52 protein-coding genes and 1 pseudogene (2 of these 53 only partly in view) are annotated in these 57,671 nt (G+C 48.8%); 28 read left to right on the plus strand and 25 right to left on the minus strand.

The window, feature by feature from the left end; genetic code table 11:
- From IEV89_RS12895 to IEV89_RS12910, 4 genes are all read left to right on the plus strand, one after another.
- On the plus strand, window positions 1-1,052 hold the 3' portion of the coding sequence (locus IEV89_RS12895) for an ABC transporter ATP-binding protein (protein ID WP_188473922.1). 37 nt of this gene lie to the left of the window's left edge; 1,052 of the gene's 1,089 nt are visible here — the last part of the coding sequence; its start codon lies beyond the left edge, outside the window; its stop codon occupies window positions 1,050-1,052.
- A 224-nt stretch (window positions 1,053-1,276) separates the two neighbouring features.
- Window positions 1,277-2,626 carry a type II toxin-antitoxin system HipA family toxin gene (locus IEV89_RS12900; RefSeq protein WP_188473923.1) on the plus strand — a complete coding sequence of 450 codons (1,350 nt, stop codon included), beginning with the start codon at window positions 1,277-1,279 and terminating at the stop codon, window positions 2,624-2,626.
- The gene (locus IEV89_RS12905) at window positions 2,623-3,102 is read left to right on the plus strand and encodes a helix-turn-helix domain-containing protein (RefSeq protein WP_229746465.1); all 480 of its coding nucleotides are present in this window, start codon (window positions 2,623-2,625) and stop codon (window positions 3,100-3,102) included. The genes IEV89_RS12900 and IEV89_RS12905 overlap by 4 nt, the downstream gene beginning before the upstream one ends.
- Window positions 3,103-3,440: 338 nt before the next feature.
- Entirely contained in the window at window positions 3,441-5,171 is a 1,731-nt protein-coding gene (locus IEV89_RS12910; protein ID WP_188473925.1) for an ABC-F family ATP-binding cassette domain-containing protein, read from the plus strand.
- A 144-nt stretch (window positions 5,172-5,315) separates the two neighbouring features.
- Here the strand turns inward: IEV89_RS12910 and IEV89_RS12915 are convergent, their stop codons facing one another.
- Window positions 5,316-6,020 carry an SDR family oxidoreductase gene (locus IEV89_RS12915; protein WP_229746466.1) on the minus strand — a complete coding sequence of 235 codons (705 nt, stop codon included), beginning with the start codon at window positions 6,018-6,020 and terminating at the stop codon, window positions 5,316-5,318.
- Window positions 6,021-6,135: 115 nt separating this feature from the next.
- On the opposite strand from IEV89_RS12915, the gene IEV89_RS12920 reads away from it, so the two are divergent.
- From IEV89_RS12920 to IEV89_RS12930, 3 genes are all read left to right on the plus strand, one after another.
- Window positions 6,136-6,591 (plus strand): MarR family winged helix-turn-helix transcriptional regulator, encoded by a 456-nt coding sequence (locus tag IEV89_RS12920; protein WP_188473926.1) that lies wholly within the window; start codon window positions 6,136-6,138, stop codon window positions 6,589-6,591.
- A gap of 275 nt (window positions 6,592-6,866) precedes the next feature.
- Window positions 6,867-7,250: a YebF family protein gene (locus IEV89_RS12925; RefSeq protein ID WP_229746467.1), complete on the plus strand. Its 384-nt coding sequence runs from the start codon at window positions 6,867-6,869 to the stop codon at window positions 7,248-7,250.
- A 227-nt stretch (window positions 7,251-7,477) separates the two neighbouring features.
- Window positions 7,478-9,553 (plus strand): TonB-dependent siderophore receptor, encoded by a 2,076-nt coding sequence (locus IEV89_RS12930; RefSeq protein WP_373283385.1) that lies wholly within the window; start codon window positions 7,478-7,480, stop codon window positions 9,551-9,553.
- 59 nt (window positions 9,554-9,612) lie between these two features.
- On the opposite strand, the gene IEV89_RS12935 is transcribed toward IEV89_RS12930, so the two are convergent.
- Both IEV89_RS12935 and IEV89_RS12940 read right to left on the minus strand, forming a co-directional pair.
- Window positions 9,613-10,722, minus strand: a complete 1,110-nt coding sequence (locus IEV89_RS12935; protein WP_188473927.1) for an ABC transporter substrate-binding protein — start codon at window positions 10,720-10,722, stop codon at window positions 9,613-9,615.
- A 46-nt stretch (window positions 10,723-10,768) separates the two neighbouring features.
- On the minus strand, window positions 10,769-11,323 hold the full coding sequence (locus tag IEV89_RS12940) for a GNAT family N-acetyltransferase (protein ID WP_229746468.1): 555 nt from the start codon (window positions 11,321-11,323) through the stop codon (window positions 10,769-10,771).
- Window positions 11,324-11,567: 244 nt separating this feature from the next.
- Here IEV89_RS12940 and IEV89_RS12945 point away from each other — a divergent pair, with 244 nt between their 5' ends.
- The gene (locus tag IEV89_RS12945; protein WP_188473928.1) at window positions 11,568-11,834 is read left to right on the plus strand and encodes a YjbD family protein; all 267 of its coding nucleotides are present in this window, start codon (window positions 11,568-11,570) and stop codon (window positions 11,832-11,834) included.
- Window positions 11,835-11,895: 61 nt separating this feature from the next.
- Here the strand turns inward: IEV89_RS12945 and bioD are convergent, their stop codons facing one another.
- The 3 genes from bioD to IEV89_RS12960 all read right to left on the minus strand — a co-directional run bounded on the left by bioD (window position 11,896) and on the right by IEV89_RS12960 (window position 15,064).
- Window positions 11,896-12,576, minus strand: a complete 681-nt coding sequence (bioD, locus tag IEV89_RS12950) for a dethiobiotin synthase (protein ID WP_188473929.1) — start codon at window positions 12,574-12,576, stop codon at window positions 11,896-11,898.
- A gap of 208 nt (window positions 12,577-12,784) precedes the next feature.
- The gene (mlc, locus tag IEV89_RS12955; protein WP_188473930.1) at window positions 12,785-14,005 is read right to left on the minus strand and encodes a sugar metabolism global transcriptional regulator Mlc; all 1,221 of its coding nucleotides are present in this window, start codon (window positions 14,003-14,005) and stop codon (window positions 12,785-12,787) included.
- Between the two features lie 159 nt (window positions 14,006-14,164).
- Window positions 14,165-15,064: a LysR family transcriptional regulator gene (locus IEV89_RS12960; RefSeq protein WP_188473931.1), complete on the minus strand. Its 900-nt coding sequence runs from the start codon at window positions 15,062-15,064 to the stop codon at window positions 14,165-14,167.
- 213 nt (window positions 15,065-15,277) lie between these two features.
- Between IEV89_RS12960 and IEV89_RS12965 the strand changes: the two genes are divergently transcribed.
- Both IEV89_RS12965 and tus read left to right on the plus strand, forming a co-directional pair.
- Window positions 15,278-16,513, plus strand: a complete 1,236-nt coding sequence (locus tag IEV89_RS12965) for an MFS transporter (RefSeq protein WP_229746477.1) — start codon at window positions 15,278-15,280, stop codon at window positions 16,511-16,513.
- A 156-nt stretch (window positions 16,514-16,669) separates the two neighbouring features.
- Complete coding sequence (gene tus / locus IEV89_RS12970; protein WP_188473932.1) at window positions 16,670-17,620, plus strand: DNA replication terminus site-binding protein; 951 nt, start codon at window positions 16,670-16,672, stop codon at window positions 17,618-17,620.
- 178 nt (window positions 17,621-17,798) lie between these two features.
- On the opposite strand, the gene fumC is transcribed toward tus, so the two are convergent.
- Window positions 17,799-19,199 carry a class II fumarate hydratase gene (gene fumC / locus IEV89_RS12975; protein ID WP_188473933.1) on the minus strand — a complete coding sequence of 467 codons (1,401 nt, stop codon included), beginning with the start codon at window positions 19,197-19,199 and terminating at the stop codon, window positions 17,799-17,801.
- Window positions 19,200-19,466: 267 nt separating this feature from the next.
- Here fumC and manA point away from each other — a divergent pair, with 267 nt between their 5' ends.
- From manA to add, 3 genes are all read left to right on the plus strand, one after another.
- Window positions 19,467-20,642, plus strand: a complete 1,176-nt coding sequence (gene manA / locus IEV89_RS12980; RefSeq protein WP_188473934.1) for a mannose-6-phosphate isomerase — start codon at window positions 19,467-19,469, stop codon at window positions 20,640-20,642.
- A gap of 138 nt (window positions 20,643-20,780) precedes the next feature.
- Entirely contained in the window at window positions 20,781-22,328 is a 1,548-nt protein-coding gene (locus tag IEV89_RS12985; protein ID WP_188473935.1) for a YdgA family protein, read from the plus strand.
- A 179-nt stretch (window positions 22,329-22,507) separates the two neighbouring features.
- Complete coding sequence (gene add / locus IEV89_RS12990; protein WP_188473936.1) at window positions 22,508-23,506, plus strand: adenosine deaminase; 999 nt, start codon at window positions 22,508-22,510, stop codon at window positions 23,504-23,506.
- Window positions 23,507-23,586: 80 nt separating this feature from the next.
- Here add and IEV89_RS12995 read toward each other — a convergent pair whose 3' ends face one another.
- The 3 genes from IEV89_RS12995 to IEV89_RS13005 all read right to left on the minus strand — a co-directional run bounded on the left by IEV89_RS12995 (window position 23,587) and on the right by IEV89_RS13005 (window position 26,642).
- Window positions 23,587-23,895 (minus strand): DUF1496 domain-containing protein, encoded by a 309-nt coding sequence (locus tag IEV89_RS12995; protein WP_188474006.1) that lies wholly within the window; start codon window positions 23,893-23,895, stop codon window positions 23,587-23,589.
- The gene (locus tag IEV89_RS13000; protein ID WP_188473937.1) at window positions 23,888-25,855 is read right to left on the minus strand and encodes a DNA topoisomerase III; all 1,968 of its coding nucleotides are present in this window, start codon (window positions 25,853-25,855) and stop codon (window positions 23,888-23,890) included. The genes IEV89_RS12995 and IEV89_RS13000 overlap by 8 nt, the downstream gene beginning before the upstream one ends.
- A 235-nt stretch (window positions 25,856-26,090) precedes the next feature.
- Window positions 26,091-26,642 carry an NAD(P)H nitroreductase gene (locus tag IEV89_RS13005; RefSeq protein WP_188473938.1) on the minus strand — a complete coding sequence of 184 codons (552 nt, stop codon included), beginning with the start codon at window positions 26,640-26,642 and terminating at the stop codon, window positions 26,091-26,093.
- Between the two features lie 207 nt (window positions 26,643-26,849).
- On the opposite strand from IEV89_RS13005, the gene sppA reads away from it, so the two are divergent.
- The 3 genes from sppA to pncA all read left to right on the plus strand — a co-directional run bounded on the left by sppA (window position 26,850) and on the right by pncA (window position 30,469).
- A complete protein-coding gene (gene sppA / locus IEV89_RS13010) occupies window positions 26,850-28,703 on the plus strand; it encodes a signal peptide peptidase SppA (protein WP_188473939.1) in 1,854 nt (617 codons plus the stop codon).
- Window positions 28,704-28,831: 128 nt separating this feature from the next.
- Window positions 28,832-29,842 carry an asparaginase gene (gene ansA / locus IEV89_RS13015; RefSeq protein ID WP_188473940.1) on the plus strand — a complete coding sequence of 337 codons (1,011 nt, stop codon included), beginning with the start codon at window positions 28,832-28,834 and terminating at the stop codon, window positions 29,840-29,842.
- Between the two features lie 9 nt (window positions 29,843-29,851).
- Window positions 29,852-30,469 carry a bifunctional nicotinamidase/pyrazinamidase gene (gene pncA, locus IEV89_RS13020; protein WP_188473941.1) on the plus strand — a complete coding sequence of 206 codons (618 nt, stop codon included), beginning with the start codon at window positions 29,852-29,854 and terminating at the stop codon, window positions 30,467-30,469.
- An 85-nt stretch (window positions 30,470-30,554) separates the two neighbouring features.
- Here the strand turns inward: pncA and IEV89_RS13025 are convergent, their stop codons facing one another.
- Both IEV89_RS13025 and msrB read right to left on the minus strand, forming a co-directional pair.
- Window positions 30,555-30,827, minus strand: a complete 273-nt coding sequence (locus IEV89_RS13025) for a YeaC family protein (protein WP_188473942.1) — start codon at window positions 30,825-30,827, stop codon at window positions 30,555-30,557.
- Between the two features lie 91 nt (window positions 30,828-30,918).
- Window positions 30,919-31,332, minus strand: coding sequence for a peptide-methionine (R)-S-oxide reductase MsrB (msrB, locus tag IEV89_RS13030; protein ID WP_188473943.1), 414 nt, complete (start codon window positions 31,330-31,332; stop codon window positions 30,919-30,921).
- Between the two features lie 347 nt (window positions 31,333-31,679).
- Between msrB and gapA the strand changes: the two genes are divergently transcribed.
- Both gapA and IEV89_RS13040 read left to right on the plus strand, forming a co-directional pair.
- Window positions 31,680-32,678, plus strand: coding sequence for a glyceraldehyde-3-phosphate dehydrogenase (gene gapA / locus IEV89_RS13035; RefSeq protein WP_188473944.1), 999 nt, complete (start codon window positions 31,680-31,682; stop codon window positions 32,676-32,678).
- A 139-nt stretch (window positions 32,679-32,817) separates the two neighbouring features.
- On the plus strand, window positions 32,818-33,684 hold the full coding sequence (locus tag IEV89_RS13040) for a D-hexose-6-phosphate mutarotase (protein ID WP_188473945.1): 867 nt from the start codon (window positions 32,818-32,820) through the stop codon (window positions 33,682-33,684).
- Window positions 33,685-33,785: 101 nt separating this feature from the next.
- Here IEV89_RS13040 and IEV89_RS13045 read toward each other — a convergent pair whose 3' ends face one another.
- Complete coding sequence (locus tag IEV89_RS13045) at window positions 33,786-34,535, minus strand: MipA/OmpV family protein (protein ID WP_188473946.1); 750 nt, start codon at window positions 34,533-34,535, stop codon at window positions 33,786-33,788.
- Between the two features lie 482 nt (window positions 34,536-35,017).
- Between IEV89_RS13045 and yeaG the strand changes: the two genes are divergently transcribed.
- The 3 genes from yeaG to IEV89_RS13060 all read left to right on the plus strand — a co-directional run bounded on the left by yeaG (window position 35,018) and on the right by IEV89_RS13060 (window position 38,787).
- Window positions 35,018-36,952: a protein kinase YeaG gene (gene yeaG / locus IEV89_RS13050; protein WP_188473947.1), complete on the plus strand. Its 1,935-nt coding sequence runs from the start codon at window positions 35,018-35,020 to the stop codon at window positions 36,950-36,952.
- A 34-nt stretch (window positions 36,953-36,986) separates the two neighbouring features.
- Window positions 36,987-38,258 carry a YeaH/YhbH family protein gene (locus tag IEV89_RS13055; protein ID WP_188474007.1) on the plus strand — a complete coding sequence of 424 codons (1,272 nt, stop codon included), beginning with the start codon at window positions 36,987-36,989 and terminating at the stop codon, window positions 38,256-38,258.
- A gap of 223 nt (window positions 38,259-38,481) precedes the next feature.
- Window positions 38,482-38,787 (plus strand): hypothetical protein, encoded by a 306-nt coding sequence (locus IEV89_RS13060; protein ID WP_188473948.1) that lies wholly within the window; start codon window positions 38,482-38,484, stop codon window positions 38,785-38,787.
- 101 nt (window positions 38,788-38,888) lie between these two features.
- On the opposite strand, the gene IEV89_RS13065 is transcribed toward IEV89_RS13060, so the two are convergent.
- A complete protein-coding gene (locus IEV89_RS13065) occupies window positions 38,889-39,881 on the minus strand; it encodes a glycoside hydrolase family 12 protein (protein ID WP_188473949.1) in 993 nt (330 codons plus the stop codon).
- A gap of 60 nt (window positions 39,882-39,941) precedes the next feature.
- The gene (locus tag IEV89_RS13070) at window positions 39,942-40,463 is read right to left on the minus strand and encodes a GNAT family N-acetyltransferase (RefSeq protein WP_188473950.1); all 522 of its coding nucleotides are present in this window, start codon (window positions 40,461-40,463) and stop codon (window positions 39,942-39,944) included.
- An 87-nt stretch (window positions 40,464-40,550) separates the two neighbouring features.
- Between IEV89_RS13070 and IEV89_RS13075 the strand changes: the two genes are divergently transcribed.
- Complete coding sequence (locus IEV89_RS13075; protein ID WP_188473951.1) at window positions 40,551-41,102, plus strand: helix-turn-helix domain-containing protein; 552 nt, start codon at window positions 40,551-40,553, stop codon at window positions 41,100-41,102.
- Window positions 41,103-41,398: 296 nt separating this feature from the next.
- Here IEV89_RS13075 and IEV89_RS13080 read toward each other — a convergent pair whose 3' ends face one another.
- Complete coding sequence (locus IEV89_RS13080) at window positions 41,399-42,163, minus strand: DUF481 domain-containing protein (protein ID WP_188473952.1); 765 nt, start codon at window positions 42,161-42,163, stop codon at window positions 41,399-41,401.
- Between the two features lie 492 nt (window positions 42,164-42,655).
- Here IEV89_RS13080 and nadE point away from each other — a divergent pair, with 492 nt between their 5' ends.
- The gene (gene nadE, locus IEV89_RS13085) at window positions 42,656-43,486 is read left to right on the plus strand and encodes an NAD(+) synthase (RefSeq protein ID WP_188473953.1); all 831 of its coding nucleotides are present in this window, start codon (window positions 42,656-42,658) and stop codon (window positions 43,484-43,486) included.
- Window positions 43,487-43,636: 150 nt separating this feature from the next.
- Entirely contained in the window at window positions 43,637-44,830 is a 1,194-nt protein-coding gene (locus tag IEV89_RS13090; protein WP_188473954.1) for a multidrug effflux MFS transporter, read from the plus strand.
- Between the two features lie 7 nt (window positions 44,831-44,837).
- Here the strand turns inward: IEV89_RS13090 and IEV89_RS13095 are convergent, their stop codons facing one another.
- The gene (locus tag IEV89_RS13095) at window positions 44,838-46,139 is read right to left on the minus strand and encodes a D-amino acid dehydrogenase (protein ID WP_188473955.1); all 1,302 of its coding nucleotides are present in this window, start codon (window positions 46,137-46,139) and stop codon (window positions 44,838-44,840) included.
- A 573-nt stretch (window positions 46,140-46,712) separates the two neighbouring features.
- Between IEV89_RS13095 and IEV89_RS13100 the strand changes: the two genes are divergently transcribed.
- Complete coding sequence (locus tag IEV89_RS13100; protein WP_188473956.1) at window positions 46,713-48,248, plus strand: SpoVR family protein; 1,536 nt, start codon at window positions 46,713-46,715, stop codon at window positions 48,246-48,248.
- A gap of 76 nt (window positions 48,249-48,324) precedes the next feature.
- On the opposite strand, the gene fadR is transcribed toward IEV89_RS13100, so the two are convergent.
- Window positions 48,325-49,044, minus strand: a complete 720-nt coding sequence (gene fadR, locus IEV89_RS13105) for a fatty acid metabolism transcriptional regulator FadR (RefSeq protein WP_188473957.1) — start codon at window positions 49,042-49,044, stop codon at window positions 48,325-48,327.
- Window positions 49,045-49,285: 241 nt separating this feature from the next.
- Here fadR and nhaB point away from each other — a divergent pair, with 241 nt between their 5' ends.
- The gene (nhaB, locus tag IEV89_RS13110) at window positions 49,286-50,860 is read left to right on the plus strand and encodes a sodium/proton antiporter NhaB (protein ID WP_188473958.1); all 1,575 of its coding nucleotides are present in this window, start codon (window positions 49,286-49,288) and stop codon (window positions 50,858-50,860) included.
- Between the two features lie 188 nt (window positions 50,861-51,048).
- A complete protein-coding gene (gene dsbB, locus IEV89_RS13115) occupies window positions 51,049-51,579 on the plus strand; it encodes a disulfide bond formation protein DsbB (protein ID WP_188473959.1) in 531 nt (176 codons plus the stop codon).
- Window positions 51,580-51,652: 73 nt separating this feature from the next.
- Here the strand turns inward: dsbB and IEV89_RS13120 are convergent, their stop codons facing one another.
- Window positions 51,653-52,111 carry a hypothetical protein gene (locus tag IEV89_RS13120; protein ID WP_188473960.1) on the minus strand — a complete coding sequence of 153 codons (459 nt, stop codon included), beginning with the start codon at window positions 52,109-52,111 and terminating at the stop codon, window positions 51,653-51,655.
- A gap of 1,000 nt (window positions 52,112-53,111) precedes the next feature.
- On the opposite strand from IEV89_RS13120, the gene IEV89_RS13125 reads away from it, so the two are divergent.
- Entirely contained in the window at window positions 53,112-53,405 is a 294-nt protein-coding gene (locus IEV89_RS13125; RefSeq protein WP_188473961.1) for a YciI family protein, read from the plus strand.
- A 12-nt stretch (window positions 53,406-53,417) separates the two neighbouring features.
- Here IEV89_RS13125 and IEV89_RS22040 read toward each other — a convergent pair.
- The 6 genes and pseudogenes from IEV89_RS22040 to IEV89_RS13155 form a co-directional block, all read right to left on the minus strand.
- Window positions 53,418-53,594: pseudogene (locus IEV89_RS22040) on the minus strand (transposase); the annotation flags it as partial.
- Window positions 53,595-53,722: 128 nt separating this feature from the next.
- Window positions 53,723-55,018, minus strand: a complete 1,296-nt coding sequence (locus IEV89_RS21915; RefSeq protein WP_373283384.1) for a tail fiber domain-containing protein — start codon at window positions 55,016-55,018, stop codon at window positions 53,723-53,725.
- 58 nt (window positions 55,019-55,076) lie between these two features.
- Complete coding sequence (gene cor, locus IEV89_RS13140) at window positions 55,077-55,313, minus strand: phage exclusion lipoprotein Cor (RefSeq protein WP_188473962.1); 237 nt, start codon at window positions 55,311-55,313, stop codon at window positions 55,077-55,079.
- Between the two features lie 125 nt (window positions 55,314-55,438).
- Window positions 55,439-56,107, minus strand: a complete 669-nt coding sequence (locus IEV89_RS13145) for a hypothetical protein (protein ID WP_188473963.1) — start codon at window positions 56,105-56,107, stop codon at window positions 55,439-55,441.
- A complete protein-coding gene (locus IEV89_RS13150) occupies window positions 56,107-56,421 on the minus strand; it encodes a hypothetical protein (protein ID WP_188473964.1) in 315 nt (104 codons plus the stop codon). Before IEV89_RS13150 ends, IEV89_RS13145 begins: the two co-directional genes overlap by 1 nt.
- A protein-coding gene (locus tag IEV89_RS13155; RefSeq protein WP_188473965.1) for a TipJ family phage tail tip protein crosses the window boundary here: on the minus strand, window positions 56,421-57,671 show its 3' end. The gene runs 1,893 nt beyond the window's last position; the window shows 1,251 of its 3,144 coding nt (coding positions 1,894-3,144); the start codon falls outside the window, past its right edge — the gene reads right to left on this strand; its stop codon occupies window positions 56,421-56,423. Before IEV89_RS13155 ends, IEV89_RS13150 begins: the two co-directional genes overlap by 1 nt.

A 57,671-nucleotide genomic window follows, 5' to 3' on the forward strand; every position in this document is an offset into this window, starting at 1 on the left:
ATGGCAAACAACAGGTACTGAAACCGCTGGATCTCACCATCAAGGATGGCAGTTTCACGGTTCTGGTTGGGCCGTCCGGCTGCGGGAAATCCACCCTACTGCGTTTACTCGCCGGGCTGGAGTCGCTGTCTGACGGCGATATTCTGCTCGATAAAGCGCAAATCAATAATTTGGACCCGGCGGACCGTGATATCGCGATGGTGTTCCAGTCCTACGCACTCTACCCCCACCTGACGGTAGCCGAAAATATGGCTTTCCATATGCAGGTCAAAAAAGTGCCAAAAGCCGAGCAGCAGACAAAAGTGCTGCAGGCGGCCAAAGTGCTGGGGATTGATCATTTGCTCAACCGCTTGCCGAAAGATCTTTCCGGCGGTCAGCGGCAACGCGTGGCGATGGGCCGTGCGTTAGTACGCAACCCAAAAGTGTTTCTCTTCGATGAGCCGTTGTCCAACCTCGATGCGCAGTTACGTATGGAGCTGCGTGCCGAAATTAAATCAGTGCATCAGCAGTTTCGCACCACCACCATCTATGTGACGCACGATCAGGTCGAAGCCATGACGCTGGCCGACAATATTGTCGTGATGAAAGATGGCTATATCGTGCAGCAGGGTTCGCCGCTGTCAATTTATGACAAACCGGTCAATACCTTTGTTGCTCGGTTTATTGGTTCTCCGCCGATGAATCTGCTGGAAGGCCGCTTTAATGAAGTGAATGGCACACCAGGCGTGAGCTGCGGGGATCTGTGGTTTCCGCTGCCGCAGAAATCGTGGGCGCAGGCCCGCCAGGCCGAAAGCCAGCCGGTGACACTGGGTTTGCGTCCGCATGATGTTAAAATCGTCGACAGCAGTCATCAACCCGCTGCCCAGTTGCGGCTACTGGAAGTGACCGGTGAAAGCAGCTTGTTGCACGTTACCTGGAGCGACTTCCCAATGCACGTTCAGTGCGCGGGCCGCGCCAGCGTGACGGCTGATCAACCGGTCTGGCTGGAAGCCAACAGTGCGAATATCCATCTGTTTGATGCACAAAGCGGTGTTCGGTTAGAGAGCCAATAATAACGACAAATATTGTGAGTAAACCTGCCGCCAAACCTGGCGGTTTATTCACAATATTGCTTTATAAGCCAAGCCTCCAACGCAATCCCTTCAATGAGAATCATCCTCCTAAGAATGGCAACAACGTTTAACACCAAACAACAATGAGTGATATAAGTGACAATCATTGAAAAAAAATAGCTTTACGCGTAATATTTTACGCATAAACCATTTAGGAGGCTTATATGGAAGAGTTAACGTTGCAGGCTTTCCTGAGTAATCAATGGACGGATATTGCTCGTATTACATTTCCCGAAAGTGAACAAAACGATTACCGCATCACAGAAGTAGACTATCAATCTGAGTATGCAATAGACAATCTTGATCTTGATGATAACCATGCAGTTTCACTCAATCATCCGGTGTCTCTTTTCTTTGAGAATGGTGGGCATCACGGCTGGATGAGGTTTCTTGATGACATCATTCCTAGTGGAGCCAGCAGACGCTATTGGGAAAAATATCTCGATCTTGAAGGGCTTACCCCGGATCAGAAGAATTTCGTGATACTGAAATATGGCACCATATCTCCTGTCGGTAACCTAAGAATTAAAGAATCACTGCCAGAATTCAATCCATTGGCTGAAACGCTTTTCTTCTCAGTCGATGATGTTAAAAACAGAGCCGGCGATTTTCTGGATTATGCTCAGCTACGGGGAGCAGCAGCCGGTGGGGCAACAGGTGCGGGAGGAGAGGCACCCAAGCTATTGCTGCGCTATGGGGGAGAACAACGTATATGGATCGATACCTACCAACATAACCTTGCTAACCGAGACATTCATTATCTCGTCAAGTATCCACGCGGAACACGTAGTGAGGTCGACTGCAATATCTTGAGGGCTGAGTTTCATTACTATCAGGAACTGGCAGAGATGGGCTTTGAAACCATCCCGACCCAAGATATGCGTCTGGAGGAAGGTTTGTATTACCCTTCCCTGTGGTTGCCACGCTTTGATGTCTCTTTCGAAAATAACACCCACGTTAAGCGGTTTGGCCTCGAGTCTGTCTACTCCATCCTGAGAAAAGCGCCGGGTGTTACGCTATATCATGAAGAAACCATCAGGAGCCTGGTCGAAAAAATTACGCAAAGCAACATGGTAAAAATACAAGGTTTTCAATTTGATACGGCGGCTTTTGTCATCGAATGGGTACGCCGTGATTTGCTTAATATTATTTTTGGCAATAGTGATAATCATGGGCGAAATACATCCTTCCTAAAGGATGTAAACAGCATAAAACTGGCACCTATTTACGATTTTGCCCCCATGAAAGCGGATCCGGAAGGCATAACGAGAACGATAAAATGGGCTCAGCCCATAGAGATTGGCGGTGAATATGATTTCATTAAAATTTCCCAGGCACTTGCCGATCTTGTCCCGGCAGAAGTGTTGTTGCAGGCGCTCAGAGAGACAGCTCAACAATTACTGGGCCTGAAAGAAAGATTGGTAAAAAGAGGGGTTCCAGAACAAATCATTACGATGCCTGCGATAGGTTTTCACTTTATTCAGGAAAAACTCAACAGGTGGGGTTTGCTATGAAAAATCAAGAAAATATGACTAATCCCGTCAGCGAAACCATCAAGGAAATTCGAGAAAAACAAAATGCCATGCAAAATCCTGCTAGCTTACAAGCCATAGTTCCAGACAAATCAGGCTCTCCGGCTTTAGCGGACAAACCATCGCGTAAAAGAGTTTCAAAAACAGCCAAACCAGCCAGCATGCAAGAAAGGCAGTTGGCAATGAATACCATTATCAGAAAGTTGTTACTTGGCGATATCACTCAGGGTCAGGCCTTAAAAACATTAAGGTCAGATGTTCTTGGATTACAACAAGATGCTTTTGCAAGCATGGTGACAGTGTCACGTAAAACGTTGTCTGAAGTAGAAAATGACCGTGGTAATTACACGTCTGAGATAATCAATAAGCTCTTCAAACCCTTCGGGCTTAAAGTGGGGTTAGTCCCGACCTCTCGACATCGGCTCGCCAGCATATTTAAAGAAGGCAAGCCAGAATAAATGTGCTTGAAAATGGGTACGATGGAATTGATCCAGTAAGATTTGGAAGAGGCGTCACTTTTTCATCCCTATTGGCACAATCCCAGAATTGCCAATATAATCTGTTCACTCATTCACCTACGTTCTATTAAGGAGGATTGCCATGTTGACCCGTGAATTGTTTTTAGTTTCACTCGTCCTTAGCGATCGTCACTGCTCAAGCGTTACCGGTATCGTGCTGCGATAACCTGCTTGAGCGAAGCTATCTGACAATCTGAGTACTTCCCTCCGGCTTACCGGTTATCGTCGGCTTTATTGACGAGAGGCATTTCTATGCCTGTAAACCTTGAGTAAGCACTATGACTTTACTATCTGCACAATCTCTTTGTTTTGATAATCCCTTCGGCCCACTGCTGGCTGAAATCTCCTTTGGCCTGAAAAAAGGCGACCGCATCGGGCTCATCGGCCATAACGGCTGCGGTAAAAGTACCCTACTGAAAATCCTCAGTGGCGAGCTCGATGCCACTTCTGGCACCCTCACTTTGTCAAACCAGTGTCTGATGGCTCGGGTTGAACAGCATCTGCCTGGTGAGCTGAATGATTGCACACTGCTTGACGCGGTGCTCAACGCTCTGCCGGACAGTTTGCATCAACCCGAGCGCTGGCAAGCCGAAGTGCTGTTGGTCAGCCTGGGTTTTGATGAAGTGGCCTGGACGTTGACCGCGGGGACTCTCAGCGGCGGGCAGCACACACGCCTGCTGTTGGCTCGTGCGCTGATCCGTCAGCCGGATTTACTGCTGCTGGATGAACCCAGTAACCATTTGGATCTGCCAACGTTGCTGTGGCTTGAGCAGTTTCTTCAACACTGGAGCGGCAGCTTTGTGCTGGTGTCCCACGACCGCAGCCTGCTGGATAACGTCACCAACTGCACCTGGATTTTGCGCGACAAGACGCTGCAATTTATCCGCTTACCCTGCACGCTGGCGAGGCAGGCCCTGGCGGAAAGCGATATCGCTGATGCCCACCGCCGTCAGACCGAGCAAAAGGAGATTGATCGGGTGGCAAAAAGCGCCAAACGGTTGGCAATCTGGGGCAGCGTCTACGACAACGAAAAGCTGTCACGCAAGGCCAAGCAGATGGAGAAACAGGTCAACCGGATGAAGGATGACCAGACTGAGGTTACCGTCGGGAATCTGTGGACGTTGCGCCTGAATGGCGAATCATTACCGGCCGACCGCGTACTGGCGATGTCCGCCTTGCAGATACGGCCTGCGCCAGATGCGCCAGTGCTGTTTGAACTGGGTGAGTTGCAGGTAAAAAGCGGTGATCGTGTGGCATTGGTCGGCCGTAACGGCTGCGGAAAATCGTCACTCCTGCAGAGCTTATGGCGGGCGTTCTGCCAGTCAAAAAGTCCTGAACCGGGCGTGGTATTCCATCCGAAAGTGCGTGTGGGTTACTACGATCAGAGCCTGCAGCAGTTACGAGATGAGGACAGATTAAGCGAGGCGCTCGCGACATTTGCACCGCTGACGGAAGAGCAGCGGAAAATGGCACTGATTGGTGCCGGCTTCCCTTATGTCCGCCATCAGCAAAAAGTGAGCACGTTGAGCGGCGGTGAGCGGTCACGGTTACTGTTTATTGGCCTGACGCTGGCCAACTATTCGCTACTGCTGCTTGATGAGCCGACCAACCACCTGGATATGGAAGGTAAAGAGGCGTTGAGGGACACGCTGAAGACGTTCAGCGGTGCGGTGCTGCTGGTGTCGCATGACCGTTCTCTGATTGAGCAAAGCTGTAATCGTTTCTGGTTAATCGATAAATGTCGGTTGCAGGAGTGGCACTCGCTGGCACCGGTGTATCTGACTCTGGCTGATGTTCCGGCTCCCGCTAAGGTGACAACATCAAGGCAATATGGAGGAGCAATGATATTGCCGGAAACAGAAGAGGAACGCCTGCTGGCGACGCTGTTGGAGCTGGAAAGTAAGCTGGAAGAGGATCTGGCACGTAAAGTCAGGCACCAGAAGCCAGAATTGCAACACCAGTGGCAGCAACAAATTGCTCAGCTCAGCGTGCTGCTAGGTTTGCGCTAAACGTATTTTTGGCTATTCCCAATACGTTAGTTATCAAGCCAGGCTACGGCTGTTAGGCCAAATCCCGGTGACGTGCTAATAAAGTGAAACGGCGGCCTTTCTGACTTCATCGTAGATTGATTTTCAGAAAGGCCGCCTCAGCCATTACTGGCTTACCGCATCACGAATCGGTGTATCACCACCGCGCAATTCCCACTGTTGTCCGATAGCATTTGGTGTCTGCAATACTGCCACCACAACCAGGGCGACATCTTCGCGTGTCACGTCCCCCCGACCGGCATTCGGTGACAGCGTCACTAATCCTGTTGCCGGTACATCAGTCAGCGGGCCAGGACGAAGAATAGTCCAGTCCAGCTCACTCTTACGTAATTCAATGTCGGCATCCCGTTTCGCTTCAATATAGGCTTTCCAGACGGGATCTGTGTCGGGCTTAATCGGGTTATCAACACCGATGGCAGAAATTTGCACGTAGCGGCGAACACCGGCTTGTTGCGCTGCCTGAGCCAGTAAGACTGAACCGGCATAATCAACACTGCGTTTGCGTTCAGCACTGGAACCTCCACCGGCTCCGGCGGCAAAGACCACAGCGTCAGCACCTTGCAGGCCGGTTGCCAACTGCTCAGCGGTACTGTTTTCGATATCCAGCAGCAGTGGCTCAGCACCGAGTTTTCTCATAGTGGGCACTTGTGCTTCTTTACGCACGATACCGATAGCGTCCATTCCCTGAGCAATCAGGTGTTTGATGATAAGTTGGCCGATCTGTCCATGTGCACCGACTATTGCGACCTTGGTCATAAATCCTCCAATATTATTGACGTCTTTTAGCATATCGAGCGTTAACTCTAGCACAGGGTTTTCCCGGTTGTTTTCTCACTCAAGGATCGTCCTTGATGGGAACCAAGCAAAACGTGCTACCCTAAGCGCCATAATTATTGCTGTTTGAAACTATTAACGAGAGGATCCTGTGACTACCTCCAGCCGCCCTGAAGCCCACTCCCCGACCCTGCGTTTTTTACCTGAAACCATTCATATCGGTCGCCAGCTGCGCACGTATTGTGATGCACGTTTTAAAACCATCGGTCTGACGTTGGCCCGCGGCCAGGTGTTGCTGCACCTTGAGGAAGCCAAAGGCCGTTTACCCCAGGGCGAACTGACCGCATTGCTGGAAGTGGAGCATCCTACCGCCATTCGTCTGTTTGATAGTTTGCAGGCGCTGGGCTATCTGGAACGCTGCCCAGGCGAGCCAGATCGGCGTTCGAAAGATATTGTGCTCACCGATGCCGGTATGGCGCTGGCTAATGAGGTGCGTGCAATCACTGATGAGATCCTGAGCCGCGTGATGAAGGGGATTCCCGAAGAAGACGTGGCTGTAGCGCGTCAGGTTATGGCGAATATCGCTTCAACGTTAGCGGCCTTATAGCTCAGCCGCGTTCTGTGAATGTCATGGTGGGGGTGAGGAGATGACGTTTTATAAATCACCCGCCCCGTTTTTCAGTAGGTTGGCAGCAAAAGCAGGCCCATCGCGCCCAGCCCGAGTACGGCGACTGTGGGTTGTTGACTCATAAAAATCTCCTGAGGGTAATGTGCAAATGGATCATCGAACGTCTTCTATCGTAACATGCACCTTTATGGCGTCATGATTTACATCATTAACAACTCAGTCTAAATATCGATACAGGCTGATCAGGAGAGAACGTGGTCGGAAATAAGAGCAAAGTGATACTGATTGGCATGATTTCAGCCATTTTTATTGCCATGGTGGTGATGTTAGGTTCGGTTTACGTCTATCCAATGTGGATGCAGCGCACTACACCACAGGCATGTGCCAGTATCACGCCGCAGAATGCCATCGACAGTGTAACGGCTGACTTCATGCAAAAACGCATTCCTAACTGGGGCAATGATAAAGATCATATCGGTACCTCCGTGCCGGTGCTGACGTTCATCAGTGAAAATGTCAACGAAGATCAGGGAACTTACCGCGTACCTTTCTCCGCCAAAGGCCCGGATGGTAAACTGCATTACGTGGGGAATTTTAACTGTACGAATCATTACATTAAGTATTCGACCGTCGACTAACTTCAGGCAGTCCTGGGCGGTGTGGGCCGATGCCCACAACTTTTAGTTTGAATTTAAATTCAACAATTTGCCCAGGATTTTCTAAAAATCCGAAATTTCACTTCACATCACACAGATCTTAACTAGAATGCAAACCGTTATCATTTGCATTTTCAGGGAAAGTTCACGTGTCTATTAAAAAAAATAACAATATCGCCACAAGCGGGTTGAAAAAATCCGTACTGGCGCTGGCAATACTGCACTGCTCACCGCTGCTGGCGGCCAGTGAACTCCCCGCACAGGGCGACACATTGACCGTCACCGCGGACGGCAACTCTGCTTATAGCACGGACTACAGCGCCAGCCAGTCCTCTACCGCCAGTAAAAGTAATACGCCGCTTAATGAAACGCCACAGTCGGTCAGCGTAGTGACATCATCGATGATCAACGACTATCAGGTCACGTCACTTGATGATGCCATGAAATTTGTCAGCGGAGTGACCCAAGGCAATACGCTGGGTGGCATTGAAGATGGCTTCGTAAAACGTGGTTTTGGCTCCAACAGTGATGGGTCCATCCTGCTTGATGGGGTACGCAGTAATCAGGGATTGGGATTTAACGCCACAACCGACCATGTTGAAGTACTGAAAGGATCTGCGTCGCTGCTTTACGGTATCCAGAACCCAGGTGGTGTGATCAATATCATCAGTAAAAAACCGCAATATGATTGGAATACGCAGGTAAGCGGTAGCACAGGTGGCTTTGGCGGCGGCAGCGGTGCGATTGACGTGACGGGCCCACTGGGCAATGGTTTTGCTTTTCGCATGATCGCCGAAAGGCAGTCTAAGGATTACTGGCGCAACTTCGGTAAAGATCAGCACACCCTCATCGCCCCTTCCCTCAGCTGGTTTGGTGATAAAGCCAGTTTCAATATCAGTTATCAGGAGTACAAATACGATATTCCTTATGATCGAGGCATCGCTTTTATTAACGGCAAACCGATTGATATTCCCTATGACCGCCGCATTGACGATCACGCGAATCACGCCTGGGGGAAAAATAAACGCCTGAATACTACCTGGGAATACGAACTGAGTCCTGAGTGGAAAACACGTCTGACCTACGCCTGGATGCAGCGCCGCTATGACAGTAACGAAGTCCGCGCGACGGCGATTGATACCACAACCGGGGCGGTGTCACGCCGTGCGGATGCCAACCGCGGCTTCAACCACCAGACGGATTACACCGCCTGGGACTGGATAGGTAATCCGAAAATCTTCAACATGACGCATGACCTGTTGCTGGGAGTGGATTACGAAAAGAACCAAACTTACAAGCAGTACTCTTATCGTGGAAAGGTAAACAGCCAGTTCAACATGTATGACCCGGTGTATGGTACATCGCCGGTGACTGATAGCAGCACCTATAGCGATAAACAGAGTAATGTACGTAACACGCTGTATAACAAATCTGTGTATTTCAAAGATAGCATTCATCTTACTGATCAATGGATTGGGGTGATCGGTGCCCGTTACCAGCATTACAACCAGAAAGCCTCATACGGGTTTGTGGATCCGACTCAGAGTCTGGATGACACCGACAATAAGTTCCTGCCACAGCTGGGGCTAGTCTATAAGCTGACGGAAGATTTGTCGTTTTATGGTAATTTCAGCCGCTCGTTTACTCCGTCAACCGACACCGATGATGATGGCAATGTATCGAAGCCAGAGCTGGGCACCACTTATGAAGTGGGCACGAAGTGGCAGGTCACGCCGCGCATTAATGCCACACTGGCACTGTATCGCATTGATGAAAAAGACATGTCAGTGTTTATCAATGGTGTCACGCGCAGTATTCCAAAAGCACGTTCGACCGGGGCTGAACTGGAAGTGAATGGTGAGGTAGCTACCGACTGGAACATCAGCGCCAATTACAGCTATGACAAAACCGAAATCACCGAAGATAATGTAAACCCAGATAACATCGGTAACCGCTTGGTGAATGCGCCGACACAGATGGGTAGCCTGTATCTAAGCCACACGTTGCGCTGGGTACCCGTTCCCGGTGATGTCCGTATCGGCGGCGGTGCTCGTTACGTCGGTAGCCGTGCGGGGGATCCGGAAAACAGTTTCACCATGCCATCCTATACCGTTGCCGATGCCTTTATTGCCTGGGATAGCCCGCTGTTAGGTAAACATACTCAACTGAAGTTGAACATTAATAACCTATTTGATAAGGAATATTACTCATCGAGCGCGGGTAATCTTCGCGTCATCGAAGGTGAGCCTCGCAATGTGGTGCTTTCCGCCGTGGTCGATTTTTAAAACCAGAATGTCATCATGGGGCAAGGATGGTTTAGGGCGCAGCGTGCTGCGCCCTTTTCTTATTTAAGTGGAGTCCAAAAGGTACCGCTGAACGGAATAGGCAAGAATTGCGCATAGAGATCTTTTACCGTTTGCTGGGGATCGACATCGGCAAACAATTGCGGGTAAAGCGCTTTAGCAAACACTTCGACATCAACAACATGGTATGGACTGAGATAGAAGTTATGCCACACCGCATAGGCGCGCCCTTCCCTAACCGCCGTTAAATTTGAGAGCAGCGACTGTTTGTCCATCACCTGACGGAAACTCACCTGCGCCTGCTTCGCGGAGACCAAAGGCCCCAGGATGATTTGTGCCCCAGCTTTACCGTCCGGACTGCCCATGCCCGTGCTGATATAGACATCAGGGTTAGCGGCAATAACCGCTTCAGGATTCATCTCACCGTAGACACTCTTAAATGCGCCTCCCGCGATGTTATCTCCGCCAGCGAAACTGAGTAAGTCGGCCAGATTGCCGTGGGAAACCGTGGTGCAGCAGCTTTCACGACGACCAGGTTGCAGTTGCAGCATCACGCGGGTTTTCTTGCCGTGGTACTGCGCGATACGTTGCTTAACTCGGTCCATATGTTGTTGGTAGAAAGCGATAAACCGTGCCGCTTTTTGCGGGTTGTTCAGCACGTCTCCTAACAGTTTGACACTTGGCACCGTGTTGTTGATCTGATCGACGCGCAAATCGACATAAATCACCGGGATCCCTGCGCGGGTGAGGCTGTCCAGCATCTGGTCGTGATCCGACGGTTGTTTAGCGTAGCGCGGAAGAATGACTAAATCCGGTTTCAGTGCGATGACTTTCTCCGGGTTCATCTGGGTGAAATTGTTTTTACCAAACTGGGGGATGTCAGCAATTGAGGGAAACGCCTTGATATACAGCTGCCAGCTTTGCGGGTCGAGGTTTTGCATATCACCCGGCCAACCCACCACGTTCCTGGCAGGATCACCGTCTCGTATCAGACTCAACGTATAGAGCATACGGCTTTCGCCGAGCACAATACGTTGAGGATTATCCGGAACGACAACGGTACGGTCAGACAGGTCAACAACCGTTTTGGCCTGCGCCAACCCCGTGAACATCAGGCTGGCAAGTAACAACATCCGGCAAGAAATACGCATAACGTCTCAAAATCCAATAAACGGATCGAAATGATAGTGATTATCGTTAATTACTGCAATTGCCAGGTAGTGTAACATCGCCGTCTCCCAACTCCAGTTGCATCAGTACGGTGTCGATCCAGAGGCCATGTTTGAAGCCGACGCTTTTCAACGTACCGATGATCTTAAAACCCAGTGACTCATGCAGTCCAATTGACCCATAATTAGCGCTGTTACCCACGTTGGCAATCATCTGACGCCAGCCGCCATGCGTCGCCCGTTTTATCACTTCCTGCATCAACCGTTTGCCAATTCCCTGACCCTGCTGATCTTCGCTGATATATACCGAACTTTCGCAGGTAAAACGGTAGGCATAGCGAGGTCGGTAAGCCGCAAGATAGCTGTAACCCAACACCTGGTCATCGCATTTAGCGACCAGATACGGCAGGCCTTTATCAAGGATATTTTCACGTCTTGAGAGCATTTCAGCCAACGTTGGCGGTTCGGTTTCAAAAGAGGCAATTCCGTGGATCACATGATGGGCGTAAATCTGCTGAATTTGCGCCATATCAGCAATGCTTGCATCGTAAAGCATGATGGTTTCAGGCGATAAAACAGACATATTCTTTCTCTCTTCAATGGATGGGGTTGAGTTATTAACGAAAGAATATTCCTGAGCCAGGAAATTGAATAATAAGTAAAACTTATTGCTGGCGGTTTTTATCGAATGGCGGTTGAGATGTGCTCAATAATAAATCGCTTTGCCGGGTTTTAGTACCCAGTTTGTGGATTAACGCGTTATCTCTGAGTTTTTTGTGCGAAAACGGCTACAATGGAGGACACTTTCCTCACACGGATGCCCGTAAATGAAAAGATTGACTCAGCAAGATATGACGGAAAGCGAACAGCGCGAGCTTAAAACGCTGATCGACCAGAGCCGCAAAGCTCAGGGGCGCGACCTGACTAACTCAGAAACCAACAGGATCAAAGACAACTACATCGACAAACTCATGGAAGAGAAAGAGAAAGTTGCCGCCAAAGCCCGTGCAGAAAAACGTCGTGCGAAAGCTGTTCCAAGTACGTCCGCGACCTATGACTGGACCGCCAGAACGCATCCACGTGGCCGTCGTTAAGAGATTCAAAATAGGCTCGGCATTAAGCTGAGCCTCTCCACTTTATATTCAACGCTTTTGCTTATTGCTCATTTTTGACATGTAAAAGTGACAAATCAATATATTTCGCCATATCACGGGATTCCGCACGCGGTAAATAGGGGATTTCACCGAGCAACGGCGCAGGAATATTATTACCAATGGCGTCAATCGTTTCCTGATAGTGAGCAAGGCACGGATTAATACGGTTCGCTACCCAACCAGCCAAAGGCAAGCCATCGGTAATAATCGCCTGAGCACTTAATAATGCATGGCTGACACAGCCTTCCTGAATACCCACCACCAAGATGACAGGTATATTCTGCTGGCGAACCCAATCGGAATAAAAACGATTCGGTGTGATCAATGTTTTCCAGCCATCACAGCCTTCAACGACCACAGCATCCCCACCTTCAAGCATGAAATTTAAACCTGACGTCATTATTTCAAAAATATTCTCAGGGATATCACTAACGTAAATATCTTCATCTAATAAAGCTAAAGGTGTTATTTTTTCGTAAGGATAAGAAATAGTTGAGGAGTTTTGCAGCGTTACCGCATCTTTATTTCGGATACCGTCAGCCAACTCCTGGCTTCCTGTGGCGACAGGTTTATAACCCAATGCACATTTACCTTGCGCTGCCATGGCCTGAAGCAAAGCGCGAGTCACGATGGTTTTACCTACACGAGCATCCGTGCCCGTGACGAAAAAGTGCGTTAACATGAAATTAAGGCTCCGGGATCTCTACGCTTAACTAAGGAATTGTCTCCGACTGGTGGGTCTGAGACAGAATGACAGGTTGAAAGTCTAGGCGATAGGATACGAGCGCGATTTGCGTTAGCGCAATGTTTTGGTCACTGAGAGGAATAATTAACAAATAAGATTTTTATTACTTTAATAATAAATCAAACCTGTTAATTCATGACGATAATTAACCCTGCAATAATGTAATTAACAGTGAGCCATTATACAGTGCATCTTTGACTAATGCGGCACCCGGCATGGTTCCTTTGTTATAGAATTCTGTCGGTTCCAGCTTGATATTTTCACTATAAGAAGGCAGCGATTGTTGTTGAATACAGGACATAATGGCGGGATGAAGGATCTCTTTGGCAGAATTTAGCGGTGATCCAATCAAGACTTTTTCAGGATTAAATAAATTCACCATGATCGCCAGTATTCGCCCCACACTATGGCCGACACTGACTATCACATCACGAGCCAGTTGATCACCTTGGTTGGCAGCATCACACAAGGCTTCCACAGTCAGCGGTATTCCCTGTAAACGAGAACCGGTGGCAGTCGATAGACGCTGACGAACCAGGTCAAGAATGTTGTTTATACTGGCCACCGTTTCCAGACAACCATGGTTACCGCAGTAACAACGCTTGCCGTAAGGGTCAACCTGAGTGTGGCCAATCTCCACCACACTGCTGCTGCCTGCGTGCAAAACACGCCCACCGGTGATGACTCCGGCTCCAACATTGTGGTCAATCACGACCTGAATGACATTCTTACAGCCTCGGGATGCGCCGTACAGTGCCTCCGCCATGGTCCATGCCCCAATGTCATGCTGCACAAAAACAGGCAAACCAGTATGCGCACCTAATGTACTACCCAGCGGCATTTCATTGACGTCAGAATAAAATGGCATACGGTGAACAATCCCAGCGCGCGCGTTAATCATGCCGGGTAACGTGATGGCGATCGCCGTGAGGCGTTCAAGCTTGTTCTGATAACGGATAAAAAATTGATCAATTTCGCTGAGAATGCGATCAAGCAGAGGTAACTCGGCCTCTGCGGGAAGCGGCAACACGTCTTCAACCACTAGTTTACTGCTGAGATCGCGCAAACCAAGGGTAATAAAGCCCAGACTGATACGTGCAGAAAGGTAATGCCAGGCTTCCGTATCCAGCATCAGGCCAATAGCAGGACGCCCACGGCTACCTGGGTCCTGAAACTCCGTTTCCTGAACCAGGTTGGCCTGTAACAGTTCACGGACAATTTTGGTAATACTGGCGGGAGCAAGCTGTGCTTTTTTTGACAGCTCGATACGCGAAACTGGCCCAAACTGATCAATCAGCCGGTAAACAACACCGATATTGGTTTGCTTAATTTGATCAATGTGTCCGGGTTGCCCATCAGGGTTCACAGGAAAAACTCCGTTATTTTTCGCGCTTCAAAATAAAGATTAATGGTTATGTTGAGGTTTTTGCTATATGTCGTCAACTATTTGATTCGTTATGTGATTTGGTGCACATATTGATCGAAAACTTGATAGCAATTGATTGGAAAAACAGCAACTCCATGGTTATTCCTCCTGCATCATTAATTCCATAAATGCTTTCGCCGGAGCACCAACAGGCCGATAACGATGATTCACCATCCAAACCTGTGTGGTGCCCTGCTGTTTTCCGAAACGTAAATAGCGCACGCCATCCACCTGAATTCGCAGATAGGATGCGGGTAAAATCGAGACGCCGAGCCCGGCAGAGACGAGCCCGATGATAGTCAACGGTTCCCCAACTTCTTGGGTAATAAACGGTGTTATCCCCTGTGAGCTCAGCAGCATGCGAATATCATCATAGAGAGACGTCCCGGCATCTTTTGAGAAGAATACAAACGGCTGGTCCGCCAGATGATGAAAGGTCAGCTCGCCTTCTGGCAAATTCACCAGCGGGTTATCTTCGTGAACGACAGCCACCAAAGGCTCTGAGAGTAACAGTTGGTGATGCAACGTCTCGGGCAACTGCCGGTTACGCATCACCCCCAGATCAATTCGGCCCTCAAGCAAGGGTTCTATTTGCTGGGTGCTGTTCATCTCTTCAATACGGATATTCACTTCCGGATATAAGAGGTGAAAGTGTTGGATGGTACGTTGGACACGGCGCAGAAAAGGCGCCGACGAGGTCAAACCGAGTGTGAGGCTACCGGCTTCACCGCGGTGGATTTTTGCGGCCTGGAGCGATGCATCATTGACACGCCCAATAATCTGTCGAGCCTCTTTGAGAAATATCTCCCCAGCATGCGTCAGACTCACATTGCGGTTATTACGGTTAAGTAATTGAGCGCCAATGTGAGCTTCCAGCGCCTGAATCTGCTGACTGAGCGGTGGCTGTGAAATATGTAGCCTTTCTGCCGCCCGGCCAAAATGTAGCTCTTCAGCAACAGCAATGAAATAACGTAAATGGCGCAGTTCGAGGTGGTTCATAATGTGGATTGATATCTTAAACATATTATTTTAGAGAGATTAATATATTAGACAAAATAAGTCGTCCTGTTAAAATTTTCATACATTTACAATTTTCGTGGTATGAAATACCTTCGCTAAGGATCTTCAGTGACGACCAACGGGCGTAAGTCTACAGCAACAGATTCCAGCCAACTTTCTATCAATCAGCACAATTCGGTCAATGATGACCAAATACTCTCTGTCACACCTTATTCTGCGCGGTCTAAAACGCCGTTCATCAAACGCGGTACGCGACAGTTTATTCAGGTGACACTGGCGCTGTTTTCAGCGGGTCTGGCGACATTTGCCCTGCTCTATTGCGTGCAGCCCATTTTACCCGTGCTATCTCATGACTTCGGCGTATCTCCGGCGACCAGCAGCCTGTCACTCTCGTTATCTACCGGCATGATGGCAATGGGTTTGCTGTTTACAGGGCCGGTGTCGGATGCTGTTGGGCGTAAATCGGTCATGGTTGTTGCACTAATGCTGGCAGCAGTCTGTACGCTGATTTGCGCATTTATGCAGAGTTGGAACGCCATCTTATTGATGCGCGCACTTGTCGGACTTTCTCTAAGCGGCGTGGCAGCGGTTGCTATGACGTACTTGAGTGAAGAGATCCATCCCAGCGTGGTGGCTTTCTCGATGGGGCTTTATATCAGCGGTAACTCGATCGGTGGCATGAGCGGCCGTCTGGTCAGCGGTGTGCTGACCGATTTTTTCTCATGGCGTATTGCCGTGGCCGTCATCGGATTATTTGCGCTGGCGGCGGCTATTATGTTTTGGCGGATTTTACCCCCGTCAAAACATTTTCGTGCCAGCTCGTTGAAACCGCGGAAAATGCTGATTAATTTTAAGCTGCACTGGCGTGACAAAGGATTACCGATGTTATTTGCCGAAGGTTTTTTACTGATGGGCAGCTTCGTCACTCTATTTAACTACATCGGTTACCGATTACTCAGTTCGCCCTATCATCTCAGCCAGGCGTTGGTTGGCGTGATCTCGGTGGTTTATCTGATGGGAACGTACAGTTCGCCGAAAGCCGGTGCGCTGACAGGCGTTTACGGTCGCGGCCCGGTGTTGATGGGGTCCACCGCGCTGATGTTGGTCGGGATCCTGATCACTGCATTCTCACCGGTATGGGCGATTTTCATGGGTATGATTTTAGTCACCGGTGGTTTTTTTGCTGCACACTCGGTGGCGAGCGGCTGGATTGGTTGCCGCGCCCGTCGTGCCAAAGGTCAGGCATCGTCACTCTATTTATTCTCCTACTATGCCGGTTCTAGCGTTGCCGGGACTCTGGGTGGTTATTTCTGGAAAAGTTTTGGCTGGTACGGCATAACCACATTTATCAGTTTGATGCTGGTCGTGGCGATTATCGTGGGATACCGGTTGATGCATTTGACAGAAGCTCGCAGACTTTCAGTCTAAAAGAGTCACCACCGCTGTTTCTGATACTGAGGGCCTTCGCGGCCCTTATTCCCTGCCTGACGCGACGCCACGGAATATCATGCTATCGACATAAATGAGGCGTGCACGTGGTCGTATTTTATACTAGAGTGTATGTTGTAACTAAGTGGAGACTATATGGCCCAGTATGACCTGATTGCCCGAATGAACGGGTGCTTCAACGAACTCGAACTGGCCTTGAACGATCTCAGTCGGTTCTTAAGACAGCTCGATTTATTGCAGGCCCGCGTATTCAGTCTGCCCGATATTGCTAAAGGTGAAGAACACAATCCGGCCGAACATATTCAGGTTAAAGCCCACACGGGTGAGGACGCCCACCAGCTGGCGTTACAACATTTTCAGAATCTGTTTATCCATCATCATGGCGAGAATATCAGCAGTAAATCTGCGGTTCGTTTGCCGGGAGTCCTGTGCTACGCCGTCGATGCCGCAGAGCATCAGGCTGCTTTGTTGTTGATTGAAGAGGTCAATATACTAAAAGCGGAGCTGGAACACATTGTCACCGTGGAATCTGGCCTGGCACGGGAGCAGCGTTTTGAGTTTGTGCATACCCACCTGCGCGGGTTAATCACACTGAATGCCTACCGAACGATATCTGTCCTCAATGACCCGGATTCAGTACGTTTTGGTTGGGCAAATAAGCACATTATAAAAAATGTCAGCCGTGGTGAAATTCTGGCTCAGTTGGATAAAAGTCTGAACGCCGGCCGTTCCGTTCCCCCTTACAGCCGCGATCAGTGGGCAGATAACATTACCCGCGAGATCAATGATGTTAAGCGCATTCCCGAACATGCCATCCTGAAAATCAAACGTCCGGTGAAGGTGCAGCCCATCGCCCGCGTATGGTATCGCAACAGCCAGAAACAGGTGCAACATCCCTGCCCAATGCCGCTTATCGCTTTATGCTTGAAAACACCAGCGTTTCACCCACCTAAAGTCGGTGAATTGGCAGACTACGACGCAAGCGCAGTAAAACATAAATATAAACCGGTGGCGCAGTCGCTTAATCTGCTGATCAAGCGTTTACATTTGTATACAGATTGGTCAGCGGATCAAACTTCTGTTTGATTATTCAAGACGGTATTTTGCGGTTATAACGGAAATCCCTGAAACAGAGCCATTGTGACCAGCGCAGCGGTTGTTTTAGAACAACTCGGAGACCAAAGGCCCGAGCGACTGCGGGCCTTTGGTCGGTGTGGACTGACGTCCACAACCTTGATTCAAAGGGGATTAACCTGCCCCCAGTTTACCCCTTCATGCTGCCGACCATATCTTCTGGTCGTACCCACTCGTCGAATTGAGCTTCGGTCAGGTAACCGAGCTTCAACGCGGAAGCTTTCAGAGTCAGCCCCTCTTTGTGGGCTTTCTTCGCGATTTCAGCCGCTTTGTCATAACCGATATGGGTATTAAGCGCCGTCACCAACATCAGGGACTCATTAAGCAACTGAGTGATGCGGTCACGTACCGGTTCAATACCCACCGCACAGTGCTCGTTGAAACCACGCATGCCGTCGGCCAGCAAGCGGATGGATTGCAGGAAGTTGTGGATAACCATCGGACGGAAAACGTTAAGCTCGAAGTTGCCAGAAGCACCACCGATGTTAACGGCAACGTCATTGCCTAAAACTTGCGCACACAGCATAGTCATCGCTTCACATTGGGTCGGGTTAACTTTACCCGGCATGATGGAGCTGCCTGGCTCGTTTTCTGGAATGGCGAGTTCACCGATCCCGCAACGCGGGCCAGAAGATAACCAGCGAACGTCGTTAGCAATTTTCATCAATGAGGCTGCCAGGCCTTTCAACGCGCCATGACCATGCACGAGGGCATCGCAGGTTGCCAGCGCTTCAAATTTATTCGGGGAGGTCACGAACGGCTGTTGAGTTTGTTCTGCCAGGGCTTTGGCTACGCGCACCGCATATTCCGGGTGGGTATTCAAACCGGTTCCAACCGCCGTGCCACCCAGAGCCAATTCGGCAATATGCGGGATACTGGCTTCGATATGCATCATGCTGTGTGCCAACATCGCTGCCCAGCCAGAAATCTCCTGTCCCAGTGTCAGCGGTGTAGCATCCTGCAGGTGAGTACGGCCGATTTTAACAATCCCCCTGAAAACGTCGGATTTCCCCACCAGCGTTTTATGCAACGCTTTCAATTCAGGCAACAGCGTTTCACGCAATTCAATGACTGCCGCGACATGCATGGCTGTAGGGAAGACGTCGTTAGAGCTCTGGCTCTTGTTCACATCATCATTGGGGTGAACTTTACGCCCTTCGCCGCGCTCACCACCGAGGATCTCACTCGCCCGATTAGCCAGCACTTCGTTCATATTCATATTGGTTTGCGTACCGGAACCCGTCTGCCAGATGGCCAGCGGGAACTCAGTCGGATGCTTGCCTGCCAGCACTTCATCGGCAGCAGCAATAATGGCATTGCCACGCTCAGTTGGCAGCAGGCCTAAATCCATATTCACAGAGGCTGCCGCACGCTTGGTTTGCGCCAATGCATGGATCAAAGCTTCTGGCATTTTTTCAGAAGAGATTCGGAAATGTTCGAGTGAACGCTGCGTTTGAGCGCCCCAAAGCTTATCCGAAGGTACGTCGATAGGACCCATTGAGTCTTTTTCAATGCGAGTCACTGCTGCCATTACTGTCTCCTTAGCACTCTTAAATGAACGTTTATACTCTCTTCGCCTCACGCTCCCACGCGCTGCATTCACCGGCGGCCTGATGAGTATAGTCACAGACAAAGAAACGGTATTATGCCATAGCGAAGGCATTATGGGATTTAGCGCTCATCGCACTTTTTCGTCATCTTAGTCATCAGGAGTTGATTAAACGGCTTAGGTCATTGTTTACTACGCACAGCGTTTTATTTACTTCATCCAGATATAAGTGGGAGTTCAGGACCAAATATGCAAAAAATGAACAACGGTGTACAGAATTACGCCTGGGGCAGTACTGAGGCATTGAACAAATTGTATGGCATTGCCAACCCTGACGGTAAACCGATGGCCGAATTGTGGATGGGTGCCCATCCTAAAAGCAGTTCTCATGTCATTAATGCGCAAGGGCAGGAAATTCCGCTTCGCACACAAATCAGTGCCGATCTGGAACAACAGTTAGGTAAGAAAGTTGCAGCACGCTTCGGTGAACTGCCGTTCCTTTTTAAAGTGCTATGTGCCGATCAGCCGCTTTCGATCCAGGTTCACCCAAGTAAGCAGGCCGCTGAAGTTGGTTTCGCCAAAGAGAATGCCGCAGGAATTGCGCTCGATGCGGCAGAACGTAATTACAAAGATCCTAATCATAAGCCTGAGCTGGTCTACGCCCTGACCCCTTTCCAGGCGATGAACGGCTTTCGGGAATTAAAGGATATCGTTTCGCTGCTGCAACCGGTATCGGGTGCCAATCCACACATTGCTGAATTCCTTACGCATCCTGACGTAGACCATCTGCGGATCTTATTCGCTGGTTTACTCAGCCTGGAAGGTGAAGCCAAATCGTTGGCACTTGGCGTGCTGAAATCTGCGCTGAATAATCAGCAAGGCCAGCCATGGGACACCATACGCAGCATCAGTCATTTTTACCCGGACGACAGTGGTCTGTTTTCTCCGTTGCTGCTCAATGTGATCACCTTGCAGCCGGGCGAAGCCATGTTCTTGTATGCCGAAACGCCACATGCTTATCTGAACGGTGTTTCACTGGAGGTGATGGCTAATTCTGACAACGTGTTGCGTGCCGGGCTGACCCCTAAATATATCGATATTCCTGAATTACTGGCTAATCTCAAGTTCACCGCCAAACCGACCAGTGACTTGCTGACCACGCCAGTTGAGCACGGTGCTGAATTCAACTTCCCTATTCCGGTAGAAGATTTCTCTTTCTCTATTCACAGCCTGTCCGCTACAGAGCAGACGCTAGAGCAGCAGAGTGCGGCGATTGTTTTCTGTATTGAAGGTCAGTCGGTGCTCGTCAAAGGGGAACAGACTCTGGTGCTGAATCCGGGGGAGTCTTGCTATCTTGCTGCGATAGAATCGCCAGTGAGTATCAGTGGTCATGGCCGTATTGCACGAGTATTCAACCAGATTTAGTCTTCAATCCGGAGAGTTCGATAAGGCAAAACGCCTAATTTTAGTGAAAAATTTGCCATTTAGGCCTGACTTCACCCACAATAAATGGGCTGTAAGGCATTTTTATTTTCGGGAAATTTCCTAAGGATGAACAGAGCTATGAAAAAGTCGTTAGTCGCTGTAAGCGTCATTGTAGTACTTGGCGCAGCCTGGACAGGCGTCTCGTGGTACACCGGTAAAATGATCGAGCAGCACATGGTGGACGTGGCCAAGAATGCCAACAGCCAGCTTCAGTCTTCATTCCCTAAAGCTGGCGTTAACGTTTCTTATCAGGATTATCATCGTGGCCTGTTCTCCAGCCAGATGCGTATCGTCCTGAAACCGGATGCTGCCGCCGCAGCTGCAGGAACCAGCGCCCTTAAAACCGGTGATGAAATTGCCTTTATCGAAACCATCGATCACGGCCCTTTCCCGGCAGCACAGTTGAAAAAATTCAACCTGATCCCAAGTATGGCGTCAGTGCATTCCGAACTGCAAAACACCCCAACGTTAAAGCCACTGTTTGACGTTACCAAAGGTAAATCTCTGGTGACAGCCGATACCCGCGTGTCTTACAGCGGTGGGAGTTCTTCGGCTATCAACATCATCCCGGTGGATTACGACAAAAACAACAGCAAGCTGCAATTTGGCGGTGCTGATATCAATGTCTCCGTTGATAAGGATCTGACCCAATTAACCTTCGATGGAAAAAGTGACAGCATCGCGCTGACCTCACAAAATCAGTTCGGTCAACTCGAAAAAGTCACCCTGAATGGTTTCTCTCTCGACAGCGATACACATCAAGGCCAATCTAAAGTCAGCGTTGGCGATCAGAATCTGACCGTTAAACAAATACTGGTGAATGTCGATGGTAAAGATGCGGCTTCTCTGGATAACTTCAAACTGGCGAGCAAATTCAGTGAAGACGGTAGCAACATTCAGGGTCAGCAGGATTACACCCTTGATGCGTTGAAAATTCAGGGTACTGATTTCGGATCCGGGAAATTGACGTTGAAAGTCAACGGCCTTGATGCTGCTGCACTGAAAACTTTCTCTGACAACTACAACCAACAGTCCCAGCAGTTGCTGGCGCAGTCGGGTGAGATTGATCCGGAGGTTTACAAACAACAGTTGACCGAACTGTTAGCCGCTAACCTGATACCGTTGCTCAAGGGCAACCCAAGTATCAGTATTTCTCCTCTGAGCTGGAAAAATAGCAAAGGTGAAAGTAGCTTCAACCTGCGTGTTGATCTGAAAGATCCGACTGCCGGTTCTCAAGCCCAGAGTGACGATCAGCTGATTTCACAATGGGTAAGCAAGGTAGATGCGAAACTGGCCATCCCGGTTGCGATGGCGACGGAGATGACGACTCAAACCGCTAAACTTCAGGGTTACACAGGTGATGATGCCGAAAAACTGGCAAAACAGCAGGTTCAGGGCATCGCGGCAATGGGCCAGATGTTCAAAATTACCACGCTGAAAGATGACACCATCTCCAGCAGCTTCCAGTATGCAGACAATCAGGTAAATCTGAATGGTCAGAAAATGACCCTTCAGGAGTTCATGGGTCTGTTTGGCGTCTTCGGCGGTAACGGCGTTGCGCCGCAAACTCCAGCGCCAGCACCCTTAGCGCCACCGATCGCCCCTGTAGCACCGAACGCTCAATAATCACTGATTGAAATACCATCGTAATGCCTCTGCATAAGCCCGTCCCAGGACGGGCTTATTTATGTCTACACGTTAATAATAAAACGTTCTGCGCTCCGTTGCGCAACAACATTCCCTTCCTGTCGGTTATCCCGTTATAATGCATCGCACTTTTTTAGCAAAAATAATGAGTGCACACCATGATAGATCGCCGTCTCCCTCTGACTGACATTCACCGCCACCTTGATGGCAACATCCGCGCACAGACTATTCTCGATTTAGGCCGCCAATTTAATCTCGCTCTGCCCGCGAGTGAAATCGAGGCTCTGCGACCGCACGTGCAAGTGATGGAGACCGCACCCGATCTGGTAAGTTTCCTGCAAAAGCTCGATTGGGGAGTGAAAGTCCTGGGCGACCTTGATGCCTGCCGCCGGGTTGCGCAGGAAAACGTTGAAGATGCGGCCAGAGCCGGTCTGCACTACACCGAACTGCGTTTTTCACCTTATTACATGGCCATGACGCACCAACTGCCAGTGGCAGGCGTGGTAGAGGCGGTGATCGAGGGGATTCAGCGTGGCTGCCAGAAAAACGACATCGACGTGCGCCTGATTGGTATTCTGAGCCGTACTTTTGGTGAAGAGGCTTGCCTGCAGGAGCTGGCCGGTTTACTGGCACATCGCGACAGTATTACCGCCCTCGATCTGGCCGGTGATGAGCTGGGTTTCCCTGGCAGTCTGTTCCTCAGCCATTTCAATAAAGCACGTGATGCGGGCTGGCGTATTACCGTACATGCCGGTGAAGCGGCTGGCCCGGAAAGTATCTGGCAGGCAATTCGTGAGCTGGGTGCCGAGCGTATTGGTCACGGCGTCAAAGCAGCAGAAGATACTGAATTAATGGACTTCCTGGTAAAACACCAGATTGGCATTGAATCTTGTCTCACCTCGAATATCCAGACCAGCACCGTCTCTTCACTGGAGCAGCATCCGCTCGCAGTATTCCTGCGTCACGGTGTGTTGGCTTCCATCAATACGGATGATCCGGCGGTTCAAGGCATCGAAATTGAGCACGAATACCGCGTTGCAGCGCCTGCAGCCGGGCTGACCATGGCAGAAATACGACAGGCCCAGGAAAACGGCCTGACGATGGCATTTTTGAGCGATGCAGAAAAAGAGGCAATTCGCGTTAAAGTGAAAGGGTAATTCCGTCTCAGGAGCGCAGTGTATATAAAGTATGCTGCGCTCTTTTTCTTGTTTCTGACCAGTAAGAAACCGGCATATGTTTATTTTTTCAACTGCTGCCATTTCAAATCGTTCGTTCCCACCACCTGCGGGTCCCGCACGCATTGCAAGACGACACTGTCAGCCGTGACGACCGCACCTTCACTGTAACTCTGATTATTGTAAATGCAGCAGCGATGGCAGGTCGACGCACTGTTCTGGTTGTTACCACTGTTATCCCAGATTTGCGGCGGCAGTGGCACCACGACATCCACACTATTGCTACTACCGCTCAGCCCGGCACGGTTCGCCATCGCTGGAGTGGCCAACAGGGATGAACTGACCCACAGTGCCATTATCAATTTATTCATCATTTGCCACGCCCTTCCCTTTGGTTGATGCCTTGCGGCGCTTAGGTGCACTTTTGGGGCTTTTAGCCCCCGTAGCCGTTTTTCCAGAACCCGCTGGCTTAGACGGAATAGCGCGAAATGCCGATGAAACACGCGTCGTTTTGGCCTGTACGATCAGGTTTTGTAGGGTCGCAACCAGAGGTTGCATAAAATCCTGATAGCGACAATTTTTCTCACTGATGCGGGTCAAGGTTGATTCCCAGTCCGCGGTCATATCGGGCCGTCCTGCAATATCCGGCAGCGAGTGGATCAGCGCTCGCCCGGTCTCGCTGGAATGGATATAGCGGCCCTTCTTGTATAAAAACTCGCGACGGAAGAGCAATTCAATAATTCCGGCGCGGGTCGCTTCGGTACCTAATCCATCCGTAGCACGCAAAATTTTCTTTAGTGCTTTATCCTGAACAAAGCGTGCAATCCCTGTCATGGCAGACAGCAACGTGGCGTCGGTAAAGGGCCGAGGTGGCTGAGTTTGCCGTTCCACCACTTCTCCTCTTTCGCATAGCAATTCATCACCTTGGGCGACCACAGGCAATGGCGTGCCTTCATTCTCCTCATCACGCTCTTTGCTGCCTAGTAGGGTCCGCCAGCCGGCCTCAGCCAGAAAACGCGCCTTGGCAATGAATTTGCCACCGGCGATATCAAGATCAATCACACACTTACGGAATACCGCGTCCGGGCAGAACTGCATCAAATATTGACGCGCCACCAGATTATAAATTTTTTGCTCATCGTCGTTCAGGCTGACTTTACTGCTGCGTGCCGTCGGAATGATAGCGTGGTGAGCATCGACTTTTTTGTCGTCCCAGCAGCGGTTACGCCGGTCAGTGTCCACGGCCGGTTGCGGCAGTAAATCAGGCTGATGAATACTAATGGCATTGAACACAGCGTGTCGCCCGGCGAAATGCTCATCAGGTAGATATCGGCTGTCGGAACGCGGATACGTAATCAATTTGTGCGTTTCATACAAACGCTGGCAAATATCAAGAATTTGCTGGGCACTGAGACCGAATGCCTTCGAGCCTTCAATCTGCAGAGCCGACAGCGAAAACGGCAGTGGCGCAGTGTCGTTTTCTCTCTTGTCATTATAGTGAGTAACCCGTGCCGGCTGCCCGGCGATACGCGCCACCACATGATCAGCCAAAGGACGATGTAATAACCGCCCTTCTTCATCCTGATAGGGCTCGCAGGATTCGCTCGGTTGCCACAGCGCGACAAAGCGCTCATCCGCTGGCGTAACGATGTGGGCTTTCACCTCGAAATAATCTTTAGAGACAAAATTTTCAATCTCTTCATCACGGCGCACCACCAGACCCAGCACTGGCGTCTGCACGCGTCCGACTGACAGCACGCCGTTGTATCCGGCGTTACGCCCAAGAATGGTATAAGCACGGGTCATGTTGATGCCGTAAAGCCAGTCAGCACGGGAACGCGCCAGCGCCGAGACGCACAGCGGTATAAAATCCCGATTGTCACGCAGCCGCTCAATGGCCCGCTCCACCGCCTGTGGGTTAAGATCGTTGATCAGACAGCGCTGAACGTTCTGGCGTTTTTCTGCCGTCAGTTCAAGGTAATCCAGAACTTCATCCACCAGCAGTTGACCTTCGCGATCCGGGTCACCGGCATGGATGACCTCTGTGGCCTCGAGTAGCAGCCTTTTGATCACGTTGAGCTGTTTGGCGACAGAAGAGCGCGGCTGAAGCTGCCATTTTTCTGGAATGATAGGGAGATCATTGAGCGTCCAGCGAGCGTAACGACTGTCATAGGCGTCGGGCTGCGCTTGCTCAAGTAAGTGGCCCACACACCAGGTGACGACCTGATCATTACCACACGCGATAAAGCCGTCACCACGACGATGGGGCTTGGGCAGGACATCCGCAATAGCGCGAGCGAGACTGGGTTTTTCGGCAATAAATAAACGCATCAGGCGGCACGCTCAATTTTCAGGCCTGCCAGTATCTGTATCATTGCCTTATCAATCATCATCCCTTCCTTTATTCACAGCATCGTCTGCTCTCAGGTGTGGGTATGTTAGCTGTTGATGAAGCAATTGGTAAGACGGGAAGTGGTTCAGAGCGGGATGTTCGCTCACAAAGTCAGCGAATAACCGGTTTCTCGGACTATTTCCGATCAACCGGTGAAATGATAAGCCGCCTCTGTTAGAAATAAGAGACAAAAGACGAACTGTCGGCTGGAATAATCTGTGTACTGGATTTTAACTGTGGGGTGCCGAGATAGAGGAATCCGACGATCCTATCATTCGGACCACATTTGAAAGCCTGACGCACATCGGCGTGTTCGGTCCATGCGCCGGTGCGCCAGATACCATTAAACCCCTGCGCCAATGCCGCCATTTGCATCGCCTGCACGGCACAGCCTGCGGATAACATTTGCTCCCATTGCGGTACTTTCGGGCTTTCTTTATAGGCGGCGATAACGGTAATGATTTGTGGTGCCCGCAACGGAGCCTGCGTCGCCTTTTCAATCGCCTTCTCATCAGCACCATCATTGATTGCAGCGGCGCGTAATAATTCACTAAAGCGAACCAGTCCGTCATTTTCGGCAATAACAAAACGCCACGGCTGTAAGGCTCCGTGGTCAGGCGCGCGCATACCGGCATTGATAATGTTTTGCAGCACCTTGCCAGACGGCGCAGGCGCCGCCAGACGTGAGGCCGAACGACGGTTTACTAATAAGTCCAGAGCATCCATAAATCTCTCCTTTACGATCATATGATAATGATAGGCATTTACTTCACGGTAGCATAAGCACGCGCCTTTTTACCAACCGCAGAATACCCTTTAGGCGACATCACTCTGCAGCGCAGTGTCATTGGTAAATTATGACATGATTTAAAGCTGACATTTTCCGGCCAGGTCATTAGGATAGCGATACTTTTACCGCTTGTTGGAGAGACCATGCGTACATTGTGGCGAATTATCGCCGGTTTTTTTAAGTGGACCTGGCGTCTTCTTAATTTCATCAGAGAGTTTATTCTCAACCTGTTCCTGATCCTGATCATACTGGTCGGTGTCGGGATCTATTTTTCATTTCAGGACAAGCCCGTCGACACCACCAAAGGTGCGCTGCTGGTCGACCTTAGCGGTACCGTGGTTGATAAGCCATCCGTTAATAATAAAGTACGTCAATGGGGTCGTGAGATCCTGGGCACCTCCAGTAACCGCTTGCAGGAGAATTCGCTGTTTGATCTGGTGGATACGATTCGTCAGGCGAAAGATGATAAGAACATTACTGGCATGGTGTTACAACTCACCGATTTTACCGGCACCGATCAGACGTCGTTGCAGTACATCGGTAAAGCCCTGCGTGAGTTTCGTGATACCGGCAAGCCAATTTACGCCATCGATGACAGCTACGATCAGTCACAATATTATCTTGCAAGCTATGCTAACAAGATTTACCTGTCGCCGCAGGGCGCGGTCGATATCCACGGTTTCGCGACCAACAATCTTTATTACAAGTCGTTGCTCGAAAAGCTGAAAGTCACCACGAATATCTTCCGCGTCGGCACATATAAGTCCGCTGTTGAACCATTGATTCGTGATGATATGTCTCCTGCTGCACGCGATGCTGATAGCCGCTGGATTAATGGGCTTTGGGGTAACTACCTCAATACGGTTTCAGCCAACCGTCAGATCACGCCTGAGCAACTGTTCCCAGGTGCCGCGGGTGTGCTGGCCGGTATGCAAAAAGCCGGTGGCGATATGGCACAATATGCACTGAACAGCAAACTGGTGGACGCTCTTGCCTCACGAAATGAGGCAGAAAACGACATGGTAAAAGCCTTCGGGTGGAATAAGAAATCCAAAGACTTTAACTTCATCAGTATTTATGACTACTCACCGAAACCTAAGCCAGACAACAATGAGCCGCAGATCGCGGTGATCTTCGCCAGCGGTGCGATTAACGATGGTGAAGAACAACCCGGTGCAGTTGGCGGTGATACAACAGCCCAACAGATCCGCGATGCCCGTCTGGATCCAAAAATCAAAGCCATCATCTTGCGCGTTAACAGTCCTGGCGGCAGCGTGAGTGCATCTGAAGTCATTCGTTCTGAACTGGCCGCAGCGCGCGCTGCCGGTAAGCCGGTGGTCGTTTCAATGGGCGGTATGGCCGCATCGGGTGGTTACTGGATCTCCACTCCGGCGAACTATATTATCGCCAGTCCGAGTACGCTGACCGGTTCTATCGGTATCTTCGGTGTGATCAACACTTACCAGAACACGCTGGATAACGTTGGGGTTCATACCGATGGTGTCGCAACGTCACCGTTGGCAGATATTGCATCGACTAAGGCGCTGCCGCCGGAGTTCTCTCAGATGATGCAGATGAACATCGAGAACGGTTATAAAACCTTCCTCGGCCTGGTCGCGAAAGCAAGAAACAAAACGCCTGAGCAGATAGACGACATTGCCCAAGGTCACGTGTGGATTGGCTCCGATGCAAAAAACAACGGACTGGTGGATCAGCTTGGCGACTTCGATGACGCAGTGAAGAAAGCCGCCGAACTGGCTAAATTGCCTAAATGGCAGTTGAACTGGTACGTCAGCGAACCCAGCCTGACCGATATGGTCTTCTCACAAGTCAGCGCTTCAGCACAAGCTATGCTGCCTGCTGCGGTTCAAGCCTACCTGCCTGCTCCGGTTAGCAAAATAGCACTGGAGCTGAAATCCCAGGCCGACCTGTTCAATAACATGAACGACCCGCAGAATCGTTATGCTCTGTGCCTGACCTGCGGTGAAGTGAGGTAATCTTCATCGTCTGTAAAGCGAAGCCCGGTGAAAGTGAATCACCGGGTTTTTTTATTTTGGAGCCGGCGCAGATGCCTTTATACTTCGGCTCATCCTGCACGCCCCGTTCAATACAAAGAATCCTGTCAATGACCAAAAAATCTATTTACGTCGCTTACACTGGTGGCACCATCGGAATGCAACGATCTGAAAACGGCTACATTCCGGTTTCAGGACACTTACAACGTCAGTTGGCTTTAATGCCTGAGTTCCATCGCCCGGAAATGCCTGAATTCACTATCCAGGAATATGTGCCGCTGATGGACTCTTCTGACATGACACCAGAAGACTGGCAGCACATCGCCGATGATATTCTGGCCCATTACGATCAATATGACGGTTTTGTCATTTTGCACGGCACCGACACGATGGCATTCACGGCCTCTGCGCTCTCTTTCATGCTGGAGAATCTTGGCAAGCCAGTAATCGTGACAGGGTCACAAATACCGCTTGAAGCACTGCGTTCTGATGGCCAGATCAATCTGCTGAATGCGCTGTATATTGCGGCTAATCATCCGGTCAATGAAGTCACTCTGTTCTTCAACAATCGTTTGTATCGCGGCAACCGCAGCACTAAAGCCCATGCCGATGGTTTCGACGCGTTTGCATCCCCTAATCTTGCCCCCCTGTTAGAAGCCGGCATCCATATCCGCCGGCTGTCTACGCCATCGCTACCGGTGGCGGCCGGGACGCTGAAAGTGCATGACATCACCCCACAGCCAATTGGTGTCGTCACGATTTACCCAGGCATTTCCGCTGAGGTGGTACAAAACTTTCTGATGCAGCCTGTTAAAGCGCTGATCCTGCGCTCCTATGGTGTGGGTAATGCACCGCAAAAAGGTGACCTGCTGAAAGTGCTAAAAGAGGCATCTGAACGCGGCATCGTGGTGATCAATCTGACACAATGTATCTCTGGTCGGGTCAATATGGGCGGTTATGCTACCGGTAATGCCCTGGCACAGGCTGGTGTGATCAGTGGTTTTGATATGACCGTCGAAGCCGCACTGACTAAACTCCATTATCTCTTCAGCCAGCCGTTATCACCGGATGAGATCCGTACACTGATGCAGCAAAACCTGCGCGGCGAGCTGACCGAATAAGGAATCCTGATGAAAAGCGCTTTGTTATTAATCGACCTACAAAATGATTTCTGTCACGGTGGTGCGCTCGCAGTACAGGATGGCGATGCGGTGATCAGCGTAGCTAATCAGGCCATTAAGGTCTGTAAGGCGCAGGGAATTGACGTGGTGGCTTCGCAGGACTGGCATCCGCATAACCACGGTAGTTTCGCGGTCAATGCTGGCACTGAGCCATGGACTGTCGGTGAACTCGACGGACTGCCACAAGTATGGTGGCCGATACATTGCGTTCAGGAGCAACACGGCGCTGATTTTCATCCACTACTGCACCGCGACGCCATTGATTTTGTGGTCCGCAAAGGTCAGAACGCCGGAATAGATAGCTATAGCGCGTTTTTCGACAACGGTCACCGTGCTTCAACCACACTGCATGCCTGGCTACAGCAACAGCAGATTGAGCAGTTGTTAGTCATGGGCCTGGCGACCGATTATTGCGTCAAATTTACGGTGCTGGATGCAATAGCCTTGGGTTATGAGGTGACACTGTTGGTCGAAGGGTGCCGCGGCGTGAATATTTCTCCACAGGATAGCCAGCAGGCTATAGAAGAAATGCAGCATGCCGGTGCGACAGTTCTTGCACTGGACTAACATGTCTTACTCTTTCGATAAATGAACAAGGCCGCTTCATGGCGGCCTTGTTCATTTGCTTACAGATCTTTTATCTACTCGGCATCTACTCAGGTTTAATACGGATTAATGCGTCCTGCGCAAATTGCTGCTTCAATTCCTGCTTCGATTTGGTGACAATTTGTCCATCAGTGCCAATACTCATATGCTGAGCCTCAGTGTTATGGCGCGCCTGGTATAACATCACCATCTGTAAGCTGTTGTCTTTTTGCTCAGATGTCAGAGCAACACCATCAGGCCACTTTCCCAGTTCAACTGCCTGCGCAAGACGCTGAAAAATCTCCGGCGTCATCACGTCGACTAACTCATTAATTTCCATCAACAGCTCTCTTCATCTTGGCTGATTATTCACTTAACGGTGAATAATGGCTGAATCGATTTTGTCGTTTAAATTACATGCCAACTGACACTCAGCCGGCAGTCTTGTCACCGTTCTCGCCATCGATGAAACTCATCGATGCAGAATTCACACAATAGCGGTCACCTGTAGGCTCAGGACCGTCAGGGAAGACGTGACCAAGATGGGCATCGCAATGTGCGCAGCGAATCTCAACCCTTTCCATATTGTGTGTATTATCAGTGAGATAATTAATAGCATCATGCGTGACCGGTTGGTAAAAACTTGGCCAGCCACATCCAGAGTCAAACTTAGTATCGGAATAAAACAGCGGCGAGTGACAAACCAGACAATGGTAGATCCCATCGCGCTGGTTATGCAGTAGTTTACCGGAGTATGGGCGTTCAGTCCCGTGCTCTTGCGTCACATAATGTTGTATTTCAGTAAGTTGTGGTGATGTGATTGGTTCTTTAGATTCATTGGCCATGGTTGTCATTCTCTGCCAGGTAGGAAAATCAACTAAAATAACAGTTAATAATAACAAAAAATTAACAACGAGTCTGCCTGTTTTGACTTAAACTGTGTGCCATCGGCGTCAAACAAGAACAGCTCGTGACAAAAATCACATATTTGTTGTTACTGCCCTTTATATTCGGCATATCGTCCCCATGTAAGTAGAAGCCGATTAAAAAACGGAATGTGCAATATCTTGGCAAAAGTGAGTTTGAGCTTTGACTTACAGCAAGAATTGACACGATTCCGCTTGACGCTCAGCAAGGTTTTTGTAATTTTACAACCAACCTTTTATTCACAAAAAAATAGCTGGTGGAATATATGACTATCAAAGTAGGTATCAACGGTTTTGGCCGCATCGGTCGCATTGTTTTCCGTGCTGCTCAAGAACGTTCTGACATTGAGATCGTAGCAATCAACGATCTGTTAGATGCTGAATACATGGCTTACATGCTGAAGTACGACTCAACGCATGGCCGTTTCGAAGGTACCGTTGAAGTTAAAGACGGTCACCTGGTCGTTAATGGCAAAACCATCCGTGTTACCGCTGAGCGTGATCCAGCTAACCTGAAATGGAATGAAGTTAACGTTGACGTTGTGGCTGAAGCCACTGGTCTGTTCCTGACCGACGAAACTGCACGTAAACACATTGCTGCAGGCGCTAAAAAAGTTGTTCTGACAGGGCCATCTAAAGATGACACCCCTATGTTCGTTATGGGCGTAAACCATAAAGAATATAAAGGTCAGGAAATCGTTTCTAACGCATCTTGCACTACTAACTGCCTGGCACCACTGGCTAAAGTTATCAACGACAACTTCGGTATCGTTGAAGCACTGATGACCACAGTTCACGCAACTACTGCAACGCAGAAAACTGTTGATGGTCCGTCTCATAAAGACTGGCGTGGCGGCCGTGGCGCGTCTCAGAACATCATCCCTTCATCTACCGGTGCAGCTAAAGCAGTAGGCAAAGTTATCCCTGCCCTGAACGGTAAACTGACTGGTATGGCGTTCCGCGTTCCTACTCCTAACGTCTCTGTAGTTGACCTGACTGCACGTTTGGAAAAAGGCGCGTCTTACAAAGATATCTGCGCAGTAATCAAAAAAGCAGCAGCTGAAGGCGACCTGAAAGGCGTTCTGGGCTACACCGAAGATGACGTTGTTTCTACCGATTTCAACGGTGAAAAACTGACTTCTGTGTTCGATGCTAAAGCAGGTATCGCGCTGAACGACAACTTTGTGAAACTGGTTGCCTGGTACGATAACGAAACTGGCTACTCAAACAAAGTTCTGGATCTGATTTCACACATCTCTAAATAATTGCCCGATGTGATGAACTGAATCGAAGGGCGACGTTAAGTCGCCCTTTTGCTTTCTGCGCAACAGTAAGCACCAAGAGTCACTGAAGCCGTCGTTCATCACCGGTCTGGATTTATAATAAAATCACAGGACCCATCTCATGACATCAAAACTCTTTACCCTTCCCGTTTTAAAAACCATCACATCGGTTATCAGCCAGCGTCAGATTGATGAATTACCGGTTTTGGTGATCGACCACCCTAAAGTGCGCGCGGCTATTACCCTGCAAGGGGCACATTTGCTGGCCTATCAGCCGCAAAATGAACAGCCAATATTGTGGATGAGCAGTGAATCCGCATTTAAAACGGGTGTAGCTATTCGCGGTGGTGTACCGATTTGCTGGCCATGGTTTGGCCCGGCTGGCCAACCTTCACATGGCTTTGCACGCATTCTTCCATGGGAGTTGACCTCTCATCAGGAAAATGAGCAAGGTGTAGAATTGATTCTGACCTTAAAACAGAACGCAGAAACTCTTGAATTATGGCCGCATGATTTCACCCTCACCGCCCGCTTTGAGCTTGGCGCCGAGTGCCATATTGAACTGGAATCGAACGGTGACTTCGAAACAACCAGCGCGCTGCACGCTTATTTCAATATTGGCGATATCAATAATGTAAAAGTGTCAGGCTTGGGCAAGAACTACATCGATAAAGTTGATGGTGGCAAAACTGCCCAGCAACAAGGTCCATTGGCATTCAAGGGCCAGACTGACCGCATATATACTGCGCCTGAGGCCACCAGCCTGATTATTGATTCTGCACTGGATCGAACCTTGGTGATTGAACATCATTTCAACAGTGATGTGGTGGCCTGGAATCCGGGCGCAGAACTGTCTGCCAGCATGAAAGATATGGCGGATGACAGCTACAAAACCATGGTTTGTGTTGAAACGGCGAGCGTAAGCGCACCGCAAAAAAGCAATGTATCCTCGCCGGCAAAACTGGCCATGACCATCAGCCAGCGATAATCCTCTTTCCGCACAATCATTCCGCGCACTACAAATGTGCAAATGGGGCCTAAAAGCCCCATTAAATCACTTCTCACGCACCAATTAAGCGCATTGATACATTAGAAACTGTAAGTCACACCCGTCCACAGTACGCCGATATAATTTTTATCCACCATTGGGCTGTCTGTCACTTCGCTGGCTAACCGAATATAGCGCCCAGTGAAGAAACCTTGCCAATCTTTGGTGAAATTGTATTTGGCAGAAATCTCAACATAAGGACTGAAACTGTCGTCAGGCGAGTAAGTACTCAAACCACTACGGCGCGATTCATTGCTGTTAATACCGTAATAATATTGGTTCTGGTTGCTGCTGTTCCATGCTACACCGACGCCCGGAATCAGGGCCCAGTTGTCCTGATGGAATGCATAGAGATAGGCGACATCAGCCACTAAACCATCGCTGTTATTCAGGACATCGCCATTAAAGCTGGCGCGCAGCGTTCCCCAATCCTCATTATGAGAATAAGCCAGCCCCCCCATCAATGTGCCGCGACGCTTGTCCAGGCGCTTCATCTGGCTGTCATCTGAATCGCTCGGAGTAAAACCAAATGGCAGATAAGTTGCGGTCAGGCTAAATTTATTTTTGTCATCTTTCCACAGATAGTAACCGGCAGTCAGAGTATGGAAGTAAAAATCATCGCTTTCGTAGCTGATGATAGGAATTGGATAAACTTTGGTGTCATAACCGCGATATGGATTCGGGCTGACTAATGCAGATGCGCCCAGCGACCATGTGCCAGCCACCGCTGCGTGGCTGAACATAATGGCCGTCGCTGCGATGGAGAGTGCTCTGAAATGCATGCCTTTCATAGTAAATAAATCCCTTATCATTAAATATCGCTGACAGTGTAAGCGAAGAGTAATCCCTTCGCTTAGCAATTATAGTGATACCTCTTTGCGCATAAATACCAGAACGTTCAATTAATCGATATGCAAAGTATGAAATAAAAATAACGAAAAGAGTTCCTCACCCGCCCACCCCACGTCCTTCAAGGGTTTAAAGTGGAAACCCCTCAAGTGAGTCATTGATATATCTTAAAAAATGGGAGGACGGTAGAGGAAATTTTCGTAATGCCAAACTACGCTTATTAATAGATGAAAGACTCCACCTGGGGCACTTCCCGACCTAAGGGTATCAGACAAGCCACTTTATTTCGGTCTGTCAGTACAAAAAATGGGTTTCTGCAAGTTGGCATGAGGGTTGCTGTACTGAGGTGGGGAGCTTTCCTTCGGGAGCAGATTATTTCTAACGCTCTCATTTACCTGTGCTATTAACGAAGGACGGGCATCGTATGAATATATTTGACCATTATCGCCAGCGCTATGAGGCTGCCAAGGATGAAGAGTTCACACTTCAGGAATTCCTTACTATTGCTAAGCAGGATCGCAGCGCTTACGTTAACGCCGCCGAACGTCTGTTGATGGCAATCGGTGAACCAGTGATGGTAGACACCGCACTGGAACCACGCTTGTCGCGTTTATTCTCTAACCGGGTGGTCGCCCGTTATCCTGCATTTGAAGAATTTTATGGCATGGAAGATGCTATCGAGCAGATAGTGTCCTACCTGAAACATGCTGCGCAAGGATTGGAAGAAAAGAAACAGATCCTCTATTTACTGGGTCCTGTCGGTGGCGGTAAATCCTCTCTGGCTGAGCGCCTGAAAGCACTTATGCAACGTGTTCCCATTTATATGCTAAGCGCGAATGGTGACCGCAGCCCGGTCAACGATCATCCACTATGTCTGTTCAACCCACAGGAAGATGCCACTCTTCTTGAAAAAGAGTACAACATCCCTACCCGTTATTTGGGCACAATTATGTCCCCGTGGGCGGCTAAGCGCCTGCACGAATTTGGCGGGGATATCACCAAATTCAAAGTCATTAAAGTCTGGCCTTCTATCCTGGAACAAGTCGCCATCGCCAAAACCGAACCTGGCGACGAGAATAACCAGGATATCTCTGCGCTGGTTGGGAAAGTGGATATCCGCAAACTGGAAAACCATGCTCAAAACGATCCCGACGCTTACGGTTACTCTGGCGCACTATGTCGGGCAAACCAAGGGGTGATGGAGTTCGTCGAGATGTTCAAAGCGCCGATAAAAGTGCTCCATCCGCTGCTGACCGCTACGCAGGAAGGTAACTACAACGGCACTGAGGGTATTTCTGCCCTGCCGTTCAACGGCATTATTCTGGCGCACTCCAACGAATCGGAATGGGTGACCTTCCGTAATAACAAGAACAATGAAGCTTTCCTTGACCGTGTCTATATAGTCAAAGTGCCTTACTGCCTGCGCGTGTCGGAAGAGATGAAAATCTACGATAAACTGCTCAGTAACAGTGAACTGGTACACGCGCCCTGTGCGCCGGGAACGCTGGAAACGCTAGCCCGCTTCTCTATTTTGTCCCGACTGAAAGTGCCGGAAAACTCCAGCAGCTATTCCAAAATGCGTGTCTATGACGGTGAAAGTCTCAAGGACACGGACCCTAAAGCCAAATCTTACCAAGAGTACCGTGACTATGCGGGTGTGGATGAAGGGATGAATGGCCTGTCGACACGTTTTGCTTTCAAAATACTGTCACGTGTCTTCAACTTCGATCACGCAGAAGTTGCGGCTAACCCGGTACACCTATTCTATGTACTGGAACAACAAATTGAGCGCGAGCAGTTCCCACAAGACATTGCAGAAAAATATCTTGAGCATCTTAAGGGCTATCTGATCCCAAAATATGCTGAATTCATCGGCAAAGAGATTCAGACCGCTTATCTTGAGTCCTACTCAGAATATGGCCAGAACATTTTCGATCGTTATGTCACTTACGCCGATTTTTGGATCCAGGACCAAGAGTATCGCGATCCGGATACCGGCCAGTTGTTTGATCGAGAAGCGCTGAATGCCGAGCTGGAGAAAATTGAAAAACCAGCCGGGATCAGCAATCCGAAGGACTTCCGTAACGAAATAGTCAATTTCGTTTTACGTGCCAGAGCGCAAAACAGCGGGCGTAATCCGAACTGGACCAGTTATGAGAAACTGCGCACAGTGATTGAGAAAAAAATGTTCTCAAATACTGAAGAATTACTGCCAGTTATCTCGTTTAACGCTAAAACATCCACCGATGAGCAGAAGAAACACGATGACTTTGTCGACAGAATGATGGAGAAAGGGTATACACGCAAACAGGTGCGTCTGCTGTGTGAATGGTATCTGCGCGTGAGAAAATCCTCATAGTAGAGGAGCGATGGCAACGTCGTTTGGGGGAAATATGACGTACTTTATTGACCGCCGACTGAATGGTAAGAATAAAAGCGCGGTTAACCGCCAGCGCTTTTTGCGCCGCTATAAGTCGCAAATCAAACAGTCGATTGCCGAAGCCATCAACAAGCGTTCGGTTACCGACGTCGACAGTGGGGAATCCGTTTCGATCCCCATTGAAGATATCAACGAACCTATGTTTCATCAGGGGCGCGGAGGCTTACGTCACCGCGTTCATCCCGGTAATGATCACTTTGTCCAGAATGACCGTATTGAACGCCCACCGGGAGGCGGCGGCGGGAGTGGTCAAGGTGAAGCCAGCCAAGATGGTGAAGGCCAGGATGAGTTCTCTTTCCAGATCTCTAAAGATGAGTATCTTGATCTGCTGTTTGAGGATCTGGCGCTCCCCAATTTACAAAAAAACCAGCACCGACAGATAACAGAATATAAAACCCATCGATCCGGTTATACCTCTAACGGTGTACCGGCTAATATCAGTGTGGTGCGCTCACTACAAAATTCCCTTGCCCGCCGCACCGCGATGACAGCAGGAAAAAAACGAGAGTTACGTGCATTGGAAGCCACGCTGACTGAAGTAGAAAACAGCGAACCGGCACGACTATTAGAAGAAGAACGTCTGCGTAAGGAGATTGCAGAGCTACGACAAAAAATCGCCAAAACCCCGTTTATCGACACCTTTGATTTACGCTACAAAAACTACGAACGTCGCCCTGAGCCTTCCAGCCAGGCCGTGATGTTCTGTCTAATGGACGTTTCTGGTTCCATGGATCAGGCCACCAAAGATATGGCCAAACGTTTCTATATTCTGCTTTATCTGTTCCTGAGCAGGACCTATAAAAACGTGGATGTGGTCTACATTCGTCACCATACCCAGGCGAAAGAAGTCGATGAGCAAGAGTTTTTCTACTCGCAGGAAACCGGCGGCACGATTGTATCGAGCGCGCTCAAATTGATGCATGAAGTGATTCAGGAACGCTACGACCCGGCGATTTGGAACATCTATGCCGCTCAGGCCTCTGATGGTGATAATTGGGCTGATGATTCGCCGTTGTGTCATCAGGTTTTGGAACAAAAACTGCTCCCGATGGTGCGTTATTACAGTTATATCGAGATTACCCGGCGTGCTCACCAGACGTTATGGCGCGAGTATGAAGTACTGCAAGAAAAGTTTGGCAATTTCGCCATGCAGCATATCCGCGAACCGGAAGATATCTATCCGGTATTCCGCGAATTATTCCATAAACAGGTTCAAAACAACTAAGTTCTAATCATTAAAAACAGCCGGTTAGCTCACTTTACCGGCTGTTCCCCTTCTCAACCGGTCAATAAGCACGAATACAAAACTGACGCCTTCACTTTTGAAATGGCCGGGGAGGTTATTTTACTGGTCGCAGCGACATATCCGTGACATATAATCGTCGTCAGGGTAAAACATTAACTTTCGAGTGACCCATAAAGTATCTCAATGTTAATAAGGAAACATTATGAAGCAATTAAGAATTTATACACTGAAAAGTAAAATCGCTGCTTTAGAGTATTTTCAACACCACTGGATGAAACACTTATCAAGTCTCCCAAAGTTTGGTATCGCTGTAAATGACGTCTATTTGGGGGCCGATGATAATGCAGATAAAGTGATGGCTATAGTCAGTTATCCGGCAGAAAGTGATGCCAAAGCTTTAGACAGAAAATATATGCAGAGCGATGAATTTAAGGGGGATATGGCAGGTTTTGATCTCTCGAATATTATCAGCGTGGAAGAATTTTGGATTAGTGAGCGTCTTTTCTAATCAATATTGATCATCTACCTTCTGATTTAAATGCAACGGGATGTTAGGTTCTGTTGCGTTAATAACACATAGCCATGCCACTTCCGCTTAGCTATTGGTTATTAATGTGACAGATCCGGTCTATTTGAAGCAGGAACATGTCGTCTGTTGCGGGTTATCGATACTCTGTATTTCGTGTAATAAACCCGGCCTGAGCCATTTTTTATTTCCGTTCCAGCCTCGACCATCATGACATAGTAATGACGCATGAAAATATCCGGACGACGCGCTGCCGCTGCGAAAAAGAAATCTTTAAGATTGTGATTAAAATAGCGTGAATTCAGACGTTTGCGGAACTGTGTCACATGCCAACTATGACCATGTGAGGTCTGGGTCGCTTGCCAGACATCCCAGATTTCACCACTAATGATAAAAGGCTGGATATCCTTGACGCCCCAGCCGGCCATCTGCGCATCTTGAGATGAATCAGTGATGATCATAACCTCACCGCGTATTTCCGACACTTTGGTGCTATTGGTTGCGTTGAAGAATACATCCAGCGTGTGGTTGTATTTACCGACGATATTGCCGGTACCATCCTCGCCGCTGGATTCGAAACTCCATAGCACGTCAACGTTCTTATCATTGTTTTCAAAGAGGTAAGGCAGGCCGGTTACGCTTGCAATGTTTTGCTTGTTACTGGCCCCGTAACGCAAGCTGACGTAAGCTTTCACGTTGGTTTGATTACCAGCAAAACCAGACCACTTGTAGCCAGCACCATCCACATGGGAGATTGAATGGGTAAAAATATCAGCGTACCAGTTGCTCCCTGCACCGCGAATTCCCCAGAGGTTGGTTGTAAGATCATACTGACCTATGTAAATGTGCTTGTCAGCAGGATCGGTCGAATCGGATGAGACCGAGATCGCCGCGGCTTGTGCGTTAAAAAAGCAAAACGGCCCTAGAGCCAATCCGAGCAGTGGGACGAGTATAGAACTACGAATGAAGAATCCCTTCTTATAGGCTGGAAACGGCAGCCTGTCTACGATAGAGGTTAACGCAATGATATCATTGCATTTTTTTGAACTGTTCTCGCTCTTTATAATGTTTTGCATGTTCATTCCTCGCCCCATAAAACCACTTTTTCAGATTGAATTTGCGTGATGTTGCGGCTTTCAGCCTCCAACCGGCTTCAGCGGCGTGTTAAGAATCAACTGGTAAAAAGCCAAATCCAGCCAGCGGTCAAATTTATAAGCTGCCTGTTTGATCGTGCCAGTGTGGCTGAACCCATTTTTTTCATGCAGTGCAATACTGCTGCTGTTAGTGGCATCAATGGCACCAATCAGCGTATGAACGTCTCGCTCGCGGGCAGCGTCGATCAGCGCATTCAGCAGCATTTTCCCCAGCCCTTTTCCGCGATGATCCTTGTGAATATAAATGGAATGCTCAACGGAATATTTATATGCTGGCCAAGCGCGAAATGTGCCATAGCTGGCGAATCCGAGTAGCGTACCCCGCTCATCTTCAAGCCCGATCACCGGAAAGTTATTCGCCAATTTAGAGGTAAACCATGGCGTCATACTCTCAATGTGGCGCGTTTTATAATCATACAATGCGGTTGATGTCAGAATCGCATCATTAAAAATATCCAGTATCGGGCCAGCATGCTGGCGTTCATTGCAGGTAATCAGTTTCATAAGTCATTCTCCGGTGGCTTCCATTACGCATTTAATTCCACTATAGTAGAATTAAGTACACCATAGTAAACAACAGGATTTATCCCTATGTCAATCGACCAGTTGATCGCTACGCGATTGCAGTCATTACGCAAAGCACAGGGCCTGAGCATGGAGCAACTTGCCAGCCGCTCCGGCGTCAGTAAAGCAATGATTTCGAAAATTGAGCGGCAGGACAGCAGCCCGAGCGCCAGCTTATTGGGCCGACTTGCAGCAAGCCTGGGTGTTTCACTGGCACAGCTGCTTTCGGAAGATAATGTGCAGTCCGCGCCATTACGCCCGCTGGCGCAGCAGGAAATCTGGCAGGATCCGGACATCGGTTATCTGCGACGTCAGGTGACCGCGCATGAAGTGCAAGGCGATCCCGAGTTGGTAGAAATCACCCTGCCTGTCGCCGCACGAGTTAGTTATCCAGGCTGGAATCATCAGGCTTACAGACAGCGCCTGTGGATGGTGGAAGGTACACTGAACATAGATTACGGGGCGCAGAGCTATGCTTTGTCTGCCGGAGATGTGCTGACGTTTGGCGTGGACTTACCCATCACCTTCAGTAACCCAGGCGAAAAGCCTTGTCGCTACTTGCTGGTAATGCACAACTGAGCTGGTAATCTCCAGGAACATTTCTTTTTTCCATCTAATTTCATCTTCGCCACCTCAGATCCAACAATAGTGGAACATGATTTTCAGAAATAAAGACAATAAATTAAAAGACATTTAATTTATTACATCGCAAAAGGCTTCTCGCATTACATTAAATAAATGAATCTTTTCAAATACACTTATCCAAATAAAATAGTCATTGGGCCATATATTCCATCTTTGAACGTAAAAAGCCAGTAGAGCAATCTACTGGCTTTATTATCATGACTATTAATGACACGACGCGGGCATCGACATTACATACCGTAGACCAGATTTATCGAGGTCACGGTATCCGTCTTATCCGGAGCGCTTGCTGGTGGTTGGGTGTTATACGTTACGTCATAAGCCAGTTTGAGTGAGAAATGGCTGTTGATAGCCACTTTCAACGCAGTCTCTGAGTTGTAGGTGGTTTCATCGTTCGCCAACACCGAGAAGGCTTGCGTAAATTGGGCTGTATCACTGATTTTATAGCCGTATACGCCGGAACCATAAACCAGAGCGCGCGTGGAGTTCCCACCCTGCTCAAACTCATCGTGACGAACACCAGGACCTGCTTCGAGATTCAGTGTGTGAACGGGGCCGTTCCAAATCTGACGACCATAACCCAGTGTTCCAACATCACGTGCGCGATAGCCATTGTAACGGTCGCTGAGCCAGCTACCCTGACCAAATACATAGTTACTGTCGTCGAGATTATAACGACTACGAGCACCGGCCTGATACTTCTCAGACGAACGGACACCTGATGATGTCGTGTTACGTGCAGAACCCCAGATACTGTTGGCAGTATTGGTGTTAAACCAGGTCATCGTGGTGTCAGCACTCAGCGATGAGTTGCTGGTGTTGCCGGTCTGCGCGGTGTAACCGGCCTGAATGTTACCTTCGAAAGGTTTTTTAGCCGTGGAAGGATCGTCCATCGCGGTAAAAATGGTGGTGTCTGCAAGGCTTGAGATACTGAACAATGCTGCACCGCATACTACGGCGTAAGCAGGTAAACGACGTACAACCTGAAAAAACATTTTGCTTCCCCATAGAATTAAGGCCAATAACACGTCTTGGCATTGACTCTTAACTCAAATTATTAACGCTCATCGAAATCACTCTGCCACTAATTCAGTTCCCTCAACCAAGCCTGGCAACTCCCCTCGATGACGCACGGACCCATTCAAACATAGAAAACTCGAACGAATATACAGCACCTTGGGGCCGATATCCTTTTTTAACGGGATTTTTTAGACAGTTTCGAGTGACAGTTATCTCCTGAAATGAAAACAACCTAAATCATTACACTTTGTTAACCTGTTCTGAAATTAAGCCCTGAATCATGACTTATTCACTCACTCACCTCACTAAAAAAGTACCGTGGTAAATATCTAACTTCACTGAACAGATTTCGACCGAACCCGACGCGGTATCTTGTCCTTTTGAGCAGAGCGAGTTAGCTTTAGACCTGTTGATAACATCTTATTGCACCGCGAGCTCCTCGCAGGCTGCATTCAGGAGGAGTGGTCATGGCTTTACAACAAGAGATTATTCAGGCTCTGCACGTTAAACCGAACATTGATACTGCGCAGGAAGTTCGCGTGAGTGTCGATTTCCTAAAAAATTATCTGCTGGCACACCCTTTTATCAAATCACTGGTATTGGGCATCAGCGGCGGGCAGGATTCTACTCTCACCGGTAAACTTTGCCAAACGGCAATTAGTGAGTTACGCGCAGAAACCGCCGATGATGATTACCAGTTCATTGCTGTACGTTTACCCTATGGTGTGCAGGCTGACGAGTCAGACTGTGTCGATGCGATTGCCTTTATCAAACCCGATCAAGTTCTTACCGTAAATATCAAAGAAGCCGTACTGGCCAGTGAAGCCACTCTGCGGGCGATCGGCATAGAGTTAAGCGATTTTATAAAAGGCAATGAAAAAGCACGCGAACGGATGAAAGCGCAGTACAGCATCGCGGGTATGAAGAAAGGCGTGGTGGTCGGCACCGATCACGCGGCTGAGGCTGTGACAGGTTTCTTCACCAAATACGGCGACGGTGGCACTGACATTAATCCGATTTTTCGGCTGAACAAACGTCAGGGTAAAGCACTGCTCCATTATCTCGGCTGCCCTGCACACTTATATACCAAGGTACCAACGGCTGACCTGGAAGAAAACCGCCCTTCTCTACCAGACGAAGTGGCGCTTGGCGTTACCTACGAGTTGATTGATGATTACCTCGAAGGCAAAAAAATCGACGACAAGTCCGCTGCTATTATTGATGGGTGGTACACACGGACTGAACATAAGCGCCAGCCGCCGGTCACGGTATTTGACGACTTCTGGAAGAAAAAATAACCTTCGGTTGAACGCCCAAACCGTCACGGGCACCACCGCGGTGCCCGGATCTTATTAACCATCGTCTCCCAATATTTAACCACTTCTTTCCATCCTCGGATGAAATCATTACTCTTATCCTCCTTTCGAACATGGACTGTGGTGTTTTCTATGCAAAAATTCCTTTTCTTGCTATTGAGCCTTGTCCTTCTGGGACCTTTAGGGATAGATCTCTATCTGCCGGCTATTCCGGCTATCGCCCAAGGGTTAAACAGTTCGGAAGTGGTGATTCAATCCTCTATCTCATTGTTCATTCTGGTCATGGGGTTAGGTCAGTTGATTGCGGGTCCGTTGGTTGACCGCTTTGGTCGCCGCCCGATCGCGATTATCGGCGTGTTGATCTATCTGGTCGGTGCTGTCGTTGCCGCCACGTCGGTATCATCAGTCATGTTTATGCTTTCACGCGTTATTCAGGGCCTGGCGGTCTGCTGCACATCAGTCGTGGTTTTCAGCGGCGTGCGTGACCAAATGAGCGGTAACGAAGCGGCACGGGCTTATGGTTTTCTTAACGGTACATTGAATATTGTCCCGGCCTTAGCCCCGCTGGTTGGCGGTTTAATCGCCCAATATTATGGCTGGCGCGCACCTTTTTGGGCGCTGTCGGGTTACACCATCGCGGTGCTGACCCTGATTTTGTTCAAACTCCCGGAAACCCGCCCTGCGGATACGCAATCAGGTGGGGTTCTGCCGTTTAAACAATACGCGAGAATTTTGCTTAATAAACGTTTCATCACGTTTGCGGCCGTCAATGCAGGTGCCATGGGTATGGCCCTTACGTATGTTTCTTTGGCACCAACAGTGCTGATGAGTCAGGCCGGGCTGACGCCGTTTGAGTTCTCACTGGTATTTGGTGCCAACGGTTTCTGGATCATGGCGGTGAGCCTTCTTGCCAATCGTATTATCCAAAAAGTAGGGAGACCTCTTTGTCTGGCGAGTGGAAGCTTGTTGATGTTTATGGGATGCGCAGGATTAATAGCCGGTCTGACGCTGGTTGATCCAGAAGCGCAACACGCCACATGGCTATATATGATCCCTGTTGCCAGCGCCTGTGCCGGTCTGGCATTCCTGATGGGTACGGCCACCCGTTATGCGCTAGAGCCATTTTCCAATGAAGCGGGCGTGGCATCGGCTTTAGTGGGATCGGTACAAATGACGGGAGGTGCACTGTTCGGTTTTATTGCGATGGCTCTGCCAGTACAACCCAAACTAAGCCTCGCGCTGGTGATGATGGCCGGAGGATGCCTTGCACTCCTTGCGCGTCGAGCCAGTAAAAGCTCAGCGGGCCGCCTGACCCGCCTCGGTTAATCTTGTATTACCCTATCGGATGCATCTTATGAACAGTAGGATGCGTTGTTGCAAAGTCAGCGCTATAGCGTTCAACGGCCAGGTCATCAGCAGGGATCGCTGGAGTAGCACCTGAAAGAATGTCTGCCAACAACTGACCGGAGCCACACGCCATGGTCCAGCCCAGCGTACCGTGGCCAGTGTTAAGAAACAGGTTCTTGATACGCGTTTTGCCAACAATCGGCGTACCGTCTGGCGTCATCGGCCGCAGCCCAGTCCAAAAAGTGGCCTGTTCAATGTTGCCCCCCTGCGGATACAGATCCCGAACCACCATTTCCAGCGTTTCACGCCGCGCTTTGGCTAACTGGGTATTGAATCCGACAATTTCAGCCATTCCGCCCACACGAATGCGATCATCAAAACGGGTAATAGCGATTTTATAGGTCTCGTCCAGTACAGTCGAATATGGCGCAGCAGCAGGATCAGTGATCGGGATCGTCAATGAATAGCCTTTCAGCGGATACACTGGAATGGATATCAAATCGGCCAGCAACGCAGTGGAATAGGAACCAAACGCCACCACATAAGCGTCACCCTTCACCACGTCAGTCCCGCACTGCACACCGCTTACCTGCCCATTGGCTACCAATAATTTATCTACGCTGCGGTTAAATTCGAAGACAACCCCGGCCTGACGCGCCATTTCTGCCAGTTGACGGGTAAACAGTTGGCAGTCACCGGTTTCGTCATTTGGTAAACGCAAGCCCCCCGTCAGTTTGTGAGCAACCTGTGCCAGCGCTGGTTCGACGGTCGCCAGTTGGTTAGCTTCCAGCAGTTGATAAGGCACGCCGGCTTCCTGCAAAACAGCAATGTCTTTCGACGCGCTTTCAAACTGTTGCGCCGTGCGGAACAGCTGCAATGTGCCACCCTGGCGCCCTTCGTACTGAATGCCCGTATCTTCGCGCAACGCCTTCAGACAGTCACGGCTGTATTCCGCCAGTCTAACCATTCGACTTTTGTTGATCTGGTAGTGATCCATATTACAGTTGCGCAGCATTTGATACATCCACTGCAACTGAAAGCGGCTGCCATCCAGGCGTATAGCCAGAGGTGCATGGCGCTGAAACATCCATTTAATGGCCTTCAGAGGAACCCCTGGTGCCGCCCACGGTGCGGCATAACCTGGGGAAATCTGCCCGGCATTACCTGCGCTAGTCTCTTCCGCAGGCCCAGCCTGCCGGTCGATAACGGTGACCTGATGACCAGCCTTCGCCAGATACCAGGCGCTGGCGACACCGACAACACCACTGCCCAAAATTATCACACGCATACTCAACTCCAGTAGAAGGCAATATAAAGCATAATATCCTGTGAGCAGGAAACTAACCCGATGGTGTAAAACTGCCAACACCAGAAGCCATAACCGTGATGTATTTCACAATTATTTATCGTTGATCTGACGCTGTTTTTCAATAGCTGCTTAAAAATAACAATAATTCCCCATAATCAGCCCGCCGTGGCATGAAATCGAGATTCTGGTTGCCGTTGTATGAATGAGTCGCTATTTAGCATTAGCGTTTAACGCCTTAATAATTTCGTTATTTAATTCCAGAAAAAACCCATATATATAGAACATTATTCTAAATCAGTGACATTGAATGATATCTTCATGTCTTGGGTTAAGTATTGACTGTTTGGTGACTGAGGCGAATGATGGTTATGTCCTTTTCGCGCTAACGATACGCCCCGTTTACTGCGGTGCGAAAAGCTAAAAAAGCGTATAACTTCAGACTGATCCTGCATAACTTTCGTATTGAGCTACGATTACCTAGAGGCGCGCAAAGTAAGGAACAGTTAAATTAGACACGCGGTTGCGTCCGTAACTGAATGAGGGTGGCGGCTTATGACGATAAAGACCCAGGAACACCATACTGAAGATAAACGCCTGAGCGATGAACCCGACTGGACGTTCGAGTTATTGCAGACTTACCTCGAGGAAATTGATCGAGTCGCTAAGTCATACCGGCTTGAAACCTATCCGCACCAAATTGAAGTCATTACTTCCGAACAAATGATGGATGCCTACTCAAGTATCGGTATGCCAATAAATTATACGCACTGGTCGTTCGGTAAGAAGTTTATTGAAACCGAGCAGCGCTATAAGCACGGACAGCAAGGGCTAGCCTATGAGATTGTCATCAACTCAAACCCCTGCATTGCCTATCTGATGGAAGAAAACACCATGACCATGCAGGCTTTGGTCATGGCGCACGCCTGTTACGGGCATAACTCTTTCTTTAAGAACAACTACCTTTTTCGCAGTTGGACGGATGCGAGTTCAATTGTGGATTATCTGCTCTTTGCGCGCCGCTACATTAGCCAGTGTGAGGAACGTTATGGTGTTGAAGACGTGGAGCGCTTGCTCGACTCCTGCCATGCGCTGATGAACTACGGGGTTGATCGCTACAAAAGACCGCAAAAAATTTCATTGTTAGAAGAGAAGGCAAGACAGGAAAGCCGTGAGACCTATCTGCAAAGTCAGGTAAACTCACTGTGGAAAACGCTACCGCGTAAAGACAACGTTGATGAGCCAGAACAAGTTCGTCGTTTTCCGTCCGAGCCGCAGGAAAATATCCTCTATTTTATGGAAAAAAATGCGCCGCTTCTGGAACCCTGGCAACGAGAAATATTGCGGATTGTGCGCAAAATCAGTCAGTATTTTTATCCGCAGAAACAGACTCAGGTCATGAACGAGGGCTGGGCAACCTTCTGGCATTACACCATTCTTAACCATCTGTATGACGAAGGGAAAGTGTCGGAGAAATTCATCCTGGAATTCCTCCACAGCCATACTAATGTGATATTCCAACCGCCGTACAACAGCCCTTACTATAATGGGATAAACCCTTACGCACTGGGGTTTGCCATGTTCCAGGACATCAAACGTATCTGTGAGTCACCGACGGATGAAGACCGTTACTGGTTCCCGGACATCGCAGGATCCGACTGGCTGGAGACGCTGCATTTTGCTATGCGCGATTTCAAGGATGAAAGCTTTATTAGCCAGTTTCTCTCGCCGAAAGTGATGCGTGACTTCAAACTGTTCACCGTTCTCGACGACGACCACAATAATTACCTGGAAATAGCAGCAATTCATAATGAAGAAGGTTACCGGGCGATCCGCCAAGAGTTGTCTGCCCAATATAATCTGAGTGATCATGAACCTAATATTCAGGTCTGGAATGTGGATTTGCGCGGTGACCGTTCTCTGACATTGCGTTATATCCCACAGGACCGGGCTCCGCTTGATAAGAGTCGCCGTGAAGTGATGAAACACATTCATCGTCTGTGGGGGTTTGATGTCTTTATGGAGCAGTTAAATGAAGATGGGGCCGTAGAATTATTGGAACGTTGCCCACCTCGCCCGACACCGCTGTGAGATCACTACAGGCGGTGCTGTCTACCAAAAAGGGTGCCTCAGCACCCTTTTCTTTGTAAAAGTCGCGAATGATTGACTAACGTTTTTTGTCAGTCAGATCACCAGGCATAGCGCTTTGCATACTGTGCCAGATCTCACCACTCTGACGGCCATAATCTCGCACGCAATCAACAACTTGATCGTGGTTTTTTTCATCACAAATGCGGGAAAGTTTCTGATAAAAAGCGATCGCCAGTTTACGCGCATCAGGATTAGAGAAGTAATAACGACCAACGCGGGTATATAATCCGCGCAATCCATTAATAATCAGGCCGTAAATGGGATTACCTGAAGCAAAAGCCAGGCCACGGAAAATCCCGTAATCCAATTCGTTAAAGGCTTCAGAGCTATCAGAAACGCTCTGCGCTTTTGCCAGAATCTGCTGCGTATCTTCCGGGTTACGGCGCATCGCTTTACGGATGAAAATTGTGGCAATATTGGTTCTGACTGAAAGAAGATCATCGATAAGTTGCGGCACACTGTCGTGATCCAGACGGGCCAGGGTTTCAAGAATACTCAGCCCTGATGTTTCCCAAAAATTATTAACTTGGGTCGGTTTCCCATGCTGAATTGTCAACCAGCCATCGCGAGCAAGCCTTTGTAAAACCTCACGTAATGTGGTGCGCGTTACGCCAATTAACTCTGAAAGTTCGCGTTCAGCAGGTAGAATAGTTCCCGGTGGAAAGCGGTTGTTCCAAATACTTTCAATGATGTACTCTTCGGCGAAACCGGCAGGACTCTGTGCCTTAATAACCATTTTTTTACGTTCCGTTTAGGACTTTTTATAGGCGATGTATTTCAGCTCATCATACCAGACGAAAATGTCATGTTATAGCGCCCTTTCGGTACTTATGTTGAAACTGTGCATAGCGTGGCACTATTTCCCCTTAACAAAGCAGTTGCAGAACAATTTATTCATTTCACTCGCCTTCAGCGGTTGAATTGACTAGCCTATTATATTGATTTTGTTGCATTACATCCTGGAGAGCAATAACAGCATGGATATGACTTTTAGAAGCGCGTTCGTCAAAAACTTCCTTGGCCAATCACCGGCTTGGTATAAGCTGACGATCATTGCCTTTCTTATTATTAATCCTTTGATCTATTTTCTGGTCAGTCCTTTCTTTGCGGGCTGGTTGTTAGTGGTAGAGTTCATTTTCACCTTGGGCATGGCGCTGAAATGTTACCCATTGCAGCCTGGCGGGCTGCTGGCCATTGAAGCCGTGATGATTGGCATGACCAGCGCGGAACACATACGTGAGGAGATTGCATCAAATCTGGAAGTGCTCCTGCTATTGATTTTCATGGTTGCTGGCATCTATTTCATGAAGCAGTTACTACTGTTTGTCTTCACTAAATTGTTGTTGAATATTCGTAGCAAAATCAGCCTTTCACTCTCTTTCTGCATGGCCGCTGCGTTTCTTTCTGCATTTCTAGATGCACTGACGGTGATTGCCGTAGTGATCAGTGTTTCTATCGGCTTCTATTCTATTTACCACCGCGTGTCATCCAGCAGTGACGAGCAAATCGATGTGAATGATGACAGCCAATTTACCGAAGATCTGCATCGTTCCACTCTTGAACAGTTCCGCGCTTTCCTGCGTAGCCTGATGATGCACGCTGGGGTTGGGACCGCACTTGGCGGTGTAATGACCATGGTGGGTGAACCGCAAAATCTGATCATCGCTAAATCCGCCGACTGGCAATTTGCTGATTTCTTCCTACGTATGTCGCCAGTTTCTGTTCCTGTTTTCTTCTGTGGGCTACTGGTGTGCTTTCTGGTCGAGCGCTTTAGTCTCTTTGGTTACGGTGCACAATTACCCCAGCCCGTGTTTGATATTCTCAAAGACTATGACCAGAAAAACAGCGATAAACGTGACAAACAAGAACGCATTAAGTTGTTCGTACAAGCCATCATCGGCGTATGGCTGATCGTTGCACTGGCTTTCCATCTGACCGAGGTCGGACTGATAGGTTTGTCAGTGATTATCTTTGCTACCGCCCTATGCGGCGTCACTGACGAGCATGCTATCGGTAAAGCCTTCCAGGAGGCGCTGCCGTTTACAGCATTATTGACGGTGTTCTTTGCCGTCGTCGCGGTGATCATTGAGCAGCACTTATTTACCCCGATTATACATTTCGTTCTGCAAGCGAAGCCAGGCGACCAGCTTTCTCTGTTTTATCTGTTTAACGGCCTGCTCTCTTCGATCTCGGATAATGTCTTCGTCGGTACGGTGTATATCAATGAAGCGAAGACGGCGTTGCAAAATGGCGCTATTTCCGAACAACAGTTTGAACTGCTGGCCGTTGCTATCAATACGGGTACAAACCTACCCTCTGTCGCGACACCAAACGGTCAGGCTGCGTTCTTATTCCTGCTGACTTCATCTCTCGCACCACTTATCCGCCTTTCGTATGGTCGTATGGTTTGGATGGCACTCCCTTACACAATTGTTATGACACTGACCGGCTTGCTTTGTGTTCAATATTTATTGCCCGATATGACGACATGGTTCAGCGCGATGCAGTGGATATCTTTACCCAATATTAACGAGATAATTCCCTCTCATTAAGGACCCCAGGAAGGGCTTTTGTTAGATGGAATTTAGTAAGGCGGTTGATTAAAGGCAATTTCCTTACCCACTGCTAAAGAGTGCGGTTTATGCACTATTTTTGACTGATTTGAAATCAACGGGCTGGCAGCACGAATGAATTGGTTTACACTGCTTGCCAGTAGCTTAACGCATGGAAAAAATAAACTATGTTGCAATATCTTAATCGTTGCTCGCAAGGCCGCGGTGCTTGGCTTCTGATGACATTAACCGCATTGGCCCTTGAGCTCGTGGCGCTTTATTTTCAGCATGTCATGTTATTAAAACCTTGTGTTATGTGCATTTATGAACGTTGTGCTCTATTTGGTATTATGGGCGCTGGGATTGTCGGTGCCTTTGCTCCCAAAACGGGGTTACGTTACGCAGGTATTTTGATTTGGATCTACAGCGCGTATGAAGGGATCCGCCTGTCATGGGAACACACCATGATCCAGTTGCATCCTTCCCCCTTCGCCACCTGCGATTTTGCGGCACGTTTCCCAAGTTGGTTACCGCTAGACAAATGGTTACCCTCGGTGTTTGTTGCTTCTGGTGATTGCGCAGAGAAACAGTGGGAATTCCTGAGTCTGGGAATGCCGCAGTGGCTAGTTGTCGTGTTTAGCGTATTTATGCTGATTGGCTTGCTGGTATTGATTGCCCAGTTTGTTAAACCTAAGCGTCGGGATTTGTTTGGTCGTTAAGGTAAACCGTATTCTAAAAGATTGAAAATAAAAGAGGCGCCTCAGAAGGCGCCTCTTTTACATGATCTTAATCTTACTTTGTACGCCACAGACGCAGTTGACCATACCAGCCACTGTCTGTTTCATACTCTTGTCGAGTGCCGTTAGCATCAACAACGGCAGAGGCAGAACGCCCGGTCATCGTACAGGCAAGACTCACTCTGATATTCCGTTGCCCGTTAATCAGACGAAGATCGACATATTCGTTGAATTGAAGGGCTGCAACCAGTTGGCCATCGACACGGACATACAGCGGGCAGGTTCTCTCGAAAGGTACCAGAGTCCATTGGTCCATCCTGTGAAGCCGGACGATGGTTTTACCCTGAGTGGCTTTATCTTGATCGGTTTTATTCTGCTCTGGGCTCTGCGTTTTGTTGGTCTGGCTTTCCGTCACTACCGCACCATTAAGGACTTGTGGAGCCGGCTGATACGGATTTTTACCCGAACATCCGGCCGCCAAGAATACAACCAGCGCAATAAACGTTCTTTTCATTGTCGTTTCCTGAATTGACGAACCCAATTGACATACCAATATTTGATGCGGAAATGATAGCAGCGGGACAAACTAAGGCAATACATCATAGACAGAATGCCGCTTTTTCGTCTTATTCAAGAGCAAAAACCGCTTCATGTGGGTTTTCAACACCGACAAGTTGAGCCACCTATGACAACCAGTAAAAAATACTGCACCTTCATCGTTTTAATTGTTTACTAATTCCATGCCTTTAGACATAATCGCCGTCCACTTCATGTAGCAATGATTGGTAGGCCTCGAGCATTTCATATACTCGGGGCTTTTTCTTTTTTGCGGTTACTTCGCCCAACTCGGCTTATTCATGATAGGCGGTTGTCTGAAGACGAAGTGATGTGAAGTAAGTTTTCATCATGGTTCAAACAGAGTATTACCGCAAACTGATTCCCTACTTTACACGTAGTAACATCGGTTTGCGGTAATTTTTTGCCCCGAATATGCCCCGAGACATCTCAGCCCCGCAGAAAGAAATCATCCACGTTGTCATGGAATCCGCCCAACTAAGGTTCCTTCGCTCGCAGCGACAGCAGATACCCTATTCCCTGCCTCAGTGACATCGATTCCTCGATAGCAAACCCAAACTAGTCTTCATCTTCCTGACCCAGCCAGCAACCCCCGTACTATTTTAGTCTCTGGAAGAACACGTATGTGCCCGGCTTAATCGTCGGGTCGATCAGAAGCATAGTACCCGAATGCCGTGGTACCTTTCGGCGATGTACAGGCGGGATGCAGGACTGGTTCAATTACATACTTTGTTTAGGTGATACACGATTCAAAGTAGCCCTTTGCCGGATCCCCATATGCAGGCATTCTGGTCATATCTCGTCCCATCCTGTCATTTGCATGGGGATAATAATAAAAACGGGTATTCCCGATCGTGGTGGGTACCAATCGCGTTACTTCAGCTTTTATTCCTCTAGTGGTATCATTCGTAAAATCTGATTTCAGCAAGGATTTTAAAATGAGTACTGTTTATGTGGTTGTTTTATCATATATAAAATCATTAGAAGAAGTTGACGCTCAGATACCGGCTCATGTTGAGTGGCTTAAAAAAGGTTATTCAGATGGTGTGTTTCTAGCCTCAGGGAGGAGAATCCCCAGAAACGGTGGCATCATCCTTGCAAAATGCGACAGCCTTGAATCTTTGGAAGATCGCCTTAGTCAGGATCCATTCCAAAAATTGAACATAGCTAAAACTGAAATTATTCTCTTTGAAGCAAGCATGAAAATTCAGCTGCTGGAAAATATTTTCTGATTTTATATCGGCTTAATAGCTCACATTAAGCCGCCCGTTGGAACATTACGCCTAGTTTGAACCGTTCTTTATTCCTGAAGCCCCTTGATTTGATCCTGAGCAGCCGTATTTACTGTTCAGAGACTCCGCATTACCGTTCTATACCCGGTTTTTCATTGCATTCAGGATCCCGTAAAGGCGCTTTGCCACCATGCGGGCAACGCTGGCCATCAGCGGTATGCCAGTGTCTTTGGCCATCCATTCCTGCCACAGATCGCAGGCAAGCTCTTTTATTACCCAGCACTGACTCGTTTGAGGTAGCACCAGCCGGGCTGCTTCTAACCTCTCAGCCTGGCGTCCGATGCGGTTTTACTTGCTTCATATTTTTCATTTTTTGGGGGATTGAGAAGGTTAGATTCAACTTCTTCACTCGACTCATTTAGATCATCATTTGATAAATTAAACCCAGCGATGAGGATGTCCAACTTCTCCTTAGCTGACGCTGGGTCTTCCAGGCTAAATCGAAGCAACTTGACTAGTTCTTTCGTGGCCTCAACGTTAAGCGCTGTTAAGCCTGTATAATCCATGGCTAGTGGGTCTTCGATAATCGTCCCATCAGATAGTGAAAGCGGATCCCCTGTTTCACTGACGGTTTCTGGAAGAACCTTCCTCGCGTCTTGAGCAATAACGCCAGCCTTCCTGCTACCATTTAGGTCGTACGTCATGCCTCGAAGGGTAAGCATCTTACTCAGAGCGTTGTCGATGAATGACTTGTTAAATTTTAATCTGGAGTCAGATGTCGGGTTGAACGAAGCTGCGTAGCAGGCGCCGCTGCTACGAGCTACAAAGGTTGCAGTGCCGTTTTGGACTATACGAGTGCAGTGATAACTTCCCGAAGCCAGATAGTACTGAAGATATGAATTGAAAGATGCGTCCGGGGAAATAAATGTGAGTGTATTCGTCACGTCACCATTTCCAGCTGTCACCCTGCCGTCTACGGTCACGCTCCCACCTGATGTAGCCAATGACCCAGCCACTGTGAGCGCGCTAGTTACAACGCCGCCGGATTTGGCGTTAACCGTGGTTAGTCTCGAGTCATTACCCTGTGCGGCTGTCCCCGCAGTTGTTCCGTAAGTTGCTAAAGCAGTCCACGCATCGGCTTTCGTCTTAGCGCCAGTGCCTCCCTGAGCTATGGGAACTGCCCCTGAAACCAGATCAGCCTTGCTAGATAGTGCGGTGGTTATACTATTCCATGCTGGCCCTGTAAAACTGGATCCATCAGGGAGATTTACTGTGATATTACCCGTACCACTGAATACCTGCTGCCAGTTAGCTTTATCCAGATTCAGCCCACGAATAGCTTTTGCTACGTCCGAGGCAACTTGTGCCGTTATGCCAACCAGTGTCGCGTTTGGTACCGCTGTCCATGCATTACCCGACGCAGTTGGGCCACCATAAGCTGTGACCAGGGTTAACGAGGTTGCAGATGCTATTGCTTTGACGGCCAGCGTATATGTGACGCCGCCAACGATAACGATGATAAAGTCGTTAGGTTTTAAATCCGTGGTGAATGCTGTACCGGTGCCGGTTACTGTGTCTGAATTGTTGGTTAACGCGATTGTTCCTGCCGACATGTTTTGCTCCAGGCATAAAAAAACCCGCCGGAGCGGGTTTTAAATGAGTATGGTTAAGTCATTTATCGCACGTTGTGCGGATGAAATTATTTTTACTGACCCAGCGCCAGCCAAACGGGTCGCCCGCCTTATACTGAGTTTGATTAGCGATCTGACGAACGCCATAAATCTGTACGGACAATTCTTGCCCGCCGATGAGGGCGGTGCCACTACAAATGGGTTGCTGCTTCTCAAGCACGCCTGAACATCCCGTCACCGCTGCTGCCAGCCCAATCGCTAACAAAATCTTTGTCATTTTTCTGTCCCTTGAATATTGGATATCAGAACGATAACAACGATATTTATAACGGTATAATTGGTTTAATAGATCAATTATCTGAAATTGATCGCTCAAAACGATCGTTAAACTCAATTCATTGATTAATAACGCGAAACGTCGATTGCAAATATCTGATCTCGGGAGTTTGCGTACCCGATGTTGACAATCGCATCGCCAGGCGCAACGCGCGTACCTGCAGTAATTCTGGTAGTAGATCCGTTGTAATAGGCAATAGTATCAATTGGCGAAGAGTAAGGACGTGGCTGAGTACCTTGAAATACCCCAGTCACGACGCCCATAACCCGAGGCATCACCGCCCACTTCCCCGTAACCGTTTTATCAACTAAATACCCAATATCCGTAGTGGACCCAATCGTTCCATAGCCTGTCGGTGGGTTCATCACCTTCGTTTCATTGGTGAGAATGCACTGCCCGGCTGCGTTCCAAATCGCAACACCCCATTTTGGGAGAGGTTGGGGAATTACGTACCCGAAAATATAAATAGTTACGGTTCCCGGATTACCTCCTACGCCGGAGACTGCGTAGCTCAGGGTGTAGGTTGAGTCGACTTTACGGAGCCAAAAAATCACATTATTAACCGTCGCATGGCAGGCGATAATGTAAGGTGATGATGCGTTAACGGGTAATGTATATTCCCCCCCAGTGGAAGGCGTGAGGGCGATTTTTTGCACCAGACTCATAGGCGTTGTGTCAGGTGTAGTCCAGGGGTTCCCATACTGATCTGTAAATAATGCTCCCCAATTCGCCATTATGATTTCACCAAATAGATGACTAGCCAACATTCATCAGCGGTGTATGTCCCTGCCGAGTAATCGCCATCACCATTGCTGATCGTAATAGCGCCTCCTGAACCAGTAATTTTTCTGCGGGAACCAGAGTAAGCATCCCCTGTTATCGGGGATTGTATAGCTGCGACCTTAAATCCCGGCGGTACAGAATAGGAATAGGACCCTGAGATTTGACCAGCGCTCAGATAAACGGTCGCCACGACAAGCACCGGCACAATGCCGGTGTTGTTCACATTACCGTTTGCATCCCAAGTTTGAATGCCCCAGTTAGCCATCACCAATTCCCCGTTATTAAACCAACTTGTACACGGAGAACGCCATTATCATCTTTTGCGCTGATCGTGGTGTTCGTCTGTTTCATTGCTCCAGCCCCCCCAGCATTACCGAGGTTGATAAAAGTCCCAGACTTACTCAACTGCCACCCCTGAGTGGACCCGTCATAGTTATTTGATTGGATAAAATTACCTATTTTTGCATTATCAATTGTACCGTCCTGAATAAACGTTGATCGCAGGAATGTTTGACCGTTTACAGCGGCAAAAGCTAACTGGTAACTGCCATTGTTGGTGTTATAAATGGCAAAGTTATCTGCACTGAAAAGCGCATATGACTGAACGCTTCCACCACTCCCTTCCACTCCTAACTGCATTCCGGCTACATATTTGTTGCCGTTGCTATCAATCTGGACTTTCACACCCCATTGGGCCGATAACTTGCCGCTCAAATCAGCGTAGGCACTTGATACCTGCTGTACCGCAGCGGTGTTGGTATCTGACTGAGCCTGAATCTGCTCAAATTTCTCTGCGTATGCATGGTCATTATCAGCAACGGTTTGCTTCACGGTCAGAATGTCAGCCCTGTTACTGCCAACAGCTTTGAACTGGTGATCGATTGATGCATCAAGATTCAGGGCGTTCTGCAAAAGCCCTTCAATATTTGTATCAATATTCGAAGACAGCCGTTCAAATGCTTCAGATTTCCTGATGGCTTCATCAATATAATCAATCATGCCGGGGATATCGGAAGATGCTTTACCTGAAGCTTCCACGAATCCAGAAACCCCAAAGGCATTCTTGGTGCGGACATACATGTAATACGTAGTGTCTGCCTTCAGTGCGTGGAGAGTCCATTGCGTCGCCCTACCAAGAAACTGAGCCTCGTTTTCCACGTTTCCCACACTGGAAGCAGGTACCTCACCCGTGAACCAAAACTCAAATGACGTATCAGTGGTCGCGCTAACGTTCATTACTGGAACGATATCAGCGGAGAAAAACCCTGGAGTCCATTGAATAAAAGATGGAGCTGCAGGTGCGCCAATCACTAAGCTGATTTGCGTTTCAGCGCCCTTCATTCCATTCTCATTTCTCCCCCTGACGCCAAGTGAATATGCCCCGGCGGTGAGTCCATAAAATTCATAGCGAAACTGGTCAGTTTCGTATTGAGCCACCACCTTCCCATCAAGTGAGTAAACATATAGCTCGAACACAATCTTTTTCGTCAGTGTGGCCGTTTCCCAAGTGGCCGC

Origin of the sequence: Hafnia psychrotolerans (assembly GCF_014639435.1) — a bacterium.
Taxonomy (GTDB): domain Bacteria; phylum Pseudomonadota; class Gammaproteobacteria; order Enterobacterales; family Enterobacteriaceae; genus Ewingella; species Ewingella psychrotolerans.

What these genes read in the sequence shown, in the direction of transcription:
- IEV89_RS12900 (WP_188473923.1), top strand. Translation starts at nt 1,277, where the DNA reads ATGGAAGAGTTAACGTTGCAGGCTTTCCTGAGTAATCAATGGACGGAT.
- IEV89_RS12905 (WP_229746465.1), top strand. Translation starts at nt 2,623, where the DNA reads ATGAAAAATCAAGAAAATATGACTAATCCCGTCAGCGAAACCATCAAG.
- IEV89_RS12910 (WP_188473925.1), top strand. Translation starts at nt 3,441, where the DNA reads ATGACTTTACTATCTGCACAATCTCTTTGTTTTGATAATCCCTTCGGC.
- IEV89_RS12935 (WP_188473927.1), bottom strand. Translation starts at nt 10,722, where the DNA reads ATGCGTATTTCTTGCCGGATGTTGTTACTTGCCAGCCTGATGTTCACG.
- IEV89_RS12940 (WP_229746468.1), bottom strand. Translation starts at nt 11,323, where the DNA reads ATGTCTGTTTTATCGCCTGAAACCATCATGCTTTACGATGCAAGCATT.
- IEV89_RS12945 (WP_188473928.1), top strand. Translation starts at nt 11,568, where the DNA reads ATGAAAAGATTGACTCAGCAAGATATGACGGAAAGCGAACAGCGCGAG.
- bioD (WP_188473929.1), bottom strand. Translation starts at nt 12,576, where the DNA reads ATGTTAACGCACTTTTTCGTCACGGGCACGGATGCTCGTGTAGGTAAA.
- IEV89_RS12960 (WP_188473931.1), bottom strand. Translation starts at nt 15,064, where the DNA reads ATGAACCACCTCGAACTGCGCCATTTACGTTATTTCATTGCTGTTGCT.
- tus (WP_188473932.1), top strand. Translation starts at nt 16,670, where the DNA reads ATGGCCCAGTATGACCTGATTGCCCGAATGAACGGGTGCTTCAACGAA.
- fumC (WP_188473933.1), bottom strand. Translation starts at nt 19,199, where the DNA reads ATGGCAGCAGTGACTCGCATTGAAAAAGACTCAATGGGTCCTATCGAC.
- manA (WP_188473934.1), top strand. Translation starts at nt 19,467, where the DNA reads ATGCAAAAAATGAACAACGGTGTACAGAATTACGCCTGGGGCAGTACT.
- IEV89_RS12985 (WP_188473935.1), top strand. Translation starts at nt 20,781, where the DNA reads ATGAAAAAGTCGTTAGTCGCTGTAAGCGTCATTGTAGTACTTGGCGCA.
- add (WP_188473936.1), top strand. Translation starts at nt 22,508, where the DNA reads ATGATAGATCGCCGTCTCCCTCTGACTGACATTCACCGCCACCTTGAT.
- IEV89_RS12995 (WP_188474006.1), bottom strand. Translation starts at nt 23,895, where the DNA reads ATGAATAAATTGATAATGGCACTGTGGGTCAGTTCATCCCTGTTGGCC.
- IEV89_RS13000 (WP_188473937.1), bottom strand. Translation starts at nt 25,855, where the DNA reads ATGCGTTTATTTATTGCCGAAAAACCCAGTCTCGCTCGCGCTATTGCG.
- IEV89_RS13005 (WP_188473938.1), bottom strand. Translation starts at nt 26,642, where the DNA reads ATGGATGCTCTGGACTTATTAGTAAACCGTCGTTCGGCCTCACGTCTG.
- sppA (WP_188473939.1), top strand. Translation starts at nt 26,850, where the DNA reads ATGCGTACATTGTGGCGAATTATCGCCGGTTTTTTTAAGTGGACCTGG.
- ansA (WP_188473940.1), top strand. Translation starts at nt 28,832, where the DNA reads ATGACCAAAAAATCTATTTACGTCGCTTACACTGGTGGCACCATCGGA.
- pncA (WP_188473941.1), top strand. Translation starts at nt 29,852, where the DNA reads ATGAAAAGCGCTTTGTTATTAATCGACCTACAAAATGATTTCTGTCAC.
- IEV89_RS13025 (WP_188473942.1), bottom strand. Translation starts at nt 30,827, where the DNA reads ATGGAAATTAATGAGTTAGTCGACGTGATGACGCCGGAGATTTTTCAG.
- msrB (WP_188473943.1), bottom strand. Translation starts at nt 31,332, where the DNA reads ATGGCCAATGAATCTAAAGAACCAATCACATCACCACAACTTACTGAA.
- gapA (WP_188473944.1), top strand. Translation starts at nt 31,680, where the DNA reads ATGACTATCAAAGTAGGTATCAACGGTTTTGGCCGCATCGGTCGCATT.
- IEV89_RS13040 (WP_188473945.1), top strand. Translation starts at nt 32,818, where the DNA reads ATGACATCAAAACTCTTTACCCTTCCCGTTTTAAAAACCATCACATCG.
- IEV89_RS13045 (WP_188473946.1), bottom strand. Translation starts at nt 34,535, where the DNA reads ATGAAAGGCATGCATTTCAGAGCACTCTCCATCGCAGCGACGGCCATT.
- yeaG (WP_188473947.1), top strand. Translation starts at nt 35,018, where the DNA reads ATGAATATATTTGACCATTATCGCCAGCGCTATGAGGCTGCCAAGGAT.
- IEV89_RS13055 (WP_188474007.1), top strand. Translation starts at nt 36,987, where the DNA reads ATGACGTACTTTATTGACCGCCGACTGAATGGTAAGAATAAAAGCGCG.
- IEV89_RS13060 (WP_188473948.1), top strand. Translation starts at nt 38,482, where the DNA reads ATGAAGCAATTAAGAATTTATACACTGAAAAGTAAAATCGCTGCTTTA.
- IEV89_RS13065 (WP_188473949.1), bottom strand. Translation starts at nt 39,881, where the DNA reads ATGCAAAACATTATAAAGAGCGAGAACAGTTCAAAAAAATGCAATGAT.
- IEV89_RS13070 (WP_188473950.1), bottom strand. Translation starts at nt 40,463, where the DNA reads ATGAAACTGATTACCTGCAATGAACGCCAGCATGCTGGCCCGATACTG.
- IEV89_RS13075 (WP_188473951.1), top strand. Translation starts at nt 40,551, where the DNA reads ATGTCAATCGACCAGTTGATCGCTACGCGATTGCAGTCATTACGCAAA.
- IEV89_RS13080 (WP_188473952.1), bottom strand. Translation starts at nt 42,163, where the DNA reads ATGTTTTTTCAGGTTGTACGTCGTTTACCTGCTTACGCCGTAGTATGC.
- nadE (WP_188473953.1), top strand. Translation starts at nt 42,656, where the DNA reads ATGGCTTTACAACAAGAGATTATTCAGGCTCTGCACGTTAAACCGAAC.
- IEV89_RS13090 (WP_188473954.1), top strand. Translation starts at nt 43,637, where the DNA reads ATGCAAAAATTCCTTTTCTTGCTATTGAGCCTTGTCCTTCTGGGACCT.
- IEV89_RS13095 (WP_188473955.1), bottom strand. Translation starts at nt 46,139, where the DNA reads ATGCGTGTGATAATTTTGGGCAGTGGTGTTGTCGGTGTCGCCAGCGCC.
- IEV89_RS13100 (WP_188473956.1), top strand. Translation starts at nt 46,713, where the DNA reads ATGACGATAAAGACCCAGGAACACCATACTGAAGATAAACGCCTGAGC.
- fadR (WP_188473957.1), bottom strand. Translation starts at nt 49,044, where the DNA reads ATGGTTATTAAGGCACAGAGTCCTGCCGGTTTCGCCGAAGAGTACATC.
- nhaB (WP_188473958.1), top strand. Translation starts at nt 49,286, where the DNA reads ATGGATATGACTTTTAGAAGCGCGTTCGTCAAAAACTTCCTTGGCCAA.
- dsbB (WP_188473959.1), top strand. Translation starts at nt 51,049, where the DNA reads ATGTTGCAATATCTTAATCGTTGCTCGCAAGGCCGCGGTGCTTGGCTT.
- IEV89_RS13120 (WP_188473960.1), bottom strand. Translation starts at nt 52,111, where the DNA reads ATGAAAAGAACGTTTATTGCGCTGGTTGTATTCTTGGCGGCCGGATGT.
- IEV89_RS13125 (WP_188473961.1), top strand. Translation starts at nt 53,112, where the DNA reads ATGAGTACTGTTTATGTGGTTGTTTTATCATATATAAAATCATTAGAA.
- IEV89_RS21915 (WP_373283384.1), bottom strand. Translation starts at nt 55,018, where the DNA reads ATGTCGGCAGGAACAATCGCGTTAACCAACAATTCAGACACAGTAACC.
- cor (WP_188473962.1), bottom strand. Translation starts at nt 55,313, where the DNA reads ATGACAAAGATTTTGTTAGCGATTGGGCTGGCAGCAGCGGTGACGGGA.
- IEV89_RS13145 (WP_188473963.1), bottom strand. Translation starts at nt 56,107, where the DNA reads ATGGCGAATTGGGGAGCATTATTTACAGATCAGTATGGGAACCCCTGG.
- IEV89_RS13150 (WP_188473964.1), bottom strand. Translation starts at nt 56,421, where the DNA reads ATGGCTAACTGGGGCATTCAAACTTGGGATGCAAACGGTAATGTGAAC.